A 57,671-nucleotide genomic window follows, 5' to 3' on the forward strand; every position below is an offset into this window, starting at 1 on the left:
GTATAAAAAACAAACCCGACAGGTTTTAAAAACCTATCGGGTTATGGAAATAAAATCTACTCTTAAATATAGTATACTTATATATGTATACTTTCATTTAAACTATCGATTACTTCTTTTGTGATCTGAATACTTTTAAGCTTTGCCTGATGATCGAAGATTGGGCTTGTTACCATGAGTTCGTCTATTCTGGCATACTCTATGAACTTTTTCAAATCGGTTATTAATTGTTCTTTGTTACCTGTAAAGGTTCCAGCTGTCATTTGATTGACATGGAAACGTTCTTGTTCATTCATTATATCATCTAATGATGGAACCGGCGGCTGTAAACCTTTGCGATCGTTTCTAATTAGGTTCAGAAACATTTGATACAAACTTGTCGACAATAGTTCTGCTTCTTCGTTTGTGTCTGCTGCAATGATATTGACGCATGCCATTGTTTTTGGCTTGTCTAAATATTCTGAAGGCTGGAAATTTTCTCTGTAAAATTCAAATGCTTGAATCATTAGCTTTGGTGCAAAGTGTCCGGCAAAGGCGTAAGGTAATCCGTAAGCTGCTGCTAAAGCTGCGCTGTCCATACTTGATCCTAAAATCCAAATTGGTACTTTTAGGCCTTCGGCTGGGAATGCACGTACTTTTCCTGTTTCATTTTCGCTTGAAAAATATTCTTGAAGTTTGCTTACGTTTTGTGGAAAACGCTGAGCCTGTTCAAAAAAGTCTTTACGAATTGCTTCGGCGGTTGGCTGATCTGTTCCAGGCGCTCTTCCTAAACCTAAATCGATTCGGTTGGGATAAAGCGTTTCCAGAGTTCCAAATTGTTCGGCAACTACTAAAGGAGAATGATTCGGCAACATAATTCCGCCAGAACCTACTCGGATGTTTTTGGTCTGACTTGCCACATAACCAATTAAAACAACTGTTGCTGTACTTGCAACGTGTGCCATATTGTGATGTTCTGCAAGCCAAAACCGCTTGTATCCTAAAGTATCTGCTAATTGCGCTATGTCTTTTGTTTTTTGAAATGTTTCTTTGGCATTGCTATCCTGAGTGATGATAGCGAGGTCTAATAATGAGACTGAAATTGGGTTTTTCATATAAAAAAATGCTAGTCTACAAAATTAACTCATTTATACGGATGCCTTTTGTTTTCTAATGTTAATAGATTTATAATATTTCTAAAACTACTCAAAAGTGTATTTTTTAATAATTAATTATTGTTTTACAATAATTAATTATACATTTGCAATATCAATCTAACTTTTCATTATATGAAGACAACTCATATTGTATCTAGAATATTATTTTACTTTACCCGTTTTTTGGCTGTTGTTTATTTCTTTTTGGCCGGATATTCTGTTTTCACTTTAACAACAGGATTGTTTTTGACATTTAAAGATAGCGGAAAGTATTTTCAGGTTTGTTATCCGTTTACTACTCATCCAATAATGTTAGGTGATTACAATCTGCCGTATATTCTTTTTGATTTTTTGGCTCCACTGAGTTTATACGGACTTTTCTTTTTATTGAGCAGTAATGTTTTCAAAGTATTTTTTCAGCCTAAACTGTTTACTCAAAATGGAATTTCTCATTTAAGGCGTTTCTATTTATCCAATTTATTAATTCCGAGTATTGTAATATTTGTGGCTTTCTTTTTTGTTCCACTCGATAATGAAGTTTCGCTATTTATTCTGTTACACGGAATGCTTGGTGTTTTTGCTTACTTTTTAGCGGCCATTTTTAAACAAGGTTTAAACCTTCAGAACGAACAAGACTTATTTATATAACTATGCCAATAATTGTAAATGTTGATGTAATGCTTGCTAAACGCAAGATGCAGAGTAAAGAGTTGGCAGAAAAACTAGATATTACGCCTGCTAATTTATCGATTCTAAAAACTGGAAAAGCAAAAGGAATTCGGTTTGATACTCTCGAAGCTATTTGTAAAATATTGGATTGTCAGCCCGGCGATATTTTAGAATACGTGGCAGAATAGCTTTCTTTTAAATCTTATTTCACTCTTAATAAATCGGTTTTTGAAGCCGACAGGTATTTTATTGCCTAATTTTTTCAAATCACATTTTAATTCAATCATCTAAATCAATCAAAAAATGAACAGTTTATCAATCCAAAATCTCAGCAAAACGTATGAGAACGGCACAAAAGCGATTGACCAATTATCGCTTGAAATTACCAACGGAATGTTTGGTTTACTCGGACCAAACGGCGCTGGAAAATCGACTTTAATGCGAACTATTGTCGCTTTGCAGGAACCTACTTCGGGAATTATTGAATTTAACGGAATTAATATTCTAGAGAACCCAATGTTTATAAGGCAAAATTTGGGGTATCTGCCTCAGGAATTTGGTGTTTATCCTAAAATTTCTGCTTATCGCCTGCTCGATCATTTGGCGGTTTTAAAAGGAATCGTAGATAAAAAGGAACGTCACGATCAAATTTTGTATTTATTACAGCAGACGAATTTATTGCAACACAAAGACAAAGCGGTTCATTCTTTTTCCGGCGGTATGCGTCAACGCTTTGGAATTGCGCAGGCATTGTTGGGAAATCCTAAGATTATTATTGTGGACGAACCTACTGCGGGACTTGATCCCGAGGAAAGAAACCGATTTAATAATTTGCTGAGCGAAATTGGCGAAAGCATTATTGTGATTCTATCGACGCATATTGTAGAAGACGTTCGTGATTTATGTCCTAAAATGGCCATTATTTCTAACGGAAAATTGATTTTGGAAGGAAAGCCAAATGAAGCGATCGATTCTTTGAAAGATAAAATCTGGATGAAGGCGATTACTAAAACAGAACTAAAGGATCATCAATCGAACTTTAATATTATTTCGTCCAACTTAAATTCAGGGAAAATCAATATTCATGTTTTTTCAGATGAACGACCAGATTCTGGTTTCGAATTAATTTCGCCCGATTTGAGCGATGTTTATTTTAGTGTTTTAGCTCAAAATCAATTTAAAAATTAAGGTTATGCTTTCTAAATTAATTCAATTTGAATGGCATAACAATACCAGAAGCTGGACTTTTTATGCCATGTTTATCATTTATTTGGTTTTAGGATTTTTTGTGAGTGCTTTTGCGAATTTCTCTTTTTCGGGTGCTTACAAAAATAGTCCGTACGTATTGACTTATGCAATTGGTTTGATTTCCCTGATGACTATTTTTTCGATTACACTTCAGGTTGCACAGAGTTTCTTAAAGGAATATGAAACGAAATTCGATTCGATTATTTCCTCCGCTCCTATTTCTAAGTTTCATTATTTGGCTCCTAAATTTATTACTGCGTCTGCAATTGCCGTAGTTTCTTTTGGAATGTTTATCGTCGGAATGATCGTTGGGCATCAAATGTCGTGGCTTTCTAAAAGCGAAATCGGTCCTTTTGAAATTATAAATTATCTCTGGCCGTATTTTGTCATTGTGATTCCGAATATTTTTCTGTGTCTTTCTATATTGACGGCTTTGGCCTGGCTTACTCGAAGCAAACTCTTTATTTATGTTGGAGGTTTATTAATCTACATCTTATATATAGCAGGTTCGATTTTTTCTAATTCGCCGATCTTTGCAAATGCTTCTCCGTCTTCGGCGAAAGCCATGTCTTTGTCCGCAAAAATAGATCCGTTTGGTTTGGGAGCGTTTTTAGAACAAACGAGATATTGGACTGCAATTGAAAAAAATACCGAATTGGTCTCACTTTCCGGTAACTTTCTTTTCAATAGAATGCTGTGGTTTTCTGTTGCGATACTTTTACTTTTTGTCTCGTATCGATTGTTTTCCTTCCGAAAAACGAAAACTAAAAAGATAAAAACCTCAAAAACTATTTCAAAACAAGCAAAAGTACTTTCTTCGGAAATTCCAAAAAACATCGAATTCAAAACTTTCAGACATAATTGGGCGGTTTTTAAAAGCAATATCAAGCTGGATATTTTTTTAGTTCTAAAAGGAATTCCGTTTTTATTGATTGTTCTTTTGTTTTCGGGATTATTGGCAATCGAAATTTCGGATGAAATTGACGGCGGAATCCGATTAGCGGAAAAAATTACGGATACGGCTTTGATGATTTCTACAATAATGGATCGTCTGCCGTTTATTCTAATATTAATTCTTCTCTTTTACAGCAGTGAATTAGTAAACCGAAGCGAAAATTCGAGATTTGAAATGCTCGAAAATACTGAACCGTATTCTCAATTTGTAGTTTTACTATCAAAACTAACGGCACTTTTTATTATTCCACTAATCATAATCAGCATTAGTATTTTGATTGGATGTATATTTCAGATTGCGAATGCAAATGCTCCAATCGAAATTGGTCTTTATCTTTCTTTGTTTTATTATCTTGGTTTTCCGTTGTTGTTGATCTCGATTTTGGTAATTGCGATTCAGACTTTTATTAAAAATAAATATATCGGACTTTCCGTTGCTTCTTTTATATGTCTTCTGTTTTGCACCGGAATTGGAGAACAATTGGGAATTTCACATCCCTTACTGCGATTTGGAGATGCTTTTAAAAGAGAATATTTTGATTTGAATGGTTTCGGAAAATACACTTTTCCGTTTCATATTTCGATGTTGTACAATTTCGGATTGGCTTTACTGCTTCTTACTTTGACTGGAATTTTATGGAAAAGAAATGCTTCAATCGTAAAAACCTTTCGAAGAAATTCATTTAATGGCATTCAAAAAATAACTTTCTTCTTGGGAATTATTCTTTTTATTGGTTTTGGAAGTTATCTTTTTTATAAAACGAATATCGAATATCCTTATTTGACCGAAGAAGATCAAAATAACTGGAGCGAGAAATATGAAAATCAATTTAAAAAATACACTAATCTGCCTCAGCCCACGATTGTTTCTGTAAAAAGCAAAGTCGATTTATTTCCTGAGGAGAATCGTTATGAGGTAAAAGGTACTTATGAATTGATCAATAATTCTGAAAAACCTATTGATAGTTTACTCCTATATATAGATCGAAATTCGAAACTGACTTCTGTTGAAATTCCAAATTCAAAAAATCTAGATGATCTTTCGGCATTTCAACATTATTGGTATCGATTGGAAAAACCTTTACAGCCTCAGCAGAAAATGGAAATGAGTTTTTCTTTTGAATCGTCGTGGTCGCCATTTAAAGGTCATACTGCTTTTAATTCTATAATTGAAAATGGCTCTTTTATGCGAATAAGCCGTTACTTTCCGCTTTTTGGTTATCAGGAATCGAATGAAATTAGCAGTAAAAAAGAACGTGCGAAAAAGCATTTGAAACCGCAGACGCCTCTTAAAAAACTGGAAGACAAATCGGAAATTAGATATGATTTTGTTGATTATGATGCTGTGGTTTCGACTTCTAAAAATCAAACGGCAATTGGCGTTGGAGATTTAATTGGAAATTGGACAAAAGAAAACCGCAATTATTTTCATTATAAATCTAATGGTAAGATTCCGTTTCGATTTGCTTTTTCTTCTGCGGAATATGAAATTCAAAAAACGAATTATAAAGACATTTCGATTGAAGTTTTTTATGATAAAAGGCATTCCAGAAACATCAAAAAACTAATTCAGGATGTAAAAAACACGTTAGATTACTGCCAAAATAATTTCGGTAAATATCCTTATAAAACAATTCGTTATGCCGAAGTTTCTGCTTTCGCCGATGGATTTGCGGCGACTTCTTATCCATCGACAGTTTTTATGAAAGAGAATTTTGGATTTTACAGCAACCTCAACAATAAGGATAAGGAAGATGTAATTAATCAATTAACGGCTCATGAATTGTCGCATGAATGGTGGGGAAATTCACAGATCAATCCGGAACAAAAAGAAGGAAGCTGGATCTTGACCGAAACTTTGGCACAATACACTGAACTGATGTTGTATGAAAAAGAACATGGTTTGGAAAAAGCGGTCGAAACTTTAAAAATTCATCTCGATTTATATTTGAGCAGTCGAAGTTATGATCCTGAAACGCCTTTGTATAAAACGAATTACGAAACTCCGTATTTACCTTATGATAAAGGAATGCTGGTGATGCATCAGCTTCGGGTTTTAATTGGTGAGGAAAAAGTAAATCTGGCTTTGAAAAATTTCCTGAATCATAATAAATATCCAAATCCGTTTCCTGATTCTGAAAGTTTATTAAAGGAAATTTATGCTGTTGCAAATGTTAAACTGCATACTAAATTGGATGAAATGTTTAAGCAGATTATTACGTGTTCGTCAAAAATAGAATGGGTTTCAAGTAGTAGAAAGAATGGCTTTTATGAAGTTTCTTTTAAAGCGGTTTCTGAAAAATTCAGAGAAAATGCAACTGGAGAACGAAAATCAATTGCAAACGATGCTACAATAGATATTGGAATTTATGATGAAAACGGAAAACTGTTTCGTTATCCTTTCACTATCAAAAACAATAAAATTGAAGGTGAAATCAAACTGAAAACAAAACCTCAACGCATTGTGATTGATCCGTATTTAATGAATATTGATACTTTTATAGAGGACAACGAGAAGGAAATCGATTAGTTTTTTGCCACTAATTTCACGAATTTTTAATTTTAGTTTTTCGCAAATGCTCAAAATAGCTCGAGGTTTCAACCGTAGGAAACGTTACGAATTGGGTGTAATTTATATTGTGTACCCGTGGTTGAATCCACGGGATATGTTTGAAATAAAAACAAGTCAAAAAATAGGAATTAGAGAAATTCGTGAATTGCTTCGCCTGTTCGCTGTCGCTCGAGTCGTGGCAAAAAATAATTTCCGCTGAATCAAAAAAGAGAACTGATTTTAAACCTAAATTTGTACATCAAAATACCAATTCGGTTTTAGCTTATCTGCAAATGACACACAAAATTTTAATTATAGACGACGAAGAAAAACTCAGAAGTCTTTTAGCGCGAATTATAAAATCAGAAGGTTTTGAAGTTGTCGAAGCCAAAGATTTAAAATCGGGTTTTAAAAAACTGGAACAAACCGAAATAGATGTCGTACTATGCGATGTAAAATTGCCTGACGGAAACGGTGTCGATTTTCTTCAAAACATAAAAGGAAATTTCCCATTGACAGAAGTTATTCTATTAACGGCTTTTGGAAATATTCCAGATGGAGTTCAGGCGATGAAAAATGGCGCTTTTGATTATATTGTAAAAGGAGACGATAACGATAAAATTATTCCGCTTCTCTACAAAGCTGTCGAAAAAGTGCATTTGCAAAAAAAAGTGCAGCAACTTGAAAAACGAATCAATGATAAATATTCGTTTAAAACTATCATTGGAAAATCAAAAGGTCTTGAACAGGTAATTGATTTGGCACAAAAAGTATCTAAAACAGATTCGACTGTTTTACTTACAGGCGAAACTGGAACTGGAAAAGAAGTTTTTGCACAAGCTATTCATGAAAACAGTAATCGTGCAGGAAAATCATTTGTGGCTTTAAACTGCAGTACTTTTAGCAAAGAAATTCTTGAAAGCGAATTATTTGGTCACAAACAAGGAGCTTTTACAGGAGCTTTAAAAGATAAAAAAGGTTTTATTGAAGAGGCAAACGGCGGTACTTTATTTCTAGACGAAATTGGTGAAATGCCAATTGATCTTCAGGCTAAACTATTACGGGTTTTAGAAACCAGCGAATATATTCCTGTTGGTGATACTACCTCAAAAAAATCAAACTTTAGATTAATTGCTGCGACAAACCGAGATCTAAAAACAGAAAGTGATGAACATCGTTTTCGTTCTGATTTGTATTTCCGTTTGAATATCTTCGAAATTAAACTTCCTTCTTTAAGAGAAAGAATCAAAGATATTCCAGTATTGACTCATTATTTCGTTAAACAGTTTTCTGAAAAAACGAATAAAAAAACATTACACATTGCAGATGATTTCCTGCAGAAACTAGAAAATTATTCCTGGCCTGGAAATATCCGCGAACTTAAAAATATTATCGAGAGATCGGTTATTTTGAGTAATGGTGACACTTTAACTTCGGATGTTCTGCCTTACGAAATGCAGCATCAAGCAGAAAAAAGTTCAAAACCTATGTCAGCTTTCTCAATGCAGAGTGTTGAAAAACTTCATATTCAAAAAGTATTGAATTATACTAAAGGTAATAAAGCTGAAACGGCTAGATTATTAGAAATTGGGATTGCTACTTTATATAGAAAGTTGGAAGAATATGGGATAGAGAAAAATTAAATTCCAAGTTTCAACTAAAATAGCAATGTCAATATTAATAGCAAATTCAATTTTCAAAGCTTCGGAGAAGTGTCATATTTATAGATTATTTATTCCCAATGATAAAAAGCTCCAGCGGAGCGACACTTAATATCACCCCTTTGGGACTGTAATATCTGTACTTGTTATTTTCTATAAATATAACGCTCCGCTGGAGCTTAACAATAACATATCAAAACGAGAAAAGCTTATCAAAATGATAGGCTTTTTTTATGCCTTCTTTTTGGCACAAAACTACATTCCTTTTATTGACAACACTTTAGATACAACTTTATTTTTTCGGAACATATTTTGGCATAAGGAGAGAGAACATTAAAATTCATTCCAAATGAAAAACCAAGTCACCTCAATCTGCAAACAAGCTGAACGCTTTGCTGAGATAACCAAAAAATCTATTATTTCGGGTAATATAGTTCGGGCAAAAAAATGCCTGGCTCTTGCTGAGCGTCTATTTGTAACTGGAAGCATCGAAACTAAAAATGCCATTTCTAATGTGTATGTTTTCTCAGTTTCTTCTTTTATGGAAATGCGTCACTGCAATATTTCACATCTTTTTCCTCAAACGCTTAAAGCGGAATATATCAAGCAGATTAATGCATCGGGAGTATAAATATGTTGAATAGGTTAACTGTTTAATTGGTTAATCACTTCAACATAACCTAAAATCTGAATTCTTAAATCTAAAATAATTATCCTATGATCACTTTTCTTTTACTCGGGCTGGCCATTGTGCTATTTGCCATTTGTTTTTTATCAGTTGAATTTTTTGAAAAAATATAAATCATGACCGCACTATTTATCATTTCAATCGCTGTTTTCGTGTATTTGATTTATGTATTAATCAAACCCGAAAAATTTTAAATCATGTAAAAAGTGAAATGTTATATGTGAAATGTAAACGTAAATTTTATTCATCAATCCATTTTATAAATCACCTTTCACTAAAAAAATAAAAATTATGAACACAGAATTATTAGGCGTCATTGGTATTTTTTTCTTAACTATTGTTTTAGCGATTCCTTTAGGAAAATATATTGCTAAAGTTTATTTGGGAGATAAAACACTTCTTGACCCGATTTTCAATCCAATTGAAAAAATTATTTTTAAAATCAGCGGTATAAATCCTGCCGAAGAAATGAACTGGAAACAACACTTAAAAGCACTTTTAAGTATAAACATGATTTGGTTCTTTCTTTGCTTTTTTGTCTTATTGTCTCAAGGTTCATTGCCCCTTAATCCAGATAACAATCCATCTATGACGCCTGATCTGGCATTTAATACTGCCATTTCATTTTTAGTCAATTGTAATTTACAGCACTATTCAGGTGAAAGCGGGGTTTCATACCTTTCACAAATAGTATTGATGTTTCTTCAATTTGTTTCTGCTGGTATCGGCTTGGCTGCGGCTGCAATGGTCTTTACTGCAATGAAAGAAAGAACTACTGAACAGCTGGGTAATTTTTACAATTATTTCATCAAAAGTTGTACTCGTATTTTATTACCGCTTTCAGCAATTGTAGCAATCGCTTTAGTTTTTAGCGGAACTCCAATGACTTTTGAAGGAAAAGATGCTATTACAACTTTACAAGGTGACAAAGTAGAAGTATCGAGAGGTCCTGCTGCTGCTTTTATTGCTATCAAACATATTGGTACAAATGGCGGCGGATTTTTTGGAGCTAACTCCTCACATCCGTTAGAAAACCCGACTTATTTTACTAATGGAGTTGAACTTTGGGCACAAATGATTGTTCCGTTTGCGATGATTTTTGCTTTAGGTTTTTATTTAAAGAAAAGAAAACTATCCTACATAATCTTCGGAGTAATGACAGTTGGTTTCCTATTATTAGTAACCCCGACAGTTATGAGCGAAATTAACGGAAATCCTGCCATCGAAAAAATGGGAATCGTACAGACAAATGGAGCGATGGAAGGAAAAGAAGTTCGGTTTGGGCCAGCAATATCTGGTTTTTGGAGTATTGCTACAACCGTAATTTCTACAGGTTCTGTAAATAGTATGCACGATAGTTCGATGCCTGTTTCTGGTGCAATGGAATTACTTGCTATGATGGTTAATGCTTTTTACGGCGGATGTGGCGTGGGTATTTTGAACTACTACATTTTTATTATTCTGGCGGTATTTATCTCTGGATTAATGGTTGGTCGAACTCCTGAATTTTTAGGAAAGAAAATCGAAGCTCGGGAAGTAAAAATAGCTGCTTTTATCGCCATTCTTCACCCTTTATTAATATTATCAGGAACTGCTTTAGCATCTTATTTCGCTGCTCATGATACTGCAATGGGTTATTGGTTTAACGGAAACGCGACGGGTTGGTTAAATAATCCTGGAAACCACGGATTCTCAGAAATGTTATACGAATATACTTCGAGCGCAGCCAACAACGGCTCTGGTTTTGAAGGTTTAGGAGATAATAATCCGTTTTGGAATATCACTACAGGAATTGTGCTGTTGTTAAGCCGCTTTATTCCAATCATTGGACCATTAGCAATTGCAGGTTTATTGGCTGGTAAGAAATACATTCCAGAGAGTGCAGGAACTTTAAAAACGGATACATCAATTTTCGGAATTATGACTTTTGCCGTAATCGCAATTATCGCTGCTTTATCATTCTTTCCAGCGTTGGCACTTGGACCTTTGGCGGAATATTTTACACTAAAATAATAACTCATTTTTCAATGCTGAAAATATTTTAAACACATAGAAACATAATTTTTTCTTTACCTAAAAAAAGAAAGTTGAAAGAAACTAGTTTCTAACACATAGTTAGAATAAAAAATCAGCAGTTCGTATTTAAAAATATAGCCCGTGGTTTCAACCACGGGAAACGGATTGCGAGGACGCAGATTGCGATATACGTTGCGTCCCAGTGGTTGAAACCACTGGCTATGTTTACAATCTATGTGTTTTTTATTGCATAACATTTAACAAATAACATTTAACTTTTTACAAGAAAATGACAACTAATAAATCCACATCATTGTTTGAAAGTAAACAGGTAAAAGAAGCCTTAGTGCAATCTTTTGTCAAGCTGAATCCAAAAATGATGATCAAAAATCCGGTAATGTTTACCGTAGAAATTGGAACAGCAATTATGTTTGCCGTTTGCATTTCAATATTAATGGGAGCAAACGACCAAGGAAGTCTTACTTATAATCTAATTGTATTCTTCATTTTACTAGCAACACTATTATTTGCCAATTTCGCTGAAGCTATCGCTGAAGCAAGAGGAAAAGCACAAGCCGACAGTTTAAGAAAAACCAGAGAAGAAACCCCTGCAAAACAAATTTTACCTAACGGAGAAATTAGAAACATCAGCTCTTCGGCATTAAAAAAAGACGATATTTTCGTTTGCGAAGCCGGTGATTTAATTGCTGCCGATGGAGAAATTGTCGAAGGTCTGGCTACTATAGACGAAAGTGCTATTACCGGAGAAAGTGCTCCTGTAATTCGGGAAGCTGGAGGAGACAAATCTTCGGTTACAGGAGGTACAAAAGTACTATCTGATAAAATTAAAGTAAAAGTAACATCTGAACCTGGCGAAAGCTTTTTAGATAAAATGATTGCTTTAGTCGAAGGTGCAAGCCGTCAAAAAACACCAAATGAAATCGCATTAACCATTTTACTAGCCGCATTTACTTTAATCTTCGTGATTGTGTGCGTTACGCTAAAACCGTTTGCCGACTATGCCAACGCACCCATCACGATTGCGGCTTTCATTGCTTTGTTTGTATGTTTAATTCCAACTACAATTGGAGGCTTACTTTCTGCTATTGGTATCGCGGGAATGGACAGAGCTTTACGAGCTAACGTAATCACAAAATCTGGAAAAGCGGTTGAAACTGCCGGAGATATTGATGTACTGCTTTTAGATAAAACAGGAACAATAACAATCGGGAACAGAAAAGCAACCAATTTTTATCCCTCTAAAGGAATTTCAGAGGAAGAATTTATAAAATCTGCTGTACTAAGTTCATTAGCAGATGATACTCCGGAAGGGAAAAGTATCGTGGAATTGGCAGGAGCCGAAACTGCCAGTAAATTATCTATTGAAGGTGCTACTTTAATCAAATTTACCGCCGAAACGAGAACTTCCGGAGTTATTTTAAAAGATGGTACAAATATTAGAAAAGGTGCGCAAGATGCTGCTAAAAATATCGCACTGCAAGCAGGAAATTCTTTTCCAGATGATACTGCACAACAAGTAATTACGATTTCATCTAACGGAGGAACGCCGCTGGTTGTTATTAAAAACAATGTAGTTCAAGGTGTAATCGAACTTCAGGATATTATAAAAACCGGAATGAAAGAACGTTTTGAGCGCTTACGCAGAATGGGAATCAAAACGGTAATGGTTACAGGTGATAATCCGCTTACAGCAAAATTTATTGCCGAAGCTGCTGGTGTTGATGATTTTATTGCCGAAGCTAAACCTGAGGATAAAATGAACTACATTAGAAAAGAACAAGCCGAAGGAAGATTGGTTGCCATGATGGGTGACGGAACAAATGATGCCCCTGCCCTTGCCCAAGCCAATGTTGGAGTTGCCATGAACAGCGGAACTCAGGCTGCAAAAGAAGCAGGAAACATGGTCGACCTTGACAATGATCCAACGAAATTAATTGAGATTGTTGAAATTGGAAAACAGCTTTTAATGACTCGAGGTACTTTAACTACTTTTTCTATTGCAAATGACGTTGCGAAATATTTTGCTATTGTTCCTGCTCTTTTTATTACTGCGATTCCTGCGTTGCAAGGTTTAAATATTATGCATTTGCACAGTCCTGAAAGCGCAATTTTATCGGCTGTAATTTTCAACGCGATTATCATTCCGATATTGATTCCGCTTGCGCTGAAGGGTGTTGATTACCGTCCAATTGGGGCAAGTGCCATCTTAAAAAGAAATCTTTTGATTTATGGTTTGGGTGGTTTAATTGTTCCTTTTATCGGAATTAAAGTAATTGATTTAGTTGTCGCACTATTTATGTAAAAAAAGGTACTGAGATGCTAAGATTCTAAGGGACTAAGGTTTTCTCTTAGAGTCGTAAAATCCAAGAACTTTTAAAAACTCAAATTAAAAACACAGACTTTAGATTATTAAGCTTCTAAGAAAAAAACTTAGAATCTTAGAATCTTAGTCCCTTAGAATCTCAAAAGAAATGAAAAATCTATTTTCTATACTAAAACTTACTGTGGCTACTTTAATCTTGTTCGCAGTTATTTATCCTCTTGCGATTTACGGAATTGCAAAATTAGCTCCAAATCAAGGGAAAGGAGAAACGATTTCGGTTAACGGAAAAGTGGTTGGATACCAAAAAATTGGTCAAAAATTCGATAAGTCGAATTATTTCTGGGGAAGACCTTCTGCCGTTGATTATAATGCTGCCGGAAGTGCCGGAAGCAACAAAGGTCCAAGTAATGCTGAATATTTAGCTTTGGTTCAAAAAAGAATTGATACACTATTGCTTGTTCATCCTTACTTGAAAAAATCTGAAATTCCGGCTGATATGGTAACGGCTTCAGGAAGTGGTTTAGATCCAAATATTTCTCCGCAAGGGGCTCTGATTCAGGTTAAACGAATTGCTAAAGAAAGAAAACTGGATGAAGCTAAAGTAAAAACTTTAGTTGAATCTAAAATTAATTCAGCTGTTGTTGGTCCTGAAACGGTGAATGTTTTGGAATTGAATGTGGCGCTGGATCAGTTAAAATAATACGTTTTTAAACCCGACAGGTTTAAAAAATCTGTCGGGTTTGACAAAGATATTTAGCTATTCTTGTCATTTCGACGAAGGAGAAATCACACTCATAATTCGACAAAGATTGGCGATTAACTGTGCGGAGTTTCTAATGTGATTTGCTTCGCCAGTTCGCTATCGCTCGGGTCTCCTTCGTCGAAATGACAAAATAAGACGTTGAATCAAAAACTTTAAAATTAAATCCCTGCAAAGTTTTGTAAACCTTGCAGGAAACAAAAACGCCTTTTTTACCCCAAATACTCTAGCCCCGATAGTAGTGAAAATCCTTTTGTGCCGGCGTTCGGTACAAAAGATTGAAACGGATAGCGGGAAATAGCTCCTAAAAAAAATCTACTAATAATTAATTACCCTTTCGGGTTTGAATACCACAATTAACAATGAAAAAAATTATACTTACTGCTTTAATCGCTTTTGGTTACAGCAATTTACATGCACAAGAAGAAACAAAAAGTCCATTAACATTTTCAGGATATGTAGAAACTTATTATAGTTACGATTTTGGAAAACCTGAAAATCATACTCGACCAAACTTTTTTTATAATTTTAATAAAAGTAATGAAGTGAATATTAATTTAGGAATGGCAAAAGTAAATTACACCAAAGATAATATTCGTGGTAATTTTGCTCTAATGGCGGGAACTTACGTCGAATACAATATGGCTGCCGAGCAAGGTTTATTGAAAAATATTTACGAGGCGAATGTTGGCGTTAAGATTTCGAAAAAACATAATTTGTGGATTGATGCGGGAATCATGCCTTCGCATATTGGTTTTGAAAGTGCGATTGGAAAAGATTGTCAGACTTTAACGAGAAGTATTTTGGCTGAGAATTCTCCTTATTATGAAACGGGAGTGAAAATTGGTTATACAAGTGAATCTGGAAAATGGTATTTGGCGGGTATGTACTTAAATGGCTGGCAGCGAATTGAGAAGGTAGAAGGAAATCAAACGCCTGCTTTTGGAACGCAGGTTACTTACAAACCGTCTGATCGAGTTGTTTTAAACTGGAGTACTTATGTTGGAAATGAGCAGCCAGATATCGACAAAAAATGGCGTTATTTTAATAACTTCTACGGACAGTTTAAAGTAACAGAGAAAACAAATATAACGGCTGGTCTTGATGTTGGATCTCAGCAATCGGCTAAAAACAGTAACAAATATGACACTTGGTTTTCGCCAGTTTTGATTCTGCAATACAAACCAACAGATAAAATTCAGCTTGCAGCACGCGGTGAATATTATAGTGATGAAAAAGGTGTAATTATCGCAACTGAAACACCAAATGGTTTTAAAACTTACGGATTTTCAGCTAACTTTGATTACTTAGTAACTGACAATGTAATGTTTAGAATTGAGGCTAGAAATCTTTCGAGTAAAGATGAAATCTTCACAAAAGATAACGTTCCAACAGACACGAACACTTTTGTGACGACTTCGCTGGCGATTAGTTTCTAGGAAAATTTCTTGCCACAGATTACAAAGATTAAAAGTATTTTTTTTCGCCACGAATTACACAAATTTTCGCTAATTTTTATTCAATATAATTCGTGGAAATTTGTGTAATTCCTGGCAAATAAATCTACACACAGATATTAAAAAAATCCTTTTAATCTTTAGCTTAAAAAAAAACTTTGTGACTTAGCGCCTTAGTGGCAAAAATTATGGAAAACGAAAATAATAACGCACAGCACTTTCTCGATTTAATTCAGAAATCACGAAAGGGAAAGTTTAAAATCTACATTGGGATGAGCGCCGGTGTGGGCAAAACTTTTCGCATGCTTCAGGAAGCGCATTCGTTATTGAAAAATGGAATCGATGTCAAAATTGGCTACATCGAAACGCACATGCGAAAGGAAACGCATGAATTATTAGCGGGTTTGCCGATAATTCCGAGACGGACTATTTTTTATAAAGGAAAGGAACTCGAAGAACTCGATGTTCAGGCAATTATTAATCTTCGCCCAGAAGTTGTGATTGTTGATGAACTGGCGCACACAAATGTTGAAGGAAGCAAAAATGAAAAGCGCTGGCAGGATGTATTAGAGATTCTGGACGCTGGAATTAATGTGATTTCGGCTGTCAATATTCAGCATATTGAGAGTTTAAATGAAGATATAAAACGTATTACAAATATTGATGTTCAGGAACGAATTCCAGATAATGTTCTGCGATTGGCAGATGAAGTCGTAAATATCGACTTAACATCTGAAGATTTGATTGCGCGTTTGAAAGAAGGAAAAATTTATACTCCAGATAAAATTCAAACGGCCTTAACGAACTTTTTTAAATCGGAACAGATTTTACAACTTCGAGAATTGGCTTTGAAAGAAGTAGCGAGTCAGGTCGTTCGAAAAGTTGAAAATGAAGTTCCGAATCTTCATGCTTTACGACACGAGAAACTTTTGGCCTGCATTAGCAGCAATGATAAAACGACTAAAATTGTAATTAGAAAAGCTGCTCGTCTGGCAAGTTATTATAATGGACTATGGTATGTTTTGTATGTGGAAACGCCACAGGAAAGCAGTACAAAAATTGCTTTGGACAAACAACGGCATTTAATTAATAATTTTAAACTCGCCGTACAATTAGGCGCAGAAGTGATTAAATTAGAAAACTCAAATATTGCCAATGCTATTTTGACAACTGTAGAAGAAAAACAAATTACAACGGTATGTATCGGGAAACCGCATTTGAATTTATTTAAAGTAATTTTGTCTACAACAATTTTCAGGCGTTTGCTAAATAAACTGTCTTTATCAAACGTCGATCTTGTTATCTTATCGTGAAAAAATATTAAACCATATAAGTAATATAAGTTCATTTAATCTGGATACTTAATCAGGCGTGCTTACATTTTCTTATATTACTTATATGGTTCAAAAAAAGTTTTATAAAATGAGAATTAAAACCAAATTGAATCTGGGAGTTGGATTGTTATTTTTAATGATCATTATACTTTCGTTAGTGAGCGGTTATTCTGTTTTTTTGATAAAAGCAGATACCGAGAATATTCTGAAAGCGAATTACAACACGCTGGAATATTCTAGAAATATGATTTTGTCATTGGATGAAATTAAAACGAGCTCTGATAGTAAGATTCTTATTTTCAAGGATTATCTTGAAAAACAAACACAAAATGTTACGGAACCCGGAGAAAAGGAAGCAACTGAAAATCTGGAAAAAAGTTTTACTATTTTAGAAAAAAATGGTGCCAGCGAAGCCTTAAAAACAAAAATCAGACAGAATATTTTTGCTATTATGAAACTTAATCTGGATGCCATAAAACAGAAGAGTGACATTGCAAAACTAACTGCTGAAAATGCCAATTTATGGATTGCAATTGTGGGAAGTTTATGTTTTCTGATTGCTTTTAATCTGCTGGTCAATTTACCCAATAATATTGCCAATCCAATTAAGGAATTAACACTGAGTATTAAGGAAATTGCCAATAAAAACTATTCGGAGCGCGTTCATTTTACGAGTCATAGCGAGTTTGGCGATCTGGCCAAATCGTTTAATACAATGGCGCAGAAACTTCAGGAATATAACGATAGTAATTTGTATAAGCTCTTTTTTGAGAAGAAACGACTGGAAACGCTTATCAATAATATGCACGATCCAATTATTGGTTTAGACCATGAAGGAATTGTTTTATTTGCTAATGATGAAGCGTTGAAAATTATTGGCCTGAAATTAGAAGATGTTATCGGGAAATCGGCTTCTACTCTAGCCTTGTCTAATGATTTAATTCGTTCTTTGATTTTGAAAGAGGATATTGATGTTCCTAAAAAACAACCGCTTAAAATTTATGCACACGGAAAAGAAAGTTATTTTGAAAAAGAAATTCTGAATATTACGATAATTCCGACTGGAGAAGAAAAAGAAATCAATATTGGAGATGTGATTATTCTGCGAAATATTACGCTTTTTAAAGAATTGGATTTTGCCAAAACAAACTTTATTGCAACCGTTTCGCACGAATTAAAAACACCAATTGCTTCTATAAAATTAAGTCTTCAATTACTTGAAAATGAAAAAACGGGTGATATGAACGACGACCAAAAACAATTGGTAGAAAGTATAAAAGATGACAGTCAGAGATTGCTAAAAATTACAGGCGAACTGCTTAATTTATCACAATTAGAAACTGGAAATATTCAGTTGACTATCGAAAAAAGCAATCCGCATAAAATTGTAAATTATGCTGTTGAAGCAGTAAAAGTTCAAGCCGACCAAAAACAAATTAAACTTGTAATTGACGCTGATGAAGATCTTCAAGATGTGAAAGCCGACAGCGAAAAAACAGGCTGGGTTTTGATTAATTATTTGTCGAATGCGATTCGGTATTCATCTGAAAAAAGTACTATTTTTATCAAATTAAGAAAGGAAAATAATCAAATCGTATTTCAGGTTATCGACACTGGAAAAGGAATTGACACCAGATATAAAGACAGAGTTTTTGATAAATATTTTCAAGTTCCCGGCAGCCAGAAATCTGGAACAGGATTAGGATTAGCCATTAGTAAAGAATTTATTGAAGCTCAGAATGGAAGTGTTGGTGTTGAGAGTAATTTGGGATTAGGAAGTACGTTTTGGTTTTCGTTGAAGGTTTGATTCTTACATTTATTAAATTTATTTACATTTGAATAAATAGAAATAAATATTATGAATGTTAAAGAAGAAATATTTGAGAAAGATTTACATGAATTAACTCCTGAGCAACAATGTTCTATTGAAATTGGCAGGGATCAAATAAAAAATGGTGAATTTTCTAAAAATGAAGATGTTATTTCAGAAATGAAAAAATGGCTAAAGACAAATAATAAGTAAATCAATTTTCATGACGAAATTCTACAAAGAAACATTTTGGTTTTTAGGAACTACAATTGTTATTTTAGTCTCTTTTTATTTCTTATTCGGAATAAATGAAAATGTTGTCATCAATATAAAAGATACTTATTATGTTATAGAACCATTTACAATATTGATTCCTTTATTTATCAGTATTTTTTTCTTTGTTTACTTAGTTAGAGTTTTTATTGGAAAATTTAACAATCTAATAGCTAACTTTATTTTTCTTACTTTCAATTTATTAACAATAATACTTTTTACTTACTTACTAATTTTTGTAAACTCCCAAATTGAGCTTGCAGGCTCAATAGAATATCCTCCTATTTCTGGAGGAGTTGTTGAAGTAAAAGGAAATAATTATCAAAATTTCTTTTATTTACTTTTATTTTTTCAAATGACGCTTATAGTACTTCAAAGCTTTTTAGGAATAAAAACCGGAATGAAATATAAATCAAATAAATTTAGCAAATCTTAATCCAATTACCCTATTTAAAACCAACAAATTAATATTCGCTTAAGGTTGAATTAAGGGAAAAATACTTCGATTCGACATTCGTTATTATTGCATCAAAAACAAAAATAACGATGTCCTGCAAAGCTATTCTTCTGCTATTCCTATTCGGATTATTTTCTGCGAATGCACAGCAAAATGATTCGATCACAAAAATTGACAGTACTTCACATCAGCTAAAATTCAATTACAAACAATTGATTATTCCTGGTGTATTAATTGGGTACGGTGTTATTGGACTTGAAAGCGATCAGTTGCTGAGTTTTAATTCGCAAATTAAAAAAGAAGTTACTGAAGATATTGATAACAAAATCACCATTGATGATTTCTCGCAATATGCACCTGCGGCATCAGTTTATGCTTTGAACGCTTTTGGTGTGAAAGGTAAAAATAATATGCGGGATCGTTCTGTTATATTTGTGACTTCATATGCTATTATGGCGACAACGGTTTTAGGTTTAAAATCGATTACACACGAAGAAAGGCCAGACGGAAGTTCGAACAACTCCTTTCCTTCCGGACATACTGCAACTGCTTTTGCCGGAGCCGAATTTTTATGGCAGGAATACAAAGACAAATCAATTTGGTACGGAATTGCAGGTTATGCTGTTGCAACTGGAACGGGATTATTTAGAATTTACAACAATCGTCATTGGTTGACAGATGTCGCTGCCGGAGCCGGAATCGGGATTTTGAGCACCAAAATTGCGTATTGGATAAATCCGTATATCACTAAAAAATTATTCAAATCGTCATCTGAAAATAAATCAACCTCTATGATAATGCCTTTTTATAACGGGCAGCAATATGGTTTGGGTTTTGCGAAGGTTTTTTAGATTTTTTATTTCTCTATGTCACCCTGAGCGAAGTCGAAGGGCTTTATAACACAAAAGGTCTTCGACTTCGCTCAGACTGACATTCGGATTTAAAAATAAAAAACTCGTTTCCTTATTTTTCTTTTTACGTATTCGAAGTATTATTCTTAATCTCTCGAACTTCACGTTTCAATTCTAAAAGCAAATCTTTCATTGCGCCAGTTTCCGTTGTTTCTTGTTTTTTGTCTGAACGACCGATATTACATTCGTATTCCCAAATCTCCAAAATATCAGAAGCTTTCACTTCATAATTCGGGTAAAAACTGTTGTCTGATTCTAAAACCAAACTATTCTTTTTGTTTTTATTGAGACGCTTATACACCATTCCTTCACTTTTAGTAATAAGAATATAGGTTTTTCCATCCATCACCTCTCCTAACCTTTCGACATAACGCCCAATAATTATCGAACCTGCTTCGTGCGGAGGCATTGAATCGCCTTCTACAGGAAAACCTCTATGTTTGCCAGGTCCTAAAAACGGAAGTGAAACCTGTTGCAAACTTTCAATATATTCTGGATCAGCATATCCGTTGAGGTATCCTGCTTTTGCTTTTTGAGATACAATTTCGATATAATTTTCGCCAAAATTATCAACCTGAATGGGTAAAATAAGTCGGTTGCCCTCAAGTTTGATCAAATTTTCGATGTTTATTTTCCGAATATCGACCGACAATAATAAATCGATACTTGTATGAAAAAACAAGGCGATTTTCTTTAAAATATCATACGGTGCTTCCGAAGTTCCATCTTCGTATTTCACGTATCTTCCTCTTGTAATACTAAGGTTTCCAGCTAATTTCTCCTGCGATATTTTATGCTTAACCCTCAATGCTCTGATGTTATCTGAAAATAAAGACATAATTAATTTGTTATAATTTGGAACAGCAAATATATAAAAAAATGTTCTTATCTGTGCTAATTTTGTTCCATACAAAAACAAAAAGGAAAATGGCAAGGGCAATTGTACATATGGATTTGGATACCTTTTTTGTATCCTGTGAAAGACGCACCAACTCTGAACTCAATGATATTCCACTTATTATAGGTGGCGGAGATCGCGGTGTTGTGGCCTCTTGTTCGTATGAAGCCCGTAAATTTGGAGTACGCTCTGCCATGCCTATCCGAATGGCACTAAAACTTTGCCCAGATGCAAAAGTGATGAAAGGCGACATGGAATTATATTCTCAATTATCACACGATGTTACTGAAATTCTTCAGGAAAAAGCACCTGTTTTAGAAAAAGCAAGTATCGACGAATTTTATCTGGATATTACCGGAATGGATAAATTTCACGGAAGTTATAAATGGACAAATGAATTGGCTCAAAAGGTCATTAAAGAAACTGGATTGCCTATTAGTTTTTCATTATCCATCAATAAAACCGTTTCTAAAATTGCAACTGGAGAAGGCAAACCTGTAGGAAATCTTCAAATTCTGGAACAGGAAGTACAAAACTTTTTAAATCCGTTATCGATTCAGAAAATCCCAATGGTTGGTGCAGTTACTTTTCAACTTCTGTCTAGAATCGGCGTTCGTAAAATTCAGACTTTGGCCGAAATGCCTGCTGAGGTTTTACAGCAGATGATTGGTAAAAATGGTTTGGAACTTTGGAAAAAAGCACACGGAATTGATCATACTCCCGTTGAACCTTATACGGAAAGAAAATCAATTTCGACCGAAACAACTTTTTCACAGGACACTATCGATCTTGCAAAACTGCGAAGAATATTATTAGGAATGGTCGAAAAACTGGCTTTTCAGCTTCGTGCGGAACAATGGCTTACTTCAACAGTTACGGTTAAAATACGTTATGCCAATTTTGATACCGAAACCAAACAATGCCGAGTAGCTTATACTTCAGCCGATCATATTCTGACTAAAAATGTAACCGAACTTTTCGAGAAAGTGTATCAGCGTCGTATGCGATTGCGCTTGATTGGCGTTCGCTTCAGCGGATTGGTGCGCGGTACTTATCAAATTGATCTTTTTGAGGACACTCAAGAAATGCTTTCGCTTTATGAAGCGATGGATAAAATGAAAAAACGTTATGGATTTGATGCCGTAATGCGCTGTGCAGGAGCTCACTTTAAACCAAACACTAAAGACGAAATTTTAAAACGCAACAAATAATGTATCTTAATTGTCATTCATACCATTCATTACGTTACGGCACAATTCCGCTTAAGGAATTGATCAGCCAAGCCGTTTCATTTGGTATAAAAGCAATGGCATTAACAGATATTAATACCGTAACAGGCATTTATGATTTTATAAAAGCTTGTCAGGAAAACGGAATCAAACCTTTAGTAGGAATAGAATTTCGCTGCCATCATCAATTCCGATTTATTGGTTTGGCTCAAAATACAGAAGGTTTAGCTGAAATGAATCGTTTTTTAACCGAACATAATTTCAGCGGAGAAAACCTGCCTTTGACTGCACCCGAATTTAAATCGGTTTTTGTGATTTATACTTTAGAAAATGCTCCGAAAGTACTTCGCAAGAATGAATTTATCGGTATTCGTCCTGAAGAAATTTCGAGGCTTTTTACATCAGAACACAAAAGTAAAATTGCTCAAATGGTAGTTTTACAACCTGTAATTTTTAGAACCAAAACAGAATACAATCTGCATAAAATCCTTCGGGCAATTGACACTAATATTATTTTATCAAAACTTACAGAAGCCGATTACTGCAAAGTTTCGGATATCATGCAACCGGTAGAATCTCTTTTACCTTTCTATGAAAAATATCCTGAAATTATAAGCAATACACAAAAAATCATTGATTCCTGTAATTTCGAATATGATTTTGAAACTCCAAAAAATAAAAGATTCTATACCAAAAGCCGTCAGGAAGATTTAGAAAAACTTACTGATTTGGCTTGGGAAGGATTTAAAAATCGTTATGCTAAAGATAATTTAGAAGCAAAAGCGCGTGTAGCAAAAGAATTAAAAGTGATTGATGAATTAGAATTCAGCGGTTATTTTTTAATTACTTGGGATATTATTCAGTACAGTAATAGTCAAGGTTTTATGCACATTGGACGCGGAAGCGGTGCCAACAGCATCATTGCGTATTGTCTCGGAATTACCGATATCTGCCCTATCGAACTGGATTTGTACTTTGAACGGTTCTTAAACCTCAACCGTAAAACGCCGCCTGATTTTGACATTGACTGGAGCTGGCAAGAACGCAATATAATTTTGGAATATATCTTCGGAAAATATGGTAAAAATCATGTTGCTTTCTGCGGTACGAATGTTGAATTTAAATACCGATCTATATTTAGGGAAGTTGGAAAAGTTTTTGGGCTTCCGAAAGAAGAACTTGATATGCTGGCTAAAAATCCAATGGCTTTGCATGAAACCAATAAAATTGTAAAACTGGTTCAGCAATACGGAATGCTGCTCGAAAAATATCCAAACCAACGCAGTATGCATGCGTGCGGAATTCTGATTTCTGAAGAGCCAATTACGAATTACACACCTTTAGAAATGCCTCCAAAAGGATTTCCAATCGTGCTTTTTGACATGCATATTGCAGAAGAAATTGGTTTTGAAAAATTCGATATTCTTAGTCAGCGAGGCATTGGGCATATTGATGACAGCGTAAAGCTGATTGCTAAAAACCGAGGGATAAAAGTTGACATTCGTAATACTTCGATTTCTAAAGATGAGGCTTTGTGTAATGTTTATCTGGCACAGGGAAAAACGATTGGGTGTTTTTATATCGAAAGTCCGGCGATGCGCGGTTTATTACGTCGATTGAATTGTGATAATTATAAAATTCTGGTTGCTGCTTCGTCTATTATTCGTCCCGGCGTTGCACAATCGGGAATGATGAAGGAATATATTTTTCGTCATAATAATCCAAATCAGTTTGAATATTTCCATAAAGTTTTCAAAGAACAACTTGGCGAGACCTACGGTATTATGGTCTATCAGGAAGATGTTATCAAAATCGCTTTACATTACGGCGGACTTCCCGCTGCTGACGGTGATATTCTTCGTCGTGCCATGTCTGGGAAAGGAAGATCTCTAGAAGCTTTACAAAAAGTAAAAGATAATTTCTTTGCCTGCTGTGCTCAAAAAGGACATCCAGTTGGTTTAAGTCAGGAAATATACCGTCAGATTGAATCATTTGCGGGGTATTCTTTCTGCAAAGCACATTCGGCTTCTTATGCTGTTGAAAGTTATCAGAGTTTATATCTCAAAGTGTATTATCCTATTGAGTTTATGACTGCGGTAATCAATAATCAGGGCGGATTTTACAGAACGGAAGTGTATGTACATGAAGCACGAATGTCTGGCGGAACGATTCATAATCCGTGCGTGAATAAAAGCGAATATCAGACTACTTTATATGGCACGGATATTTACCTCGGTTTTATGCACATTCAAAGTTTAGAATCGAAAACGGCACATTTAATTGAAGAAGACCGAAATAAAAATGGTGATTATATTTCTTTAGAAGATTTCATCAATCGTATTCCAATAGGGATTGAAAATATTAAAATTCTGATTTTCATAGGTGCTTTTCGTTTTACAGGAAAAACTAAAAACCAGCTTTTGGTTATTGCTAGTTTGCTCTTGAACAATTTTAAACCTGAAAACAGAAATTTAAAACTTTTACAGGAACCTGTTAAAGAATACAAACTTCCTACTTTGGAGCGTTCTGTTTTTGAAGATGCTTTTGACGAAATCGAATTGTTGAGTTTTCCTGTTTCGTGTACGGTTTTTGACATTTTGCAAACCAAACATCGCGGCGATATTATGGCTAAAGATTTAGTCAAATATCATAAAAGACAAGTTCGAATGCTGGCGTATTTAATTTCTAGAAAACACGTCCCTACAAAAAAAGGAACTATGTATTTTGGAACCTGGATTGATCATGAAGGTACTTATTTTGATACGGCACATTTTCCTGACAGCTTAGAAAAATATCCGTTTCAGGGAGGCGGATGCTATTTATTATTAGGAAATGTTGAGGTTGATTATCATTTTCCAACGATCACCATTACTAAAATGGCAAAAATGCCTTTTATTCCAGATCCTCGTTATATGGATGCTAAAGACCAATATAAAACACAAAACCAAATTAAAGAAGATATAAGCCTAACACATAGAAAGCCTTATCCATCGGATCATGAAATTAATTTGCCGAGACATAGGATGAAGTTTTAGTAATCAGTGTTCAGAATTTAGTGTTCAGTTCTCGGTCACAATCACAGTATCTAACTGAACACTAAATTCTGAACACTGAACACTAAAAAATAACTAAAGAAGAACTTACGTTATATAAAGATGAAAAATACGGAATATGCTATAGTCGATATTGAAACCACAGGCGGAAATGCCAGTGGCAGCCGCATTACAGAAATTGCCATTATTATTCATGATGGTACAAAAGTGTTGGATCGTTATGAAACTCTTGTAAATCCAGAACAGGATATCCCTCTTTCTATTTTTGGATTAACGGGTATTAATAACGAAATGGTGGCGAACGCACCTATTTTTGATGATATTTCAGAGAAAGTATTGGAAATGCTTACCGATCGCATTTTTGTTGCTCATAATGTAAACTTCGATTATTCATTTATTCACCATCAGCTGGAGCAAGCGGGTTTTAAATGGTCAGCACAAAAACTTTGTACAGTTCGTGCAGCAAGAAAAATCAAGCCGGGTTTAGGTTCTTACAGTTTAGGAAATCTTTGCAATTCTTTAAATATATCTCTAGAAAACAGACACCGAGCTGGTGGAGATGCAGATGCGACTGCTGTATTATTCTCTCTTCTGTTAGAATGGGATGATGCGGGAGAAATCGAGAATATGATCAAAAAAACGGCTCAAGATCAGCGCTTACCTCCTAACCTTCCTCCTGATGATTTTAATAATTTACCTGAAAAACCAGGTGTATATTATTTTTATAATCAGGCAAAAAAAGTGATTTATGTTGGAAAAGCTATCAATGTAAAAAAACGTGTGGCATCGCACTTTAGCGGTAATAACATCAATTCTCAAAGACAGCATTTCTTGAGAGATATTCACGGAATTTCCTTTGAAATCTGCGCTACCGAATTAATGGCACTTTTGTTAGAATGCACCGAAATAAAACAGCTTTGGCCAACCTATAATAGAGCATTAAAACGTTTTGAAGCAAAATTTGGCATTTATCAATATGAAGCACGAAACGGTTACAAATATTTAGCCGTTGGAAAACTGAGTAAATTTCAAACTTGCATTCATGAATTTAACAGCATGCATAACGCTATAAATCTACTCCGAGATCTGTCTGCACAATTTGAAATTGATCAAAGATTCTGCAAATATTCCAGACCCGAAGAAGGAGAACTTCCGCAAAATAATGACGTCAGAAATCTGCCTGATGTTTTGTTTCATAACGAACAAGTTGATAATGCTATTGATTTTTTATTGAACAACAGACCTTCTTTTGCTATTATAGACAAAGGAAGATCAAAAGAGGAACGCAGTTGTATTTGGATTGAAAACGGTCATTTTTACGGAATGGGTTATATTCCATCAGATATTTCGATTCATGATCCTGAAGAAGTAAAAAACTATGTTACGACTTACAAGAGCAATCAATATATAGAACAATTGATTTTTGCTTTCGCAGAAAAATATCCTCGAAAAGTATTCTTCAATAAGCATTTTCAGAATTAAGCCTGAACTTAGAAAATTTAAGTTATGACACTATTTAACGACACCGAATTATTTGCGACTGGTTTGGAAGGCAAAAAAATATTTGACATTCCTGACTCAGAACTTATTCTTATAGATAATTTCTTTAGTAAAGAAGAATCCGATCGTTTATATGAAAGAATACTTCGCAAGACCAAATGGAGAGAATATGAAATGGAAATTTATGATAAAACGTATACTGTTCCCCGAATGATTTCTTGGTATGAAGACAAAGATAACCCCGGAGCTGATCTAAATGGACCTGATTGGACTTATGATTTATTAACTATTCGAGGACTCGTTGAAAGAGAAACGCAGCTTGATTTTAACAGCCTCCTTTTAAATTTGTACCGAAATGGAAATGACGGTGTAGGATGGCACAGCGACAAAGAACATAACACAGGACCTAATCCGGTTATTGCTTCGGTAACTTTTGGAGAAACGAGAATGTTCAGACTCCGACATAAGTACAGCAAGGAAATTCCACAGGTCGAAATTCCGCTGCATCACGGTTCTTTTTTATTAATGTCTGGAACTACAAATAGTTTTTGGCAGCATCAGGTTCCCAAAACAGCACGGCCTGTTTTACCCAGAATAAATTTGACTTTTAGACAAACTAAACGAAGCATATAATGTATAAACAACTCTAAATGAGCTTTTTCTTACTCAATAACGATGAGGAAAATTCTGCAAAAAAAAGTTAAATTACTCACTACGTGCACCTTTTATTAGGCAGACCCTTTCTTTTTTAGTACTTTTGCAACCCTTTTTTAAATACAATACCACAAATGGCATATTCAAACAATGATTTAGCGCGCTTTTTAGATGCGCAGAATAAACTTTATCTTACCGCACTTTCAGAAATTAAAAAAGGAAAGAAAGAAACTCACTGGATGTGGTTCATTTTTCCGCAGGTTAAAGGATTAGGTAAAAGCGATACAGCAAATCTTTATGCAATTGCCGATTTAAAAGAAGCCTCAGATTTTTTGGATCATCCTATTTTAGGAAAACATCTTATTGAGATTTCAGAGCTGTTATTAACTTTTAAAAGAAAGTCAGCTGATGGAATTTTTGGGGATTTAGATGCTCGAAAATTACGTTCGTCTATGACGCTTTTTTCTATGACTGAAAATACAAATCCGATATTTCAAGAAATATTAGATGCTTTTTTCTCGGGAGAATCAGACCCGCTTACTATTTCTATTATTAATTCAACTATAAAATCTTCTGTCGAAGCCGCTGTTGTATAACAGCCTCAATAGATTATTTGACATCAAAAGACACTGTTTTTCTAAGCAGTGTCTTTTTTTATGATCCAAGATTAGCAGCTCACTATTTTTTTATTGTCCGCAGATTTTTTAGTTTTATATTGTACTCTCAAAAAACTAAACCATGACCGAAAAAATCAAAACCCTGCAAATTATTCATCTTGCTGTTTGTGCAGGAACAATCCTTGCTTATTTCTTTTTAGGAGAACTTTCAATTGAAAAATTAAAAAATGTCCCCACTATAGATTCATCGTCAATTGTATATGTTTGTATCCCTGTTTTGGCTTTCGTTTTAAGTACATTTTTGTTTAAATCACAATTAAAACAAATCGATCCAAAATTAAAAACGGAAGACAAATTGCCTGTCTATCAAAGTGCTTCTATAATGCGATGGGCAGTTCTAGAAGGTGCTGCTTTTCTAATATTATTTTTAAAACCTGATTTTATATTATTTGGGATACTTATTATAATATATTTGATTTTTTTAAGACCTACTGAGGAAAGAATTAATAATGATTTGAGTTAAACTTCATAAAAATTTTCTTCGTGGAAATTTAATATATTTTAATTATAACGAAAAAACGCCTTATGAATAAGGCGTTTTTTTTATCTAGATATTACTTTTTGCTCCAAGCTGGTACTAAACTTCTTTTGATTTTGTTAGATAATAAACCGGAATTCCTGTAAGCATAATCAATACGCCCCAACCGCAAGTTGAAAATTTTACAACAAGCAATGATATACAAATTGCTGTTGCAATTATTATATACAACATTGGTAAAAAAGGATATCCAAACGCTTTATAAGGTCTTTCGATATTTGGCATTTTCTTGCGTAAGATAAAAATTCCATAAATCGTTAGAATATAAAAAATCAAAACAATGATGATTACAAAATCTAACAAATCACCATATTTACCTGTAAGACATAAAGCGGAAGCCCAGATACACTGGGCCCAAAGTGCCCAAGCGGGTACGCTTGAACTATTTAAAACGGCAGCTTTTTTAAAAAACAAACCATCGTTTGCCATTGTATAATAAACTCTTGCGCCAGCCATAATTAATCCGTTATTGCAGGCAAAAGTCGAAATCATAATCATTATTGCAATAATCAAAGTCCCTATATTTCCAAAAATATATTGTGATGCTACAACCGCCACACGATCAGATTTTGCTGTCGCGATTTCATCAAGCGGAATTACTGCCAAATACATAATATTTGTAAGAACGTAAATAATTGTAACAATAAAAGTTCCTAAAAATAAACTGAAACCAACATTACGTTTTGGATTTTTAATTTCGCCGGCAATAAAAGTAACTCCGTTCCATGCATCACTCGAAAATAAAGAACCAACCATTGCTGCCGAAATTCCAGTAATTAAAGCCGTACCTCCAATTGGTAACCAAGAACCGCTTTCTTTGTCAAACGAACGTGTATTCCAGGCGTCAGCCCAGTTAGCGTCCCATACAGAAGCTTTTGCCGCAAGCGTTAATCCAAAAATAATTAATCCTAATAACGATAAAATCTTGATAATTGTTAAAACGGTTTGTAGAATTTTACCGTTTTTTACTCCTCGACTATTAATATATGTCAATAAAATTATGGTAAATATTGAGACTAACTGCGCTGCATTGAGCTTAAAAGCACCTATCTCGTACAATATATTTTCATCGCTAAAGGGTTCGTACAAATAGGCAGCAAATTTTGAAAAAGCAACTCCAACGGCGGCAATTGTACCAGTTTGAATTACTGCAAAGAAACTCCAGCCGTACAAAAATGCAATTAACTTATTGTATGCTTCTTTTAGATACACATATTGTCCTCCGGCTTTTGGAAACATTGCGCTTAATTCTCCATAACTTACAGCGGCAATAACAGTTATTAATCCTGAAATTAACCAAATTAGGGTGAGCCATCCTGCTGAACCTACTTGTCTGGCGATATCAGCACTTACAATAAATATTCCAGATCCAATCATAGAACCAACCACAAGCATGGTTCCATCTAATAATCCGAGTTCTCTTTTAAAATTTTCTTGGTCGTTTTCTTGCATTTTTTTGGTTTTTGGTTGGTTAAAGATATACTTTTTTCCGAAATCTTATAATTTCACTTTCTAATTTTTAAAATTCAAAACTCTAATTCAAAAAATTAAAATTACTACTTCATATTTAATCTTCTTAAAGGTAAAAAGCATAACTGTTTTTAGTAAAATATATTTAGAATTACTTCTTATTACAAATGTTAATTGCTTAAAAAAAAACAAAAACACATTAAACAAAAACTAAATAAAAACATCTTTTATATAGATATCTTCTAACCAACAAAGTCTTGTCTTATTCCTTTAAAAAGAATAAAAAACAACATTACAGCCAAACCACATAATCACAAACAATTAATAATCAAATAATTAAACAATAGTCTATATAAAAATTTAATCTAAAAAGAAAATAGGTTAATTGTAAAACCCAATCGTTTTTTTATTAATTTTGATAGAGGTTTTAATTTTTCTTAAAATACCACAAATTTTATTAACAATTGTTTATCATTTAAACCATCCAGCAAATAATCATCTTAAACATATTATTGAAGCAAAACGAAAAGCTTAAAAAATACTTTAAAGGCAGAAATAAAAATTATTAACCTACTAATCTGAAAACCATGTCTAAAGGTCATTTTTTCAAAAAACTACGTTCCCCAAATGTTTTTGTTCTTTTGTTATTTGTGTTTCTTTCGTGTGCGTTACTAATATTTATTAATTTTTTCACAATCAAAATATTGTCTGCAAATAGAGCTTATGTAAATGGCGAATCCCATTATTCAAAAGGTCAAAAAGATGCTTCTCGCCACCTTCTCACCTATCTCTATACTAAAGATCAAAACCAATGGAATTTATATTTAGAAGAGCTAAAAGTTCCTCAAGGTGACGGGATCGCCAGAATAACACTTTTAAAAGCAGGCGACAATGCAGCAGCTCGAAAAGGTCTTCTTACAGGTCGAAATAACGAAGAAGATTTAGATGATCTTATCTGGTTGTTTGTTAATTTTAAAGAAGTTCCATTTTTAGCAAAAGCAATTCATGAATGGGAACAAGGAGACAAATTAATCAATCAATTATTCATTATTGGTCAACAAATAGATTCAAAAATAAAATGCGACCAACTAACTGATGCTGATCAACAAAAATTTCTTCAACAAATCAGCAATATCAGTGACAAACTTACGATCAACGAACGAAACTTTTCTAACACATTAGGCGAAGGAACTCGTACTATAAAAGATCTTCTCATCATTATCAATATCATTTTTATATTAATAATTATTTGCAGCGTTTCTCTTTATTATTCTATAATGGTAAAACGATTAATTGTTTCAAAAAAAGAAATTGAAATCAAAAATGAAAATCTAATACTAGTTAACCATGAACTCGATCGATTTGTGTACAGCGCATCACACGACCTAAGATCTCCTATAACATCCTTAAAAGGTCTTATCCAAATTACACAACTTGAAGATGACGTAGACCAAATTAAAGATTATTTAAATTTAATGCATCAGAGCCTTTGTAAGCAAGATCAATTTATCAGCGATATTATAGACTACTCTAAAAACAAAAGAATACAAACTATAATAGAACCTGTAAATCTAAAAGAATTGTTTGATGAAGCAATCGCTCAATTAATGCATATTGAAAACGCCAATAAGATAATTTTCACCAAAGAATTATTACTTGATCAAATTCAAAGTGATCGTTTACGCTTGAGAATAATCATTAGTAATTTACTCTCAAATGCAATAAAATACGCCGACAACAGTAAACAAGAAATGCTTATCTCTATAAAAACTTACTTTGACGGCGGTTTTCATAAAATAGAAATATCTGATAATGGAATTGGCATTAAAGAGGAATTTAGAGATCATATTTTTGAAATGTATTTCGGAACTAACAAAAACAAAGGATCAGGGCTGGGACTTTACATCGTAAAAGAAGCCGTTGAAAATATCAAAGGAAACATATCTGTATCCTCAAAAAGCAATATAGGAAGCAAATTTATTGTAACTATTCCAAACGCATATGGCGCATAAACCAGAATTCTTATTAATTGAAGATAATTTGATCGACCAAATTGTTATAAAGCAACTACTAAAAAAAGTGTTTAACATAACTGAGTTAAGCATCACTAATAACGGTAGGGAGGGAATTATATGGCTTACCAATAACAAAAAAAACATCATTCTTTAATCATATTATTAGACATTCAAATGCCTATAATGAATGGTTTTGAATTTTTAAATGAGTTTCACAAACAAAGTGAAGATTTTAAAAAAGAGATTAAAATTTATGTACTTTCATCAACATTGGATACTAATGAAATTGAAGAAATCAAGAATAGTAAGTATATAACTGATTTTTTAAGTAAACCTCTTTCGATTGAAGAATTTAAAACAAAAATCTATTCAACTCCTTATTAGGTTTATTCTAAAACACGATTTACTTGCGAAAATGCTCTTGTATAGTAAGCTTCTTTTGTTGAAGAAATCATAACACCGCCGTGAGTAGAGGAATGTACAAATTTAATCTCACCATCAACATTTTCAACAACCATACCTACGTGGTTTATATGGCGCCTTCCATTGGTTTTAAAGAAAATTAAATCGCCTTTTTGAGCTTCTTCCGAAGCTACTCTTGTTCCTATACGAGATTGTTCTATTGAACTTCTTGGCAGCTTGATGTCGAAGTTACCAAAAGTACAAAACATCAAACCTGAACAGTCAAAACCTGCTTTTGTAGTTCCGCCTGAACGATAACGTGTCCCTATATTTTCAGTCGCATTACTAATCAGCTGATTAATTAAATCGGAATGATTGCTTATTCTAACAATTCCTGAGTCTTTAACAACATTTGAGTTATCTGCAACTTCTATTGATGGCTGCGCACTATCGATTATCTGGGATGAATTCACATTTAAAGCATCTGCTTTTTCTTTGGTAGTTTTAATCTTTAAAACATAACCTACCGGAAGTTTTCCCTTTATAAATGGATTTTGTCGTTCTAATTCAGCCACTGTAATTCCATATCTTTTTGCAATAGCATACTTTGTCTCTTTTGGCTGAACCTCAACAACAACTTCTGTATTTTCTGAAGCAATAATCTCAGGTTTTGCTACATCAGTACTAACTCCATTTAGTGTAAGTGCAACTGCATTTGAAGAAATATCACCTTGCTTCCCCGTATTTAAATCGGCTGTTTCTAATACTTGATTGGCTTTTTCTGCTGTGGTACTAATCTTTAAAGATTGCCCTACTCGGAGTTTCTTTTTGATTGAAGGATTCTGACGCTCTAATTCTGCTACTGTTATTCCGTACTTCTTAGCAATTGAGTATTTTGTCTCTTTAACCTGTACTTTAACGTTAAGCTCTGTATTTGCAATAGGAACAATTTCTGGTTTTACATTATCTGTATTAACTATATTTTCTGAGACTACTGCATTAGAAGGAATATTTAGATGCTGTCCTATTTTTAAACCGTCTGTTTCTAATGTTGGATTTGCTTTTTTTAATTCGTCAACAGAAACATTGTATTTTTTAGCGATTCCCCAAAGCGTTTCTTTTTGCAAAACTTCATGTGAACCTGGAGTATCATAAGCTATATTTTTCGTTTTACTTGCTTCATTTTGAGAAGATTTTTGAACAGTACGAACATTTTTATTCGGGATTAGCAAAACCGAATTTAGTTTTAAAACTTTAGGTGCATTAGGATTTGCATCTTGAATATCTTTTACTTTTACACCATATTTTTTAGCAATTACAGTAATGTTTTCTCCTTTTGAGATTTTATGTTTGGTAAATTTTTCTTGAGAAAAAGCACCAACACTAAAAAAAACAATACTATAATTAATCTAAAAACCATACTCACCTATTAAAGTTTATCTATCTTTTTTAAGTTTAGATAATAATTTAAACTCAAAAAGAGCAACTATATTACCTAAAAAGCGAATTTAACTTTTTAAAGTAAAAAACACACTATTTTTAACAACTAATTCACTTCATTTTAACAAGTACGGCATCAAAATTGTGTCAACTTTTTGAATTGCAGTTTTTTAAATAAAAATAATGTTCCAAAATAGATTTATCCTTAACTTAACTAATAAAAACTTGTGAAAAAATTACTCTTCATCTTTCTTTTATCTTCGTTTTTATCAAATGCACAAAATACTGAAGGAGTTATTGTTTCTACAACCAATCAACCTATTTCAGATGTAAATATTGTTTGTTCTTCAAAAAACTTTAAAACTTTGAGCGATAGAAAAGGGAAGTTTATGATACGAAAAGAATCAAGCTTTAATGAAACTGACACTTTGCAATTCTCTCATATTGGGTACCAGATTTCTAAAATTTCTTTTAAAGAGCTTAGAAAGCTTAATTTTAAAATTTACCTGAAAGAGGAAACAGAGAATTTATCTGAAATAGCTGTTTCTGCCAATGGTAAATTAAAACTAAAATCAAAAATTGCTTTTACGAAATTAGCCCCTTTAAAAAATGCTATTTATTCTTTTGGATCTTTTGTAAAAGATGGTAAAATTTATATTGTCGGAGGAGATGCTTCTTATGAGTCTGACGCCTTTCAAAAAGCAAAGGAAAAAACAGTAAATACGGATACGGAAATTTTCATGAAAACTTTTTATGATGAACTTCGTCGTCAAGAAGGCTCTCATTCGTACAGAGGCGATTTTTTAATTTATGACATCAATACCGACAGCTGGCAGACTTCTGAAATTAAATTCAAAAAAAGGGCTTATAATAACCTGCATTATTACGACAACAAGATGTACGTTTTGGGAGGAAAGCGAATATCAGGAAACGCCAAATTTGAATATTTAGAAAATGAAATTGAAGTTTTTGATTTAAACAAAAATACAATTACAATTGATAAAACTAATCCGCATCAGGCGGTCAATTTTTCGTCGTTTACTTACAAAGACAATATTATTGTTATGGGTGGCTCAATAAAAACAACTCTGAAAGGCAAAAAAACATTTACTAACAAAGTTCGCTTTTACAACATTCCTTCTGGTTTGTGGTATGAACTTTCAGATATGCCAACTGCAAAAGAAGCAAATGGTGTTTTAATAGGTGATAAAATTTATTTAATTGGCGGAAATAATGGACAACCTTTATCTGAAATAGTAAGTTTAAATTTGCTTGATGAAAAATGGCAAACTGAGGGAGATCTTTTTTCTCCTTTAGAAAATCCCGCAGTTACTTCTCAAAATAGCACCATTTACATTTTTAATGATCGAAGATTGTATGTGTATGATGTAAATTCAAATCGTTTAAAGGAATACTTAATTGATCTTGAATTAAAATCCGCGACAATGCATTTTTATGGAGACAAATTATATATAATTGGCGGCTATACGTACAATGAATACAGTACAAATCCTTCTCCTAACACTTACAGTATTTCCGTTGATGAATTCGAAAACACGAAACCAATCCGTATTAAAACGTTAAATCCAAAAACTCCTTTAGTTAAAGAAAATCAATAGTTTTTTTTTGAAAACTACTTTCCCAGCCCAGATGGAAACACCATAAAATAAAAACAGGTACCATACAAATGATACCTGTTTTTACTTTAAATAGAATGTACAACCTCATCTAGTTCAAAACGAGATTTTGGCAAAACCCTCGGATGCGCCCAATCACTTAAGTCAGCATATCCAACTGTAACAGAGAATAGCGGTGCATACCCATCTTGTGGCAATATTTGCTTATAACCCTCAATGTTTATGCCTTCCATTGGCGTAGCATCAAGTCCCATACTTATACAAGCACTCAAAAAATAACCTAACGAAAGATACACTTGATGTTCCATCCAAGATTTCGTTGCAACATCTCCATTCGATTTTATCATTGGTTCGTAAAAAAGAGTTCTCCACGCCTCTGGCAGAATAGAGATATTTCGTTTTTCAAAATGCTCAATATCTTCCATTACACTAAACACCACTAAAAGACCAACATCGTTGATAGATTGTTCGTTCATATAAGATTGAGCTGCCAGCTCTCTTTTTACTGTTTCATTAGTAACAAAAGTAAACTTCCAAGGCTGACTGTTTATAGAAGAAGGACTTAATCGAATGATCTCTTTCAACTCTTCAATTTGTTCTGCTGTAATCTTTTTGGCCGCATCATACTTTTTTGTTGCGTACCTGCTCTTTGCAAGGTCTAAAAAACTCATATTTTTATTTTTTATTTATACTATACTTTTTATTGTTACAAAACTAAGTATAGTAAACTATCTTTGCAATAACGGTTAAAATTGATAGTAACAGATGTATAGTATAGACAACAAACAATATCCTTGCAGCACAAGCCTAACAATGAAATATATAGGCGGTAAATGGAAAGCAGTAATTCTTATTCATTTAATCGAAAAAAAGCGATATAGTGAATTAAGAAAAGAATGTAAAGTTATTACTGAACGAACATTAAGCCTTCAATTGAAAGAACTTGAAGAAGATGGACTTATTACACGAACTGTACACACAAATAAACCTCCTTTGAGGGTAGATTATGAATTAACTTCTTTTGGCAGAACACTTATTCCGTTACTTCAAGCCATTGCTCAATGGGGAAGTGAAACTGCTGCAGCCTTAAAGCTCTAATAAATTAATTTCTAATTATACAATAAAAAAACGTTCTGCTTTCACAGAACGTTTCTAGTATAATTGAATACAAAAAATATTAAGCTTTTCCGGCTGCAATTAAGTTCAATGCAGAACCTGCAACGAACCAGCCAATTTGACCTGCGTTGTAGGTATGATTTGCCAAGATAATATCTTTAGAACCGTTTGCATGAACAAATTCTAATGTCAATGGTTTTCCAGGTGCAAATTCGGTTAAGTCTAAGAAATTGATTGTATCGTCTTCTTGAATCTTATCATAATCTGCTTCGTTCGCAAATGTCAATCCTAAAAGACCTTGTTTTTTAAGGTTTGTTTCATGGATACGAGCGAAAGATTTTACTAATACTGCTTTAACTCCTAAGAAACGAGGTTCCATAGCGGCATGTTCACGAGAAGAACCTTCGCCGTAATTATGATCTCCAACAACAATAGACGGAACTCCAGCCGCTTTGTATGCACGAGCAACTGCAGGAACAGCATCGTATTGCCCTGTTAATTGATTTTTAACCGAGTTTGTTTTTTGGTTGTAAGCATTTACTGCTCCAATCAACATATTGTTTGAAATATTATCTAAATGTCCGCGGAAACGCAACCATGGACCAGCCATAGAGATATGGTCTGTTGTACATTTTCCGAATGCTTTAATTAATAATTTAGCACCTGTAATGTTTTTACCATCCCAAGCATCAAACGGAGCCAATAATTGTAATCGTTCTGATGCAGGATTTACTACGACCTGAACTCCTGAACCATCCGCTGCTGGAGCTTGAAACCCTGGATCTTCGGCATAGAACCCTTTAGCAGGTAGTTCATCTCCTGTTGGAGCATCCAGCATTACTTCTTCTCCATCTTCATTGATTAATTTATCTGTTAATGGATTAAAACTTAAATCACCAGCGATTGCCATTGCTGTTACTAGTTCTGGAGAACCTACGAAAGCTAATGTATTTGGATTACCATCGGCACGTTTTGAGAAATTACGATTGAAAGAGTGAACAATTGTATTTCTTTCTTCTTTTTCTGCCCCTTCTCTATCCCACATACCAATACATGGTCCGCAGGCATTAGCAAAAACAGTTGCTCCAATTTTGTGGAATGTATCTATAAATCCGTCTCTCTCAATAGTTGAACGAACTACTTCAGAACCTGGAGTAATGGTAAATTCAGCTTTTGTTTTTAAATTTTTATCTGCTACTTGTCTTGCTAAAGAAGCTGCACGAGAAATATCTTCGTAAGAAGAGTTGGTACATGAACCTATTAAACCAACCTGAATTTGCAACGGCCAGTTATTTTTGATTGCTTCTTCTTTCATTTTAGAAATTGGAGTAGCTAAATCTGGCGTAAAAGGACCATTTAAATGAGGCTCTAATTCTGATAGATTGATTTCGATAACTTGATCAAAATATTTTTCTGGGTTTGCATACACTTCTGGATCTCCGGTTAAGTATGAAGCAATTTTATCGGCTGCATCTGCAACATCAGCTCTGTTTGTAGAACGCAGGTAACGCCCCATTGAAGCATCATAACCAAAAGTTGAAGTTGTTGCGCCAATTTCAGCACCCATATTACAAATCGTTCCTTTTCCTGTACACGACATAGAAGTCGCTCCTTCTCCAAAATATTCAACAATAGCACCTGTACCACCTTTTACGGTAAGAATACCAGCGACTTTAAGAATAACATCTTTAGGAGCAGTCCATCCTGATAACTTACCAGTTAATTTAACTCCAATTAATTTAGGAAATTTCAATTCCCACGCCATTCCGGACATAACATCTACAGCGTCAGCACCACCAACACCAATCGCTACCATTCCTAATCCTCCAGCATTTACGGTGTGAGAATCGGTACCAATCATCATTCCTCCAGGGAAAGCGTAATTTTCAAGTACTACTTGGTGAATAATTCCTGCTCCTGGTTTCCAAAAACCAATTCCGTACTTATTTGAAACTGATGATAAGAAGTCAAAAACTTCATTACTTTGTGTTTTTGCTCTAGCCAAATCAGTTGCTGCATCTACTTTTGCCTGAATCAAGTGATCGCAGTGTACTGTTGTAGGAACTGCTACTTTAGATTTACCGGCATGCATAAACTGCAATAATGCCATTTGCGCTGTTGCATCTTGACACGCTACACGATCTGGTGCAAAATCAACATAATCAATACCTCTTCCAAACGCTTTGGTCGGATTTCCATCCCAAAGATGATTGTATAAAATTTTCTCTGTTAATGTAAGTGGACGACCAACAATTTCGCGTGCTTTATCAACACGACCTGGCATGTTCTCATACACTTTTTTAATCATTTCAATATCAAAAGCCATAAGTAATTGTTTTTTGTTTTATTTTTTTGAACATGACAAGTTACAAAAAATAGAAGAGCAATAAAAGAAAAAGCCCGAGTTTATCACTCGGGCTCTTTATATATTAATAATCGTAAGATTACATTACTAACGATTTATTAGAAGGCGCAAACTTAGTCAAGTTGATTCCTTCAACTGCTGTTGTATATTCAGCTAATGTTGGAGTTCTACCCAAAATTGTTGATAAAACTACAACTGGTGTAGAAGAAAGTAATGATTCTCCTTTTTTACCTTCAGTATCTTCTACAACTCTTCCTTGGAAAAGACGAGTTGAAGTTGCCATTACTGTATCTCCTTTTGCTGCTTTCTCTTGGTTACCCATACATAGGTTACATCCTGGACGCTCTAAATATAACATGTTCTCATATTCAGTACGAGCAGCACCTTTAGGCGCATTATCGTCAAATTCGAAACCAGAATATCTTTGTAAAACTTCCCAATCACCTTCTGCTTTAAGCTCATCTACAATGTTATAAGTTGGCGGCGCTACTACAAGAGGAGCATTAAATTCAACTTTTCCTGTTTGTGCTTCTACATTTTTCAACATTTGAGCAAGGATTTTCATATCTCCTTTATGAACCATACAAGATCCGATAAATCCAAGATCTACTTTTTTCTCTCCACCATAGAAAGACAAAGGTCTAATAGTATCGTGAGTATATCTTTTTGAAACATCAGCATTATTTACGTCTGGATCAGCAATCATCGGCTCTGAGATTTGATCAAGATCAACCACAACTTCTGCATAATATTTAGCATTAGCATCCGGAGTTAAAGCTGGTTTCTCTGCAGATTTAATTTCTGCAATTCTCTTATCTGCTTTATTGATCAATCCTTGAAGAACACGTTTTTCGTTATCCATACCTTTGTCAATCATGATTTGGATTCTGCCTTTAGCAATTTCCAATGATTCGATCAAAGTATCGTCTTCCGAAATACAGATAGAAGCTTTTGCTTTCATCTCTGCAGTCCAGTCTGTAAATGTAAATGCTTGATCAGCAGTAAGTGTTCCAATATGAACCTCAATGATTCTTCCTTGGAATACATTTTCTCCTCCAAATTGGTGAAGCATTTGCGCTTGTGTAGCGTGAACCACATCACGGAAATCCATATACCCTTTCATGTCTCCTTTGAAAGTTACTTTTACAGATTCTGGAATTGGCATTGAAGCTTCTCCAGTAGCAAGAGCAAGAGCAACTGTTCCTGAGTCAGCACCAAAAGCTACCCCTTTTGACATTCTTGTATGAGAGTCACCACCAATAATAATAGCCCACTCGTCAATAGTAATGTCGTTAAGAACTTTATGAATAACATCCGTCATTGCATGATAAACACCTTTCGGGTCACGAGCTGTGATTAATCCAAAATCGTTCATGAATTTCATCAATTTTGGAATATTTGCCTGTGCTTTTTTATCCCAAACTGAAGCAGTGTGACAACCTGATTGGTATGCACCATCAACGATTGGCGAAATCACTGTTGCAGCCATAGATTCTAATTCCTGAGCAGTCATAAGACCTGTAGTATCTTGCGAACCTACGATATTAACTTCTACACGAACATCTGAACCAGCGTGCAATACTTTACCTGGAGTAATACCTACTGCGTTTTTGTTGAAGATTTTCTCTACTGCAGTAAGACCTTGTCCTGCATGAGAAATTTCTTTTGATGGAGCAAATACAAGAGGTGCCTCAACATTTAAAACTTTTGCTGCAAGTGTTTGAAGTTTTTTACCAAATACGATTGCATATGAACCACCAGCTTTAATAAATTCCATTTTTTGAGGCGTAAATGCCTTAGAAATATCAATTAATTCCTGATCTCCGTTATATAATTTTTTCTCTTTAATATTGATTGTAAGCACTGTTCCTGTAGCAACAGAATATGTTTGCTCTAAAACTGGCTCGTCATTTTCATTACGAACAACATTACCTTCTGCATCAACCTTTTTTACCCAGTTTTTAAGATCTAAACCAATACCACCAGTAACATCAACTGTCGTTAAGAAAATTGGAGAAATTCCGTTTGTACCACCAACAATTGGAGCGATGTTTACGAATGGAATATATGGACTTGCTTGTTTTCCTGTCCAAAGAGCCACGTTATTTACACCTGACATTCTTGAAGAACCAACTCCCATTGTTCCTTTCTCTGCAATCAACATTACACTTTTATCAGGGTGTTGTGCTTGCAATTCTCTAATTTCTTTCTGTGCTTGCGGAGTAATCATACACTGACCATGAAGTTCACGATCTGAACGTGAGTGAGCTTGATTACCTGGAGACAGTAAATCTGTTGAAATATCACCTTCACCAGCAATAAAAGTAACTACTTTAACTTCATCTGCTACTTCTGGCAGTTTTGTAAAGAATTCTGCTTTTGCATAGCTTTCAAGAATTTCTTTTGCTATTGCGTTATTATTTTTGAATGCTTCTATTAGACGATCAGTATCTGCTTCATAAAGAAAAACTTGTGTTTTCAGCACTTTCGCCGCCGCTTCTGCAATTGCAGCATCATTACCTAAAGCTAGATCTAACAGCACTTCAATAGAAGGTCCGCCTTTCATGTGTGATAATAATTCAAAAGCAAAAGTTGGAGTGATTTCTTTTACTACTGACTCTCCTAATATAATTTCTTTTAAAAATTTAGCTTTTTCACCAGCCGCACTTGTAGTACCCGGCAAAGTATTATAGATAAAAAACTTAAGAGAATCTTCTCTGTATTCGTTATCTAAATCTTTAATCTGCGAAATAATTTCGCTTACTAATTCTGCACCATCAATTGGCTTTGGATGAAGTCCTTGGCCTTTTCTTTCTTCGATTTCTTTAATGTAATCTTTGTAAGTATTCATAATATGTTAGAAGTATTTTTGTTTTTTTGTACGCAAATTTAAATATTAAAGCCGAGAATTAAAAATAATATAATAGAAGTCGCGTTTTCAAAAATTATTATTATTAAAAAACGATTTTCGCTACTTGTTTTTGTCAAAATATCAGTTTTACATTAAAAAAATGAATTATTGATATTTTAAAAACCTTTCTTTAGCAAAGTCGAAATTAGACGTAATAAAGTAAGTGAGATTTTACCTCTATTTTAGAAAAGAACAGTTCTAAATAAGCTATTATAACGTTATAGTTACTCTTTTTAGAGTCAATTTCATCTTTCGTTCGCAATCAAATAATCAATACTTTTCCAAATTAAAACAAAAAAGCCTGATAGTATTTATCAGGCTTTTTTACAATCTAAATCGTATAATTTACATCAGCTTTTTAATAATAACTTCTTCAGTTATTCCTTCAGCGTCGGCTTTATAATTTTTAATAATTCTATGTCTCAAAATTCCAGTTGCTACCGCTTTTACATCTTCAATATCTGGCGAAAATTTACCATTAAAAGCCGCATGAGCTTTTGCCGCTAAAATCAAATTCTGAGATGCTCTTGGTCCTGCTCCCCAATCTAAATAATTCTTTACAAAATCATTAGATAATGAATTATCAGGACGTGTTTTACTCACTAAAGTAACCGCATATTCAACAACATTGTCTGCAACAGGAATTCTACGAATCAAATGCTGAAAATCAATAATCTCCTGTGCCGTAAACAAAGGTTTAACTTCAACTTTATTATCAGATGTTGTTTGCTTTACCACCTTTACTTCTTCTTCAAAAGTTGGATACTCTAATTTAATAGCAAACATAAAACGGTCTAACTGTGCTTCAGGCAATGGATAAGTTCCTTCCTGCTCAATTGGATTTTGCGTTGCTAGTACAAAATAAGGCAAATCTAATTTATAATTATGTCCCGCAATTGTAACTGAACGTTCCTGCATCGCTTCAAGCAATGCAGCTTGTGTTTTTGGAGGTGTTCTATTTATCTCATCAGCCAAAATAATATTAGAAAATATTGGCCCTTTAATAAACTTAAATTGCCTGTTTTCATCTAAAATTTCACTTCCTAAAATATCTGAAGGCATTAAATCTGGTGTAAACTGAATTCTTTTAAAATCTAAACCTAAAGCTTGTGCCAAAGTATTTATCATTAATGTTTTTGCCAGTCCCGGAACACCAATTAAAAGTGCATGTCCGCCAGAAAATATACAAAGTAAAATTTCGTCAATTACGGCATCCTGCCCCACAATTACCTTTGCTATTTCGCTTTTTAGTTCATTGCGTTTCTGAACTAAATTATGAATTGCTGTTACATCAGACATTTATAAGTGTATTTAAAATTAAAAAGAGTCAGCTTTATGAATTCATAAAACTAACTCTTTTTCTTTATTTAATAAAAATTATTTTTTCAACCAATTGTTAGCAAAAGTACAATCTCTGTATTCTCCAATAATTTTGATATAAGTATCTTTAATTTTAGCATCAAACCATTTTGCGATTGCATTGATTTGTTTTTCTTTTAATGCTAATTCTTTAATTTTAGTATAATCTTTAGCATAATCTGCTGTATGCTCGTCAATTCTATTAGTAACCGTAATTAATTTATACGTTTTTTTTCCTTTATCATCAGTATTTAAAATTGGCTGAGAAACTTCATCATCTTTTAAGTTCGAAACCTGACTGTATAAAGTTGGATCCATTTTCGTCAATTCAAAACGAGTGTCCTGTGTATTCGGATTTACCAAAGTTCCTCCGTTTGCTTTTGTTTCTTTTTCATCAGATTCAGTTCTTGCTGCATCTGCAAAAGTGATTGTTTTACTTACAATTTTAGCTCTAATATTTGCCGCTCTTTCTTTTGCTTCTTTTAAAGCATTTTCAGAGACCGTAGGAGCAATTAATATATGACGCAATTCAACTTCTTGTCCTTTAATTTTATCAACCATAATGATATGGAATCCAAAAATAGTTTCGAATGGTGCTGAAATTTCACCTTCCTGTAAACTAAATGCAACATCTTTAAATTCTTTTACGAAAGGTGTTTTACGTGTCATTTTGTAATAACCACCATTTGGTGAAGATGCAGGATCTTGCGAGTACAAAACTGCCTTTGTTGCAAAACTAGATCCTTCTAAAACGTCTTTTCGAATGTCATTTAATCGATCTATTACTTTTTGCTTATCTTCTTTAGAAACTGCTGGATCAACAACAATCTGTGCTACTTCCATCTCTGCTCCAAAAGTCGGCAATTCATCTTTTGGTATTTTTTTAAAGAAATTACGAACTTCCTCAGGTGTTATCTGAACATCTTTAACAATTTTATCTCTCATTTCTGAGGCTAATTTTTGTTCTTTCAAGATGTCTGCAAAATACGTTTTAAACTCTTCAACTGAACTCTTTTTATAGTATTCTACAACTTTATTGATATCTCCAACTTGTTGTACCATATAATTCAATCGCTCATCCATCATTCCTCTAACCTCTGCATCGCTTACAACGATACTGTCCTGAATTGCTTGATGTGCATATAATTTATCTTCTAACAATTTTCCAAGCATTTGGCATCTTGTAATATCTTTTACATTACCTCCTTGACTTGCAATTTCTAAGTAGCCTTTATCAATATCAGAATCTAAAACAATATAATCTCCAACAGTTGCAATAATACCATCTATTTTCTGTTTTTGCCCCGTATGAAGTTCTGCAGGCTTCTCGGCTACAGGATCCTTAATAATTTCCTGAGCTGAAATCACGGAGTTGAAAAAAAGTAAAAAACACATTGTTAAGACTAGTCTATAACCAATTGTTTTTAGCTGTAATTTTTTTAATAACATTATTTTAAATTTAATTTGAATGTAAAGATCTGTATTGTCTGTAATCTAGCCAACTATTCCAGTTTCTGCAAAAAGCAGTTTCTAAAAATCCAAAATAGTTAATTTCTATTTCTTTTACTTAAAACGAACAAAAATAACAATTCAATTACATAATACAACTATCAGCCATACTATTAACAAAAAATTATATGCATTGTAGAAACTAATATACTAAAAAGAATTAGTTGAAGGATTTTTGACGCGATATCTGTCTAAAATCCAAAACATCAACTCCAAAAACAGAGTCTTATTTATTTTTAAATCGGCGTAATTAATAGTACTTTTGCAACCTATTTATATAAAATATGAGTTTTTTAAAAGAAATACAACGCAGAAGAACATTTGGAATTATCTCGCATCCCGATGCTGGTAAAACAACTTTAACAGAAAAATTATTGTTGTTTGGAGGTGCTATTCAGGAAGCTGGAGCCGTAAAAAACAATAAAATAAAAAAAGGAGCAACTAGTGATTTCATGGAAATCGAACGCCAAAGAGGTATTTCGGTTTCGACTTCTGTACTTGCTTTTAATTATAAAGACAAAAAAATCAATATTCTTGATACTCCGGGACACAAGGATTTTGCTGAAGATACTTTTAGAACTTTAACCGCAGTTGACAGTGTAATTGTTGTGATTGACGTTGCAAAAGGGGTTGAGGAACAAACTGAAAAGCTAGTTTCGGTTTGTAGAATGCGTAACATTCCAATGATTGTTTTCATCAACAAATTAGATCGTGAAGGTAAAGACGCTTTTGATTTGATGGATGAAGTAGAGCAAAAATTAGGATTAAAAGTTACTCCTTTAAGTTTCCCAATCGGAATGGGTTACGATTTCCAAGGAATTTACAATTTATGGGAAGAAAACATCAATCTTTTTAGTGGAGACAGTCGTAAAAACATCGAAGAAACTATCGCTTTCTCTGACGTTCAAAACAACCCAGAGTTAGATAAAATCGTTGGTCAAAAGGCTGCTGAAAAGCTTCGAGAAGAATTAGAATTAATTGATGAAGTTTATCCAAAATTTGAGCGTCAGGATTATTTAGATGGAAAAATCCAGCCGGTATTCTTTGGTTCTGCTTTAAATAATTTTGGAGTTCGCGAATTACTAGATTGTTTCGTTACAATTGCTCCATCTCCTAGACCAAAAGATTCTGAAACTCGATTGGTTGATCCTGCAGAAGAAAAAATGACTGGCTTTGTTTTTAAAATCCATGCTAATATGGATCCAAAACACCGTGACCGTTTAGCGTTTATTAAAATTGTTTCGGGAACTTTTGAAAGAAATAAGCCTTATTACCACGTTCGCCAGAAGAAAAATTTAAAATTCTCAAGCCCAAATGCTTTTTTCGCTGAGAAAAAAGAAATCGTTGATATTTCTTATCCAGGAGATATTGTTGGTTTACACGATACAGGAAACTTTAAAATTGGAGACACTTTAACCGAGGGCGAAGTAATGAGCTTTAAAGGCATCCCTAGTTTCTCTCCGGAGCACTTTAGATACATTAATAATGCTGATCCTATGAAAGCTAAGCAATTAGAAAAAGGGGTTGATCAATTAATGGATGAAGGTGTTGCGCAGTTATTTACTTTGGAGATGAATAATCGTAAAGTTATCGGAACGGTTGGAGCTCTTCAATATGAGGTTATTCAATACCGTTTAGAACATGAATATGGTGCAAAGTGTACTTATGAGAACTTTCCTGTACACAAAGCGTGCTGGGTAAAACCTGATGATGCGAAGAACGAAGAATTTAAAGAGTTTAAACGTATTAAGCAAAAATTCCTTGCTCATGATAAATATGGTCAATTGGTATTCTTAGCTGATTCTGATTTTACAATTCAAATGACACAAAGTAAATATCCAAGTGTAAAACTATATTTTACATCTGAGTTTGATTAAATTCTTTTAGAATAAAATATAATAAAAACGGGCTGCCTAACTAATATTAGACAGCCCGCTTTTTTATTTACAAATAGATCATTATCTAGTATAATTAATTCCCAATCCACCAGCAATATAAATTTTCGTAAGCTCTTCCGAATTGATACTAATATTTTCTAGCAGCACATTATTCTTAAATGATTTTATAGAAAAAGATATTTTTTTTGAAAGATAGTAATCATTACTGGTAATTGTAACCCTCAAGCTATTACTGCTTTTCAAAACTTTTGCAGCTATAGAAAACTCCCCTGTTTTTGCATTTATTTTCACAGGATTTTCTAAACCGTTAACAGAAAGCATCAAATTTGGATATGCTTCTTTATCAAAAGCTCTATTTGTTTTACTTTCTAACAATTTACCTTTTATTAAAAACGAAATTTCGTCATTTTTAACACGATCATAAGCAATTTTACCCAACTTATAAACACTTGGCTCTGGACAATTTATCTCTGTTTTAACTGGCTCTTTTTGTTGCGCAGTTAAATTTGAAGCAATCATAAGAGATGCTGCGACTGCCGCATATTTAAAATTATTAATCTTTGATGTTTCACTATATTCAAACTGCTCGTTAAGCTGTGCTGTTTTTAGTCGGGCACAAATGCTTTGATCTTTATTCTCTGCAATAAATTTAGCGACTTCAGAGTTCGTTTTCTTACTCAAATCGATTACATTTTTCATACAAGAATCACAAAATGAACCGTTTGCATTAGGAATCATTTTATCAAAATTTTCTGAACATGGACTTGCTATTTCTAAGGTGAATTTCTTCTTCATACTATACTCAATTTACGTTAAAATCCTTTATATCGGTTCTTACTTATATAGAGTACATATTTTACATAAAGGTTGGGAAGAAAGGAAAAAAAAGCACATGATTATTAAGCATAAAAAAAAGCACTAATAAAATTAGTGCTTTTTTTAACTTTGAATTAAATCAACCTTACTAAGTCTTATATTTCAAAAATTAATCTTTCATAGGAAGGGTTAATTTAGAATAATTTAAAAACAAAAAAGAATTTAGTCGACGAAACTAAATTAAATCAGACAAACTGCAACATATTTAAAACTAAACATCAAAAAAAAAGCCCCATAAATATGGGGCTTCTTAAATTTATGCTTGTCCCGCAGGACCAAAATTAAGCGGAATTGGCGCTTGTTCTGTCTCTTTGATTTCGCCATGAGCAGCTTCAAATCGATGGATATTTTCACCTATTGCTCGCAATAATCTTTTAGCATGTTGCGGTGTCAAGACAATTCTTGACTTTACCTTGGCTTTAGGAATACCGGGCATAATGCTCACAAAATCTAAAACAAACTCTGATGATGAGTGATTTATAATTGCTAGATTAGAATAAATTCCTTCTGCAATAGTTTCGTCTAACTCAATATTAATTTGCTCTTGTTGTTGTTTCGGATTACTCATAGTTTCCTAATTAATAAATATATTCTTCTTTATTAGCCATCATTTCGTTGTAATCGTCTTTAGATCCTACGATAGTATTATCGTATTCTCTCATACCAGTTCCCGCAGGAATTCTGTGTCCAACAATTACATTTTCTTTTAATCCTTCTAAATCATCTACTTTACCAGCTACTGCAGCTTCGTTAAGTACTTTCGTTGTCTCCTGGAATGAAGCCGCAGAAATGAATGATTTAGTTTGTAACGAAGCTCTTGTAATACCTTGAAGAACTGGCGTTGCAGTCGCAGTAATTACGTCTCTTGCTACAACAAGATTTTTATCATTTCGTTTCAATAATGAATTTTCATCACGTAATTCACGAGGAGAAATTATTTGACCTGGTTTCAATACTGAAGAATCTCCAGCATCTTCAACTACTTTCATACCGTATAATTTATCGTTTTGAACGATGAAATCTTTAGTGTGAATTAATTGATCTTCTAAGAATAAAGTATCACCTGGATCCTGAACTCTTACTTTACGCATCATTTGACGAATTACAACCTCAAAGTGCTTGTCATTAATTTTTACCCCTTGTAAACGGTATACCTCTTGAATTTCATTTACCAAGTACTGTTGAACAGCAGCTGGACCTTGAATTCTTAAGATGTCGTCTGGTGTAATTGCACCATCAGACAATGGAACTCCCGCTCTTACGAAGTCATTTTCTTGTACTAAGATTTGGCTAGAAAGTTTAACTAAATACTTTTTAATTTCACCAAATTTAGATTCGATAACGATCTCACGGTTACCTCTTTTAATTTTTCCAAAAGAAACAACACCATCAATTTCAGATACAACAGCTGGGTTTGAAGGGTTACGAGCCTCAAGCAACTCAGTAATTCTTGGTAGACCTCCCGTGATATCGCCTGCTTTAGAAGAACGACGAGGGATTTTTACTAATACTTTACCTGCTTTAATTTTCTCACCATTTTCAACCATAAGGTGTGCACCTACTGGTAAGTTGTAAGAACGAATCAATTCACCTTCTTTACCATAAACTAATAAAGTTGGGATTAATTTTTTGTTTCTAGCCTCAGAAATTACTTTTTCTTGGAAACCAGTCTGCTCATCGATCTCAACCATGAACGATTGTCCTTGCTCTAAATCCTCGTAAGCAATTTTACCAGTAAACTCAGAAACAATTACACCGTTGTATGGATCCCATTTACAGATTACAGCTCCTTTACCAACACTTTCTCCATCTTTTACAAAAATACTAGAACCGTAAGGAATATTATGTGTATTTAAAACGATTCCAGTTTTCTCATCAACTAATTTTAATTCAGTTGAACGTGATACTACGATATCAACCGCATTACCTTCGCTGTCCTCACCTTTAACAGTTTTTAAATCTTCTATTTCAAGTCTACCAGCGAATCTTGTAACAATACTAGACTCTTCAGAGATACCTCCAGCAACCCCTCCAACGTGGAACGTACGAAGTGTTAACTGTGTACCTGGCTCTCCAATAGATTGAGCTGCAATAACTCCGACAGCTTCTCCTCTTTGTGTCATTTTTCCAGTAGCTAAGTTTCTACCGTAACATTTAGCACAAATACCTTTTAAAGCTTCACAAGTTAATGGAGATCTAACTTCTACTTTTTCAATTGGAGAAGCTTCAATAGTTCTCATAATTGCTTCAGTAATTTGTTGACCAGATTGAACCATTACTTCATTAGTAAGTGGATTTATAACATCTTGCAATGCAACACGTCCTAAAATTCTCTCTCCTAATGATTCAACGATTTCCTCATTTTTCTTCAATGCAGCAACTTCAACACCTCTTAAAGTTCCACAATCTTCGATGTTAACAATAACATCTTGAGAAACGTCATGAAGCCTTCTTGTTAAGTAACCAGCATCGGCCGTTTTAAGAGCCGTATCCGCAAGACCTTTACGAGCACCGTGAGTAGAAATGAAGTACTCAAGGATCGAAAGACCTTCCTTAAAGTTAGAAAGAATCGGGTTTTCAATAATCTCACCACCACCAGCAGTAGATTTTTTAGGCTTAGCCATCAAACCACGCATACCAGTTAACTGACGAATCTGTTCCTTAGAACCCCTCGCCCCAGAGTCAAGCATCATATATACAGAGTTGAAACCTTGTTGGTCTTCTCTAATATTTTTCATTGCTAATTCTGTCAGCTGAGCATTTGCTGAAGTCCATACGTCAATAACTTGGTTGTAACGCTCGTTATTTGTGATAAGACCCATGTTGTAGTTAGTTGAGATACCTTCAACTTGCTCTCTAGCATCTGCAATTAACTTCGTTTTTTGTTCTGGGATTCTAATATCACCTAAAGAGAATGACAAACCTCCTCTAAATGCAAATTTATACCCCATATCTTTCATATTGTCCAAGAAAGCTGCCGTTGTAGGTACATCAGTCACACTTAAAATGTGTCCAATAATATCTCTAAGGTTTTTCTTAGTCAATACGTCATTGATATATCCAGCTGCTTCAGGTACTACTTCGTTAAATAATACACGTCCTGCAGTTGTTTGAATAATTTGGTACACTAATTCTCCAGCATCATTAAAATCTTTTGCTCTAATTTTCACACGAGCATTCAATTCTAATCTTCCTTCGTTTAATGCAATGTTTACTTCTTCAGCAGAATAGAAAGTCAAATCTTGACCTAAAATAATGTGATCTTCTGTAGAAATACGCTCTTTGGTCATATAGTATAGACCCAAGACCATGTCCTGAGAAGGTACAGTAATTGGAGCACCATTTGCAGGATTCAAAATATTATGAGAAGCCAACATTAATAATTGTGCCTCTAAAATAGCCTCTGGTCCTAATGGTAAGTGAACTGCCATCTGGTCACCATCGAAATCGGCGTTGAAAGCCGTACATACTAATGGGTGTAACTGGATCGCTTTTCCTTCAATTAATTTTGGCTGGAAAGCCTGAATACCAAGTCTGTGCAAAGTAGGAGCACGGTTCAGTAATACTGGGTGTCCTTTAATTACATTTTCTAAGATATCCCAAACTACCGGCTCTTTTTTGTCTATGATTTTCTTAGCAGATTTTACTGTTTTAACAATACCTCTTTCAATCAATTTACGGATAACGAAAGGTTTGTATAATTCAGAAGCCATATCTTTAGGCAATCCGCACTCATATAATTTTAACTCTGGACCAACAACAATTACCGAACGAGCAGAATAATCCACACGTTTACCAAGTAAGTTTTGACGGAAACGTCCTTGCTTACCTTTTAATGAGTCAGATAATGATTTTAATGGTCTGTTAGATTCTGTTTTAACAGCAGAAGCTTTACGAGTATTATCAAACAATGAATCTACAGATTCTTGTAGCATACGTTTTTCGTTTCTTAAGATAACTTCTGGAGCTTTAATCTCCATTAATCTTTTCAAACGGTTGTTACGGATGATTACACGACGATATAAATCGTTCAAATCTGAAGTTGCAAAACGACCTCCATCAAGTGGCACAAGTGGACGTAATTCTGGTGGAATAACTGGAACCACTTTCATAATCATCCATTCTGGACGGTTTTCGCGGTTTTCGTTAGACTCACGGAAAGACTCAACAACTTGTAATCTTTTTAAAGCCTCAGTTTTTCTTTGCTTAGAAGTCTCGTTGTTAGCGCTGTGTCTTAATTCATAAGATAAAGCATCTAAGTCAATACGAGCTAATAAATCCATAATACACTCTGCTCCCATTTTGGCAACAAATTTATTTGGATCTAAATCATCTAAATATTGGTTTTCTTGTGGAAGAGTATCTAAAATATTCAAATATTCCTCTTCAGTTAAGAAATCTAATCTTTGTAAAGATTCTCCATCTGCATTTTTAGCAATACCAGCTTGGATTACTACATATCTTTCGTAGTAAATGATCATATCTAATTTCTTAGAAGGAAGACCAAGGATATAACCAATTTTGTTTGGAAGAGAACGGAAGTACCAAATGTGAGCAATTGGCACAACAAGGTTGATGTGTCCTACTCTGTCACGACGTACTTTTTTCTCAGTAACTTCAACACCACAACGGTCACAGATGATACCTTTGTAACGAATTCTTTTATACTTACCACAAGCACATTCGAAATCTTTTACTGGTCCGAAGATTCTTTCGCAGAAAAGTCCGTCACGCTCTGGTTTGTGAGTTCTGTAGTTAATTGTTTCTGGTTTCAACACCTCTCCTCTTGATTCTTTCAAGATAGATTCTGGTGAAGCTAATCCAATTGAGATTTTATTAAATCTTTTAACTGGATTTTTATCCTTATTATTATTTCTATTATTCATCATAGTTTTTACTATTGATTTATTTGCAATTAAAAAATTGAATTTAGATTTAAAATCTACTCTTAAAAAAATGAAGAGTTAATCATTCAGCTACTACCTCGGGTTACTTCTCTAAACTTCAAAATTAAATTTGAAGCGCTAGTTATAAAATGCCTTGCATGATATAAAAAATCGGAACGGGTTACGGGTATAAATCTTTAAAAACTTTTATAAATGAGTAATCAGTCCCATTAAAAAATGAGACTGATTACAAAACTTTTATTTATTCTTCTAAACGAATGTCTAGTCCAAGACCTTTCAATTCGTGCATCAATACATTGAATGATTCTGGTAAACCTGGTTCTGGCATAGACTCTCCCTTAACGATAGCTTCGTAAGTTTTAGCTCTACCAATAACGTCATCAGACTTAACAGTTAAGATTTCACGTAATGTACTAGAAGCTCCATAAGCCTCAAGTGCCCAAACCTCCATCTCTCCAAAACGCTGACCTCCAAATTGAGCCTTACCTCCAAGTGGTTGTTGCGTAATCAATGAGTATGGTCCGATAGAACGTGCGTGCATCTTATCATCAACCATGTGTCCTAATTTAAGCATGTAAATTACACCCACAGTTGCTTTTTGTGCAAAACGCTCTCCAGTTCCACCATCATAAAGATAAGTATGTCCGAAACGTGGTACATTAGCTTCATCAGTCAAAGCATTGATTTCGTCAAGAGAAGCACCATCAAAAATTGGAGTAGCAAATTTTCTACCCAAGTTCATACCAGCCCATCCAAGAACAGTTTCATAAATCTGACCAATGTTCATACGTGAAGGTACCCCAAGTGGATTCAATACGATATCTACTGGTGTTCCATCCTCTAAGAAAGGCATATCTTCGTGACGAACGATTCTTGCAACAATACCTTTGTTACCGTGACGTCCTGCCATTTTATCACCCACTTTTAACTTACGTTTTTTAGCGATATAGATTTTAGCCAATTTCAAGATTCCAGATGGTAATTCATCACCAACTGTAATAGTGAATTTTTCTCTTCTTAAAGATCCTTGTAAGTCGTTTAGCTTAATTTTATAGTTATGAATCAAATCATTAACCATTTTATTAGTAGCATCATCAGCAACCCATTGACCTTTGCTTAAGTGAGCAAAATCTTCTACTGCGTAAAGCATTTTTTGAGTATATTTTTTACCTTTTGGTAAAACTTCTTCACCCAAATCATTCATTACACCTTGAGATGTTTTTCCGTTAACGATCAAGAATAATTTCTCAACCAATCTGTCTTTTAATTCAACAAATTTAGTTTCGAATTCCATTTCTAAAGCGCCTAAAGCATCTTTATCCTGAGTACGTTTACGTTTATCTTTTACGGCTCTTGCAAATAATTTTTTATCAAGAACTACACCATGTAAAGATGGAGAAGCTTTTAATGAAGCATCTTTTACATCACCCGCTTTATCCCCGAAGATTGCACGAAGCAATTTCTCTTCTGGAGTAGGATCTGATTCTCCTTTTGGTGTAATTTTTCCGATTAGAATGTCGCCAGGTTTAACCTCTGCTCCAATTCTAATCATACCGTTTTCATCTAAATCTTTAGTAGCTTCTTCAGAAACGTTAGGAATATCGTTTGTTAACTCTTCATTTCCTAACTTAGTATCTCTAACCTCTAATGAATAATCATCAACGTGGATAGATGTAAAAATATCATCACGAACTACTTTTTCAGAAATTACAATCGCATCCTCGAAGTTGTACCCTTTCCACGGCATGAACGCAACTTTTAAGTTTCTACCTAAAGCTAATTCACCATTTTGAGTAGCATATCCTTCTGATAATACTTGTCCAGGAACAACTCTATCACCTCTTCTTACGATTGGTTTCAAGTTGATACTTGTACCTTGATTGGTTTTTCTAAATTTAATAAGGTTGTATGTTTTCTCATCAGCATCAAAACTAACCATTCTCTCGTCTTCTGTACGATCGTATTTAATAGTAATGATATTTGCATCAACATATTCAACAGTACCATGCCCTTCAGCATTGATTAATACTCTTGAATCTGAAGCTACCTGACGCTCTAAACCTGTACCAACAATAGGAGCTTCAGGACGGATCAAAGGAACTGCCTGACGCATCATGTTCGATCCCATCAACGCACGGTTCGCATCATCATGCTCCAAGAAAGGAATCAAAGATGCAGAAATCGAAGCGATCTGGTTTGGAGCAACGTCTGTATAATGAACTACTGATGGCTCAACAACCGGGAAGTCACCTTCCTCACGAGCAATAACATTGCTAGCTGTAATCTTACCAGTTTCGTCCATTTCAATGTTTGCCTGAGCAATCATTTTACCTTCTTCTTCTTCAGCACTTAAGTAAATTGGAGTACTTTCTAAATCAACTACACCATTAGTTACTTTACGGTATGGAGTTTCGATGAATCCCATTCCGTTTACTTTTGCATAAACACCAAGAGATGAAATCAAACCAATGTTTGGTCCCTCTGGAGTTTCAATCGGACATAAACGACCATAGTGCGTATAGTGAACGTCACGAACCTCGAAACCAGCTCTCTCTCTCGAAAGTCCACCTGGCCCTAGTGCAGAAAGTCTTCTTTTGTGTGTAATCTCAGCTAATGGATTCGTTTGATCCATAAATTGAGATAACTGGTTAGTACCAAAGAAAGAGTTGATAACTGATGATAATGTTTTAGCATTAATCAAATCAATTGGTGTAAACACCTCGTTATCTCTAACGTTCATTCTCTCACGAATAGTTCTAGCCATACGTGCTAAACCAACACCGAATTGTTGAGACAATTGTTCTCCAACTGTTCTAACACGACGGTTTGATAAGTGATCAATATCATCAATCTCTGCTTTAGAGTTGATTAACTCGATCAAATATTTTACGATTGTAATGATATCTTCTTTGGTAAGCACTTGCTTATCCATAGGGATATCTAAATCTAATTTTTTGTTCATTCTGTAACGACCAACTTCACCTAAGTTATAACGTTGATCAGAGAAGAACAATTTATCTATAATACCACGAGCAGTTTCCTCATCAGGCGGTTCAGCATTACGCAACTGACGGTAAATGTGCTCTACAGCTTCTTTTTCAGAGTTTGTTGGATCTTTTTGTAACGTGTTGTGGATAATAGCATAATCTGCTTGATTATTATCCTCTTTGTGCAACAAAATAGATTTTACGTTAGAATCGATGATCTCTTCAACATTATCTTTGTCGATAATTGTATCACGATCAAGGATGATTTCGTTACGTTCGATAGAAACTACCTCTCCGGTATCCTCATCTACGAAATCCTCGTGCCAAGTGTTCAAAACACGCGCAGCAAGTCTTCTTCCAATATATTTCTTAATACCCGTTTTAGAAACTTTAATTTCTTCTGCTAAGTCGAAAATTTCAAGGATATCCTTATCTCTTTCGAAACCGATAGCACGGAATAAAGTTGTAACTGGTAATTTTTTCTTTCTATCGATATAAGCGTACATTACACTGTTGATATCTGTAGAGAATTCTATCCAAGATCCTTTAAAAGGGATTACTCTGGCAGAATAAAGTTTTGTTCCATTTGCGTGGAATGATTGACCAAAGAAAACCCCAGGAGAACGGTGTAATTGAGATACTACTACACGCTCAGCACCATTGATAACAAAAGTACCACTTGGAGTCATATAAGGTATTGTTCCAAGATAAACATCTTGTACAATAGTTTCAAAATCTTCGTGTTCTGGATCTGTACAGTATAGTTTTAACCTAGCTTTTAAAGGCACACTATAAGTAAGACCTCTCTCTATACATTCTTGAATTGTATAACGCGGTGGATCTACAAAATAATCTAGGAATTCCAATACAAAGTTATTTCTTGTATCTGTAATTGGGAAGTTTTCCATGAAGGTGTTGTATAACCCTTCGTTGCCTCTTTCGTCAGATTTCGTTTCTAATTGAAAGAAATCTTTAAAAGATTTAACCTGAACATCTAGAAAATCTGGATAGTCAGGGATATTTTTTGTAGAGGCAAAATTCAATCTTTCAGTCTGATTTGTTATCATCAATGGACAAAATTTTGATTAAAAAAAGTAATTTTTTTGTGTAAAACACACTGTTTAATCTATACTTTCTTATTATAATCAATACATCTTTAAAAATAAACCAAAAGTAAGTTCAATTTTTTTTCTTCGTATTGATCAAAAACTTTTTCGTATTTTAAACTATTTGATAATAAAACTTGATATATTTTATTATACGAAAAATGGTTTAGGCCTTTGAGTGTTAACTCAGGACCTAAACCTAGTTCTTAAAACCGTGTTGAATTATTTAAGCTCAACTACAGCTCCAGCTTCTTCTAATGATTTTTTAAGACCTTCAGCCTCTTCTTTAGAAACACCTTCTTTAACAGTACTTGGAGCACCATCAACTACATCTTTAGCTTCTTTAAGACCTAAACCAGTTAATTCTTTAACTAATTTTACAACTGCTAATTTAGAAGCACCAGCTTCTTTTAATACAACTGTAAATTCAGTTTGAGCTTCTTCAGCAGCACCTTCTCCACCACCAGCAGCAACTACTACAGCTGCAGCAGCAGGCTCGATACCATACTCGTCTTTTAATATTGTTGCTAATTCGTTAACTTCTTTAACTGTTAAGTTAACTAATTGTTCTGCGAATTGTTTCAAATCTGCCATTTTTTCTATCGTTTAAAATGATTTGTAAAATATAATTTATTTATTGTGCGCTAATTAAGCAACAAGGAAAATTAATTCCCTGCTTGAATTATTATGCCTCAGCTTCTTCTTCGCTACCAGCGAATTTGTTTTGTAAAGCTGAAATAATTCTTTGAGCTGGTGATTGTAATAATCCAATGATTTCACCAATAAGCTCTTCTTTAGATTTAATAGTTGCTAATGCATCTAATTGATCATCACCAATATAAACTTCAGAATTAA

42 protein-coding genes (1 of these 42 running past the window's edge) are annotated in these 57,671 nt (G+C 34.0%); 27 read left to right on the forward strand and 15 right to left on the reverse strand.

Features of this window, described 5'->3' with window-relative positions; all coding sequences use genetic code 11:
* Positions 1–77: 77 nt before the first annotated feature.
* Positions 78–1,094, reverse strand: coding sequence for an LLM class flavin-dependent oxidoreductase (locus tag BOW55_RS10390; RefSeq protein ID WP_129024071.1), 1,017 nt, complete (start codon positions 1,092–1,094; stop codon positions 78–80).
* A 174-nt stretch (positions 1,095–1,268) separates the two neighbouring features.
* On the opposite strand from BOW55_RS10390, the gene BOW55_RS10395 reads away from it, so the two are divergent.
* The 16 genes from BOW55_RS10395 (at position 1,269) to BOW55_RS10465 (ending at position 20,209) form a co-directional block, all read left to right on the forward strand.
* Positions 1,269–1,784, forward strand: a complete 516-nt coding sequence (locus BOW55_RS10395) for a DUF2975 domain-containing protein (protein ID WP_129024072.1) — start codon at positions 1,269–1,271, stop codon at positions 1,782–1,784.
* Positions 1,785–1,786: 2 nt separating this feature from the next.
* The gene (locus tag BOW55_RS10400) at positions 1,787–1,993 is read left to right on the forward strand and encodes a helix-turn-helix transcriptional regulator (RefSeq protein ID WP_012024053.1); all 207 of its coding nucleotides are present in this window, start codon (positions 1,787–1,789) and stop codon (positions 1,991–1,993) included.
* Positions 1,994–2,108: 115 nt separating this feature from the next.
* On the forward strand, positions 2,109–2,993 hold the full coding sequence (locus BOW55_RS10405) for an ABC transporter ATP-binding protein (RefSeq protein WP_129024073.1): 885 nt from the start codon (positions 2,109–2,111) through the stop codon (positions 2,991–2,993).
* A 4-nt stretch (positions 2,994–2,997) separates the two neighbouring features.
* A complete protein-coding gene (locus tag BOW55_RS10410; RefSeq protein ID WP_129024074.1) occupies positions 2,998–6,537 on the forward strand; it encodes a M1 family aminopeptidase in 3,540 nt (1,179 codons plus the stop codon).
* Between the two features lie 314 nt (positions 6,538–6,851).
* Positions 6,852–8,201, forward strand: a complete 1,350-nt coding sequence (locus tag BOW55_RS10415) for a sigma-54 dependent transcriptional regulator (protein WP_129024075.1) — start codon at positions 6,852–6,854, stop codon at positions 8,199–8,201.
* A gap of 367 nt (positions 8,202–8,568) precedes the next feature.
* Entirely contained in the window at positions 8,569–8,850 is a 282-nt protein-coding gene (locus tag BOW55_RS10420) for a hypothetical protein (RefSeq protein ID WP_129024076.1), read from the forward strand.
* A 173-nt stretch (positions 8,851–9,023) separates the two neighbouring features.
* A complete protein-coding gene (gene kdpF / locus BOW55_RS10425) occupies positions 9,024–9,101 on the forward strand; it encodes a K(+)-transporting ATPase subunit F (RefSeq protein ID WP_073099479.1) in 78 nt (25 codons plus the stop codon).
* Between the two features lie 97 nt (positions 9,102–9,198).
* A complete protein-coding gene (gene kdpA, locus BOW55_RS10430; protein WP_129024077.1) occupies positions 9,199–10,920 on the forward strand; it encodes a potassium-transporting ATPase subunit KdpA in 1,722 nt (573 codons plus the stop codon).
* 292 nt (positions 10,921–11,212) lie between these two features.
* Positions 11,213–13,246, forward strand: a complete 2,034-nt coding sequence (kdpB, locus tag BOW55_RS10435) for a potassium-transporting ATPase subunit KdpB (protein ID WP_129024078.1) — start codon at positions 11,213–11,215, stop codon at positions 13,244–13,246.
* A gap of 169 nt (positions 13,247–13,415) precedes the next feature.
* On the forward strand, positions 13,416–13,967 hold the full coding sequence (locus BOW55_RS10440) for a K(+)-transporting ATPase subunit C (RefSeq protein WP_129024079.1): 552 nt from the start codon (positions 13,416–13,418) through the stop codon (positions 13,965–13,967).
* A gap of 422 nt (positions 13,968–14,389) precedes the next feature.
* Positions 14,390–15,466, forward strand: a complete 1,077-nt coding sequence (locus tag BOW55_RS10445) for a porin (protein ID WP_129024080.1) — start codon at positions 14,390–14,392, stop codon at positions 15,464–15,466.
* A 206-nt stretch (positions 15,467–15,672) separates the two neighbouring features.
* Positions 15,673–16,797 (forward strand): sensor protein KdpD, encoded by a 1,125-nt coding sequence (locus BOW55_RS10450; RefSeq protein WP_129024081.1) that lies wholly within the window; start codon positions 15,673–15,675, stop codon positions 16,795–16,797.
* Positions 16,798–16,906: 109 nt separating this feature from the next.
* On the forward strand, positions 16,907–18,625 hold the full coding sequence (locus BOW55_RS10455) for an ATP-binding protein (protein ID WP_129024082.1): 1,719 nt from the start codon (positions 16,907–16,909) through the stop codon (positions 18,623–18,625).
* A 51-nt stretch (positions 18,626–18,676) separates the two neighbouring features.
* Entirely contained in the window at positions 18,677–18,841 is a 165-nt protein-coding gene (locus BOW55_RS20820; protein WP_164975024.1) for a hypothetical protein, read from the forward strand.
* 10 nt (positions 18,842–18,851) lie between these two features.
* Entirely contained in the window at positions 18,852–19,337 is a 486-nt protein-coding gene (locus BOW55_RS10460) for a hypothetical protein (RefSeq protein ID WP_129024083.1), read from the forward strand.
* Between the two features lie 110 nt (positions 19,338–19,447).
* Positions 19,448–20,209: a phosphatase PAP2 family protein gene (locus BOW55_RS10465; RefSeq protein ID WP_129024084.1), complete on the forward strand. Its 762-nt coding sequence runs from the start codon at positions 19,448–19,450 to the stop codon at positions 20,207–20,209.
* A 124-nt stretch (positions 20,210–20,333) separates the two neighbouring features.
* Here BOW55_RS10465 and BOW55_RS10470 read toward each other — a convergent pair whose 3' ends face one another.
* Positions 20,334–21,107 (reverse strand): LexA family transcriptional regulator, encoded by a 774-nt coding sequence (locus tag BOW55_RS10470; protein WP_129024085.1) that lies wholly within the window; start codon positions 21,105–21,107, stop codon positions 20,334–20,336.
* 89 nt (positions 21,108–21,196) lie between these two features.
* Here BOW55_RS10470 and dinB point away from each other — a divergent pair, with 89 nt between their 5' ends.
* The 6 genes from dinB to BOW55_RS10500 all read left to right on the forward strand — a co-directional run bounded on the left by dinB (position 21,197) and on the right by BOW55_RS10500 (position 28,743).
* On the forward strand, positions 21,197–22,378 hold the full coding sequence (gene dinB / locus BOW55_RS10475) for a DNA polymerase IV (RefSeq protein ID WP_129024086.1): 1,182 nt from the start codon (positions 21,197–21,199) through the stop codon (positions 22,376–22,378).
* The gene (locus BOW55_RS10480; protein ID WP_129024087.1) at positions 22,378–25,431 is read left to right on the forward strand and encodes a DNA polymerase III subunit alpha; all 3,054 of its coding nucleotides are present in this window, start codon (positions 22,378–22,380) and stop codon (positions 25,429–25,431) included. The genes dinB and BOW55_RS10480 overlap by 1 nt, the downstream gene beginning before the upstream one ends.
* A gap of 120 nt (positions 25,432–25,551) precedes the next feature.
* On the forward strand, positions 25,552–26,931 hold the full coding sequence (locus BOW55_RS10485; RefSeq protein ID WP_129024088.1) for an exonuclease domain-containing protein: 1,380 nt from the start codon (positions 25,552–25,554) through the stop codon (positions 26,929–26,931).
* 24 nt (positions 26,932–26,955) lie between these two features.
* Entirely contained in the window at positions 26,956–27,582 is a 627-nt protein-coding gene (locus BOW55_RS10490; protein ID WP_129024089.1) for an alpha-ketoglutarate-dependent dioxygenase AlkB, read from the forward strand.
* 155 nt (positions 27,583–27,737) lie between these two features.
* Positions 27,738–28,199: a DUF1810 domain-containing protein gene (locus tag BOW55_RS10495; RefSeq protein ID WP_129024090.1), complete on the forward strand. Its 462-nt coding sequence runs from the start codon at positions 27,738–27,740 to the stop codon at positions 28,197–28,199.
* Between the two features lie 142 nt (positions 28,200–28,341).
* Positions 28,342–28,743, forward strand: a complete 402-nt coding sequence (locus BOW55_RS10500) for an MFS transporter (RefSeq protein ID WP_129024091.1) — start codon at positions 28,342–28,344, stop codon at positions 28,741–28,743.
* Positions 28,744–28,857: 114 nt separating this feature from the next.
* Here the strand turns inward: BOW55_RS10500 and BOW55_RS10505 are convergent, their stop codons facing one another.
* Entirely contained in the window at positions 28,858–30,270 is a 1,413-nt protein-coding gene (locus BOW55_RS10505; RefSeq protein WP_129024092.1) for an APC family permease, read from the reverse strand.
* Between the two features lie 722 nt (positions 30,271–30,992).
* Between BOW55_RS10505 and BOW55_RS10510 the strand changes: the two genes are divergently transcribed.
* Positions 30,993–32,300, forward strand: coding sequence for a HAMP domain-containing sensor histidine kinase (locus tag BOW55_RS10510; RefSeq protein WP_241686532.1), 1,308 nt, complete (start codon positions 30,993–30,995; stop codon positions 32,298–32,300).
* A 186-nt stretch (positions 32,301–32,486) separates the two neighbouring features.
* The gene (locus BOW55_RS21325; protein ID WP_241686533.1) at positions 32,487–32,687 is read left to right on the forward strand and encodes a hypothetical protein; all 201 of its coding nucleotides are present in this window, start codon (positions 32,487–32,489) and stop codon (positions 32,685–32,687) included.
* 2 nt (positions 32,688–32,689) lie between these two features.
* On the opposite strand, the gene BOW55_RS10520 is transcribed toward BOW55_RS21325, so the two are convergent.
* Entirely contained in the window at positions 32,690–34,114 is a 1,425-nt protein-coding gene (locus tag BOW55_RS10520; RefSeq protein WP_241686534.1) for a LysM peptidoglycan-binding domain-containing protein, read from the reverse strand.
* A gap of 258 nt (positions 34,115–34,372) precedes the next feature.
* Between BOW55_RS10520 and BOW55_RS10525 the strand changes: the two genes are divergently transcribed.
* On the forward strand, positions 34,373–35,764 hold the full coding sequence (locus BOW55_RS10525) for a carboxypeptidase-like regulatory domain-containing protein (protein WP_129024095.1): 1,392 nt from the start codon (positions 34,373–34,375) through the stop codon (positions 35,762–35,764).
* Positions 35,765–35,850: 86 nt separating this feature from the next.
* Here BOW55_RS10525 and BOW55_RS10530 read toward each other — a convergent pair whose 3' ends face one another.
* A complete protein-coding gene (locus BOW55_RS10530; RefSeq protein WP_129024096.1) occupies positions 35,851–36,453 on the reverse strand; it encodes a nitroreductase family protein in 603 nt (200 codons plus the stop codon).
* 94 nt (positions 36,454–36,547) lie between these two features.
* Here BOW55_RS10530 and BOW55_RS10535 point away from each other — a divergent pair, with 94 nt between their 5' ends.
* Positions 36,548–36,880 carry a helix-turn-helix domain-containing protein gene (locus BOW55_RS10535; protein WP_129024097.1) on the forward strand — a complete coding sequence of 111 codons (333 nt, stop codon included), beginning with the start codon at positions 36,548–36,550 and terminating at the stop codon, positions 36,878–36,880.
* Positions 36,881–36,959: 79 nt separating this feature from the next.
* Here the strand turns inward: BOW55_RS10535 and BOW55_RS10540 are convergent, their stop codons facing one another.
* The 4 genes from BOW55_RS10540 to BOW55_RS10555 all read right to left on the reverse strand — a co-directional run bounded on the left by BOW55_RS10540 (position 36,960) and on the right by BOW55_RS10555 (position 44,982).
* Entirely contained in the window at positions 36,960–39,224 is a 2,265-nt protein-coding gene (locus tag BOW55_RS10540) for an aconitate hydratase (protein ID WP_129024098.1), read from the reverse strand.
* Positions 39,225–39,342: 118 nt separating this feature from the next.
* The gene (locus BOW55_RS10545; RefSeq protein ID WP_129024099.1) at positions 39,343–42,114 is read right to left on the reverse strand and encodes a bifunctional aconitate hydratase 2/2-methylisocitrate dehydratase; all 2,772 of its coding nucleotides are present in this window, start codon (positions 42,112–42,114) and stop codon (positions 39,343–39,345) included.
* Positions 42,115–42,519: 405 nt separating this feature from the next.
* Positions 42,520–43,473 (reverse strand): MoxR family ATPase, encoded by a 954-nt coding sequence (locus tag BOW55_RS10550; protein WP_129024100.1) that lies wholly within the window; start codon positions 43,471–43,473, stop codon positions 42,520–42,522.
* 78 nt (positions 43,474–43,551) lie between these two features.
* Complete coding sequence (locus tag BOW55_RS10555; protein ID WP_129024101.1) at positions 43,552–44,982, reverse strand: peptidylprolyl isomerase; 1,431 nt, start codon at positions 44,980–44,982, stop codon at positions 43,552–43,554.
* A gap of 344 nt (positions 44,983–45,326) precedes the next feature.
* Between BOW55_RS10555 and BOW55_RS10560 the strand changes: the two genes are divergently transcribed.
* On the forward strand, positions 45,327–46,919 hold the full coding sequence (locus BOW55_RS10560; protein ID WP_071636614.1) for a peptide chain release factor 3: 1,593 nt from the start codon (positions 45,327–45,329) through the stop codon (positions 46,917–46,919).
* Positions 46,920–47,000: 81 nt separating this feature from the next.
* Here BOW55_RS10560 and BOW55_RS10565 read toward each other — a convergent pair whose 3' ends face one another.
* From BOW55_RS10565 to rplJ, 6 genes are all read right to left on the reverse strand, one after another.
* The gene (locus tag BOW55_RS10565; protein WP_129024102.1) at positions 47,001–47,735 is read right to left on the reverse strand and encodes a hypothetical protein; all 735 of its coding nucleotides are present in this window, start codon (positions 47,733–47,735) and stop codon (positions 47,001–47,003) included.
* Positions 47,736–48,072: 337 nt separating this feature from the next.
* Complete coding sequence (locus BOW55_RS10570) at positions 48,073–48,384, reverse strand: DUF3467 domain-containing protein (protein ID WP_012024017.1); 312 nt, start codon at positions 48,382–48,384, stop codon at positions 48,073–48,075.
* 10 nt (positions 48,385–48,394) lie between these two features.
* Positions 48,395–52,705, reverse strand: a complete 4,311-nt coding sequence (gene rpoC / locus BOW55_RS10575) for a DNA-directed RNA polymerase subunit beta' (protein ID WP_129024103.1) — start codon at positions 52,703–52,705, stop codon at positions 48,395–48,397.
* A 259-nt stretch (positions 52,706–52,964) separates the two neighbouring features.
* Positions 52,965–56,777: a DNA-directed RNA polymerase subunit beta gene (rpoB, locus tag BOW55_RS10580; RefSeq protein ID WP_129024104.1), complete on the reverse strand. Its 3,813-nt coding sequence runs from the start codon at positions 56,775–56,777 to the stop codon at positions 52,965–52,967.
* A gap of 261 nt (positions 56,778–57,038) precedes the next feature.
* Positions 57,039–57,410, reverse strand: coding sequence for a 50S ribosomal protein L7/L12 (gene rplL, locus BOW55_RS10585; protein ID WP_025572412.1), 372 nt, complete (start codon positions 57,408–57,410; stop codon positions 57,039–57,041).
* Between the two features lie 91 nt (positions 57,411–57,501).
* On the reverse strand, positions 57,502–57,671 hold the final stretch of the coding sequence (rplJ, locus tag BOW55_RS10590) for a 50S ribosomal protein L10 (RefSeq protein ID WP_129024105.1). Its footprint extends 334 nt past the window's final position; the window shows 170 of its 504 coding nt (coding positions 335–504); its start codon lies beyond the right edge, outside the window — the gene reads right to left on this strand; it ends in the stop codon at positions 57,502–57,504.

Origin of the sequence: Flavobacterium sp. YO12 (assembly GCF_004119495.1) — a bacterium.
GTDB lineage: Bacteria > Bacteroidota > Bacteroidia > Flavobacteriales > Flavobacteriaceae > Flavobacterium.

Excerpts from the sequence above, each read along its gene's own strand:
- BOW55_RS10405 (WP_129024073.1), top strand. The coding sequence starts at position 2,109 with ATGAACAGTTTATCAATCCAAAATCTCAGCAAAACGTATGAGAACGGC.
- BOW55_RS10480 (WP_129024087.1), top strand. The coding sequence starts at position 22,378 with ATGTATCTTAATTGTCATTCATACCATTCATTACGTTACGGCACAATT.
- BOW55_RS10490 (WP_129024089.1), top strand. The coding sequence starts at position 26,956 with ATGACACTATTTAACGACACCGAATTATTTGCGACTGGTTTGGAAGGC.
- BOW55_RS10400 (WP_012024053.1), top strand. The coding sequence starts at position 1,787 with ATGCCAATAATTGTAAATGTTGATGTAATGCTTGCTAAACGCAAGATG.
- BOW55_RS10550 (WP_129024100.1), bottom strand. The coding sequence starts at position 43,473 with ATGTCTGATGTAACAGCAATTCATAATTTAGTTCAGAAACGCAATGAA.
- rplL (WP_025572412.1), bottom strand. The coding sequence starts at position 57,410 with ATGGCAGATTTGAAACAATTCGCAGAACAATTAGTTAACTTAACAGTT.
- rpoC (WP_129024103.1), bottom strand. The coding sequence starts at position 52,705 with ATGATGAATAATAGAAATAATAATAAGGATAAAAATCCAGTTAAAAGA.
- kdpA (WP_129024077.1), top strand. The coding sequence starts at position 9,199 with ATGAACACAGAATTATTAGGCGTCATTGGTATTTTTTTCTTAACTATT.
- BOW55_RS10495 (WP_129024090.1), top strand. The coding sequence starts at position 27,738 with ATGGCATATTCAAACAATGATTTAGCGCGCTTTTTAGATGCGCAGAAT.
- kdpB (WP_129024078.1), top strand. The coding sequence starts at position 11,213 with ATGACAACTAATAAATCCACATCATTGTTTGAAAGTAAACAGGTAAAA.
- BOW55_RS10565 (WP_129024102.1), bottom strand. The coding sequence starts at position 47,735 with ATGAAGAAGAAATTCACCTTAGAAATAGCAAGTCCATGTTCAGAAAAT.
- BOW55_RS10395 (WP_129024072.1), top strand. The coding sequence starts at position 1,269 with ATGAAGACAACTCATATTGTATCTAGAATATTATTTTACTTTACCCGT.
- BOW55_RS10410 (WP_129024074.1), top strand. The coding sequence starts at position 2,998 with ATGCTTTCTAAATTAATTCAATTTGAATGGCATAACAATACCAGAAGC.
- BOW55_RS10440 (WP_129024079.1), top strand. The coding sequence starts at position 13,416 with ATGAAAAATCTATTTTCTATACTAAAACTTACTGTGGCTACTTTAATC.
- dinB (WP_129024086.1), top strand. The coding sequence starts at position 21,197 with ATGGCAAGGGCAATTGTACATATGGATTTGGATACCTTTTTTGTATCC.
- BOW55_RS10555 (WP_129024101.1), bottom strand. The coding sequence starts at position 44,982 with ATGTTATTAAAAAAATTACAGCTAAAAACAATTGGTTATAGACTAGTC.
- BOW55_RS10460 (WP_129024083.1), top strand. The coding sequence starts at position 18,852 with ATGACGAAATTCTACAAAGAAACATTTTGGTTTTTAGGAACTACAATT.
- BOW55_RS10570 (WP_012024017.1), bottom strand. The coding sequence starts at position 48,384 with ATGAGTAATCCGAAACAACAACAAGAGCAAATTAATATTGAGTTAGAC.
- BOW55_RS10465 (WP_129024084.1), top strand. The coding sequence starts at position 19,448 with ATGTCCTGCAAAGCTATTCTTCTGCTATTCCTATTCGGATTATTTTCT.
- BOW55_RS10540 (WP_129024098.1), bottom strand. The coding sequence starts at position 39,224 with ATGGCTTTTGATATTGAAATGATTAAAAAAGTGTATGAGAACATGCCA.
- kdpF (WP_073099479.1), top strand. The coding sequence starts at position 9,024 with ATGACCGCACTATTTATCATTTCAATCGCTGTTTTCGTGTATTTGATT.
- BOW55_RS10560 (WP_071636614.1), top strand. The coding sequence starts at position 45,327 with ATGAGTTTTTTAAAAGAAATACAACGCAGAAGAACATTTGGAATTATC.
- BOW55_RS10530 (WP_129024096.1), bottom strand. The coding sequence starts at position 36,453 with ATGAGTTTTTTAGACCTTGCAAAGAGCAGGTACGCAACAAAAAAGTAT.
- BOW55_RS10390 (WP_129024071.1), bottom strand. The coding sequence starts at position 1,094 with ATGAAAAACCCAATTTCAGTCTCATTATTAGACCTCGCTATCATCACT.
- BOW55_RS21325 (WP_241686533.1), top strand. The coding sequence starts at position 32,487 with ATGAATGGTTTTGAATTTTTAAATGAGTTTCACAAACAAAGTGAAGAT.
- BOW55_RS10545 (WP_129024099.1), bottom strand. The coding sequence starts at position 42,114 with ATGAATACTTACAAAGATTACATTAAAGAAATCGAAGAAAGAAAAGGC.
- BOW55_RS20820 (WP_164975024.1), top strand. The coding sequence starts at position 18,677 with ATGAATGTTAAAGAAGAAATATTTGAGAAAGATTTACATGAATTAACT.
- BOW55_RS10485 (WP_129024088.1), top strand. The coding sequence starts at position 25,552 with ATGAAAAATACGGAATATGCTATAGTCGATATTGAAACCACAGGCGGA.
- BOW55_RS10445 (WP_129024080.1), top strand. The coding sequence starts at position 14,390 with ATGAAAAAAATTATACTTACTGCTTTAATCGCTTTTGGTTACAGCAAT.
- BOW55_RS10415 (WP_129024075.1), top strand. The coding sequence starts at position 6,852 with ATGACACACAAAATTTTAATTATAGACGACGAAGAAAAACTCAGAAGT.
- BOW55_RS10450 (WP_129024081.1), top strand. The coding sequence starts at position 15,673 with ATGGAAAACGAAAATAATAACGCACAGCACTTTCTCGATTTAATTCAG.
- BOW55_RS10500 (WP_129024091.1), top strand. The coding sequence starts at position 28,342 with ATGACCGAAAAAATCAAAACCCTGCAAATTATTCATCTTGCTGTTTGT.
- BOW55_RS10455 (WP_129024082.1), top strand. The coding sequence starts at position 16,907 with ATGAGAATTAAAACCAAATTGAATCTGGGAGTTGGATTGTTATTTTTA.
- BOW55_RS10470 (WP_129024085.1), bottom strand. The coding sequence starts at position 21,107 with ATGTCTTTATTTTCAGATAACATCAGAGCATTGAGGGTTAAGCATAAA.
- rpoB (WP_129024104.1), bottom strand. The coding sequence starts at position 56,777 with ATGATAACAAATCAGACTGAAAGATTGAATTTTGCCTCTACAAAAAAT.
- BOW55_RS10505 (WP_129024092.1), bottom strand. The coding sequence starts at position 30,270 with ATGCAAGAAAACGACCAAGAAAATTTTAAAAGAGAACTCGGATTATTA.
- BOW55_RS10535 (WP_129024097.1), top strand. The coding sequence starts at position 36,548 with ATGTATAGTATAGACAACAAACAATATCCTTGCAGCACAAGCCTAACA.
- BOW55_RS10420 (WP_129024076.1), top strand. The coding sequence starts at position 8,569 with ATGAAAAACCAAGTCACCTCAATCTGCAAACAAGCTGAACGCTTTGCT.